General features: G+C 65.4%; 52 protein-coding genes (2 of these 52 cut by a window edge). 31 read left to right on the forward strand and 21 right to left on the reverse strand.

The features are described 5' to 3' along the window. Positions 1–215, reverse strand: partial view of a DUF6988 family protein gene (locus tag AC5P5M_RS12840; RefSeq protein ID WP_495205996.1) — the 5' portion only. 139 nt of this gene lie to the left of the window's left edge; the window shows 215 of its 354 coding nt (coding positions 1–215); it begins with the start codon at positions 213–215; its stop codon lies beyond the left edge, outside the window. Between the two features lie 316 nt (positions 216–531). On the opposite strand from AC5P5M_RS12840, the gene AC5P5M_RS12845 reads away from it, so the two are divergent. Beyond that, positions 532–831, forward strand: coding sequence for an HNH endonuclease (locus AC5P5M_RS12845; protein WP_232282017.1), 300 nt, complete (start codon positions 532–534; stop codon positions 829–831). A gap of 283 nt (positions 832–1,114) precedes the next feature. Here the strand turns inward: AC5P5M_RS12845 and AC5P5M_RS12850 are convergent, their stop codons facing one another. Beyond that, entirely contained in the window at positions 1,115–1,339 is a 225-nt protein-coding gene (locus AC5P5M_RS12850) for a helix-turn-helix domain-containing protein (protein ID WP_197589375.1), read from the reverse strand. A gap of 114 nt (positions 1,340–1,453) precedes the next feature. Here AC5P5M_RS12850 and AC5P5M_RS12855 point away from each other — a divergent pair, with 114 nt between their 5' ends. Beyond that, positions 1,454–1,774 (forward strand): hypothetical protein, encoded by a 321-nt coding sequence (locus AC5P5M_RS12855; protein ID WP_005408469.1) that lies wholly within the window; start codon positions 1,454–1,456, stop codon positions 1,772–1,774. A gap of 192 nt (positions 1,775–1,966) precedes the next feature. Here AC5P5M_RS12855 and AC5P5M_RS12860 read toward each other — a convergent pair whose 3' ends face one another. Both AC5P5M_RS12860 and AC5P5M_RS12865 read right to left on the reverse strand, forming a co-directional pair. Next, positions 1,967–2,446 (reverse strand): hypothetical protein, encoded by a 480-nt coding sequence (locus AC5P5M_RS12860; protein WP_050550425.1) that lies wholly within the window; start codon positions 2,444–2,446, stop codon positions 1,967–1,969. A 28-nt stretch (positions 2,447–2,474) separates the two neighbouring features. After that, positions 2,475–2,927 carry an NIF family HAD-type phosphatase gene (locus AC5P5M_RS12865; RefSeq protein WP_080052356.1) on the reverse strand — a complete coding sequence of 151 codons (453 nt, stop codon included), beginning with the start codon at positions 2,925–2,927 and terminating at the stop codon, positions 2,475–2,477. Positions 2,928–3,339: 412 nt separating this feature from the next. On the opposite strand from AC5P5M_RS12865, the gene AC5P5M_RS12870 reads away from it, so the two are divergent. Next, positions 3,340–3,801 (forward strand): phosphatase domain-containing protein, encoded by a 462-nt coding sequence (locus tag AC5P5M_RS12870; RefSeq protein WP_227852003.1) that lies wholly within the window; start codon positions 3,340–3,342, stop codon positions 3,799–3,801. A gap of 482 nt (positions 3,802–4,283) precedes the next feature. Here the strand turns inward: AC5P5M_RS12870 and AC5P5M_RS12875 are convergent, their stop codons facing one another. From AC5P5M_RS12875 to AC5P5M_RS12890, 4 genes are all read right to left on the reverse strand, one after another. Next, positions 4,284–6,350 (reverse strand): integrase, encoded by a 2,067-nt coding sequence (locus AC5P5M_RS12875; RefSeq protein ID WP_495205997.1) that lies wholly within the window; start codon positions 6,348–6,350, stop codon positions 4,284–4,286. Beyond that, positions 6,343–7,887, reverse strand: coding sequence for a site-specific integrase (locus tag AC5P5M_RS12880; protein WP_495205998.1), 1,545 nt, complete (start codon positions 7,885–7,887; stop codon positions 6,343–6,345). The genes AC5P5M_RS12875 and AC5P5M_RS12880 overlap by 8 nt, the downstream gene beginning before the upstream one ends. Next, positions 7,884–9,170, reverse strand: a complete 1,287-nt coding sequence (locus AC5P5M_RS12885) for a tyrosine-type recombinase/integrase (protein ID WP_495205999.1) — start codon at positions 9,168–9,170, stop codon at positions 7,884–7,886. Before AC5P5M_RS12885 ends, AC5P5M_RS12880 begins: the two co-directional genes overlap by 4 nt. Before the next feature lie 126 nt (positions 9,171–9,296). After that, entirely contained in the window at positions 9,297–9,866 is a 570-nt protein-coding gene (locus AC5P5M_RS12890; protein ID WP_262219195.1) for a single-stranded DNA-binding protein, read from the reverse strand. Between the two features lie 315 nt (positions 9,867–10,181). On the opposite strand from AC5P5M_RS12890, the gene AC5P5M_RS12895 reads away from it, so the two are divergent. Further along, entirely contained in the window at positions 10,182–11,213 is a 1,032-nt protein-coding gene (locus AC5P5M_RS12895; protein ID WP_495206000.1) for a LacI family DNA-binding transcriptional regulator, read from the forward strand. Positions 11,214–11,314: 101 nt separating this feature from the next. Here AC5P5M_RS12895 and AC5P5M_RS12900 read toward each other — a convergent pair whose 3' ends face one another. From AC5P5M_RS12900 to AC5P5M_RS12915, 4 genes are all read right to left on the reverse strand, one after another. Beyond that, positions 11,315–11,701: an SseB family protein gene (locus AC5P5M_RS12900; protein ID WP_053516683.1), complete on the reverse strand. Its 387-nt coding sequence runs from the start codon at positions 11,699–11,701 to the stop codon at positions 11,315–11,317. Positions 11,702–11,852: 151 nt separating this feature from the next. Next, on the reverse strand, positions 11,853–13,574 hold the full coding sequence (locus AC5P5M_RS12905) for an alpha-amylase family glycosyl hydrolase (RefSeq protein ID WP_429000950.1): 1,722 nt from the start codon (positions 13,572–13,574) through the stop codon (positions 11,853–11,855). Further along, positions 13,574–15,061: an MFS transporter gene (locus AC5P5M_RS12910; RefSeq protein ID WP_164151764.1), complete on the reverse strand. Its 1,488-nt coding sequence runs from the start codon at positions 15,059–15,061 to the stop codon at positions 13,574–13,576. The genes AC5P5M_RS12905 and AC5P5M_RS12910 overlap by 1 nt, the downstream gene beginning before the upstream one ends. Beyond that, positions 15,058–17,250: a glucosidase family protein gene (locus tag AC5P5M_RS12915; RefSeq protein ID WP_495206001.1), complete on the reverse strand. Its 2,193-nt coding sequence runs from the start codon at positions 17,248–17,250 to the stop codon at positions 15,058–15,060. The genes AC5P5M_RS12910 and AC5P5M_RS12915 overlap by 4 nt, the downstream gene beginning before the upstream one ends. Positions 17,251–17,487: 237 nt before the next feature. Between AC5P5M_RS12915 and AC5P5M_RS12920 the strand changes: the two genes are divergently transcribed. Both AC5P5M_RS12920 and AC5P5M_RS12925 read left to right on the forward strand, forming a co-directional pair. Further along, positions 17,488–19,542: a glycoside hydrolase family 97 protein gene (locus AC5P5M_RS12920; RefSeq protein WP_253118916.1), complete on the forward strand. Its 2,055-nt coding sequence runs from the start codon at positions 17,488–17,490 to the stop codon at positions 19,540–19,542. Between the two features lie 225 nt (positions 19,543–19,767). Continuing rightward, positions 19,768–22,524: a TonB-dependent receptor gene (locus AC5P5M_RS12925; protein WP_065174735.1), complete on the forward strand. Its 2,757-nt coding sequence runs from the start codon at positions 19,768–19,770 to the stop codon at positions 22,522–22,524. Between the two features lie 248 nt (positions 22,525–22,772). Here the strand turns inward: AC5P5M_RS12925 and AC5P5M_RS12930 are convergent, their stop codons facing one another. After that, positions 22,773–24,386: an alpha-glucosidase family protein gene (locus AC5P5M_RS12930; protein ID WP_111186015.1), complete on the reverse strand. Its 1,614-nt coding sequence runs from the start codon at positions 24,384–24,386 to the stop codon at positions 22,773–22,775. Positions 24,387–24,601: 215 nt separating this feature from the next. On the opposite strand from AC5P5M_RS12930, the gene AC5P5M_RS12935 reads away from it, so the two are divergent. Next, a complete protein-coding gene (locus tag AC5P5M_RS12935; RefSeq protein ID WP_495206002.1) occupies positions 24,602–25,600 on the forward strand; it encodes a polyprenyl synthetase family protein in 999 nt (332 codons plus the stop codon). Between the two features lie 101 nt (positions 25,601–25,701). Here the strand turns inward: AC5P5M_RS12935 and AC5P5M_RS12940 are convergent, their stop codons facing one another. Then, entirely contained in the window at positions 25,702–26,493 is a 792-nt protein-coding gene (locus AC5P5M_RS12940) for a dienelactone hydrolase family protein (RefSeq protein ID WP_262219192.1), read from the reverse strand. Positions 26,494–26,620: 127 nt separating this feature from the next. On the opposite strand from AC5P5M_RS12940, the gene AC5P5M_RS12945 reads away from it, so the two are divergent. Beyond that, positions 26,621–27,211, forward strand: a complete 591-nt coding sequence (locus tag AC5P5M_RS12945) for an SMI1/KNR4 family protein (protein ID WP_495206003.1) — start codon at positions 26,621–26,623, stop codon at positions 27,209–27,211. Positions 27,212–27,304: 93 nt separating this feature from the next. On the opposite strand, the gene murD is transcribed toward AC5P5M_RS12945, so the two are convergent. From murD to AC5P5M_RS12960, 3 genes are all read right to left on the reverse strand, one after another. Further along, entirely contained in the window at positions 27,305–28,717 is a 1,413-nt protein-coding gene (gene murD, locus AC5P5M_RS12950; protein WP_460256322.1) for a UDP-N-acetylmuramoyl-L-alanine--D-glutamate ligase, read from the reverse strand. After that, positions 28,698–30,050: a UDP-N-acetyl-alpha-D-muramoyl-L-alanyl-L-glutamate epimerase gene (murL, locus tag AC5P5M_RS12955; protein ID WP_053516667.1), complete on the reverse strand. Its 1,353-nt coding sequence runs from the start codon at positions 30,048–30,050 to the stop codon at positions 28,698–28,700. The genes murD and murL overlap by 20 nt, the downstream gene beginning before the upstream one ends. Positions 30,051–30,126: 76 nt before the next feature. Then, positions 30,127–32,721 (reverse strand): bifunctional aspartate kinase/diaminopimelate decarboxylase, encoded by a 2,595-nt coding sequence (locus AC5P5M_RS12960; protein ID WP_053516666.1) that lies wholly within the window; start codon positions 32,719–32,721, stop codon positions 30,127–30,129. Between the two features lie 74 nt (positions 32,722–32,795). Here AC5P5M_RS12960 and AC5P5M_RS12965 point away from each other — a divergent pair, with 74 nt between their 5' ends. Together AC5P5M_RS12965 and AC5P5M_RS12970 are read left to right on the forward strand one after the other, a co-directional pair. Continuing rightward, positions 32,796–33,668, forward strand: a complete 873-nt coding sequence (locus AC5P5M_RS12965) for a PhzF family phenazine biosynthesis protein (protein ID WP_111186011.1) — start codon at positions 32,796–32,798, stop codon at positions 33,666–33,668. 125 nt (positions 33,669–33,793) lie between these two features. After that, entirely contained in the window at positions 33,794–34,672 is an 879-nt protein-coding gene (locus AC5P5M_RS12970) for a PhzF family phenazine biosynthesis protein (protein WP_111186010.1), read from the forward strand. A gap of 46 nt (positions 34,673–34,718) precedes the next feature. Here the strand turns inward: AC5P5M_RS12970 and AC5P5M_RS12975 are convergent, their stop codons facing one another. Then, a complete protein-coding gene (locus AC5P5M_RS12975) occupies positions 34,719–35,150 on the reverse strand; it encodes an OsmC family protein (protein WP_053516662.1) in 432 nt (143 codons plus the stop codon). Between the two features lie 371 nt (positions 35,151–35,521). Here AC5P5M_RS12975 and AC5P5M_RS12980 point away from each other — a divergent pair, with 371 nt between their 5' ends. The 4 genes from AC5P5M_RS12980 (at position 35,522) to AC5P5M_RS12995 (ending at position 37,796) form a co-directional block, all read left to right on the forward strand. After that, positions 35,522–35,920: an HU family DNA-binding protein gene (locus tag AC5P5M_RS12980; protein ID WP_053516661.1), complete on the forward strand. Its 399-nt coding sequence runs from the start codon at positions 35,522–35,524 to the stop codon at positions 35,918–35,920. A 298-nt stretch (positions 35,921–36,218) separates the two neighbouring features. Beyond that, positions 36,219–36,527, forward strand: coding sequence for a DUF3861 family protein (locus AC5P5M_RS12985; protein ID WP_053516660.1), 309 nt, complete (start codon positions 36,219–36,221; stop codon positions 36,525–36,527). 55 nt (positions 36,528–36,582) lie between these two features. Further along, on the forward strand, positions 36,583–37,122 hold the full coding sequence (locus tag AC5P5M_RS12990) for a hypothetical protein (protein ID WP_065174555.1): 540 nt from the start codon (positions 36,583–36,585) through the stop codon (positions 37,120–37,122). A gap of 77 nt (positions 37,123–37,199) precedes the next feature. After that, on the forward strand, positions 37,200–37,796 hold the full coding sequence (locus AC5P5M_RS12995; RefSeq protein WP_065174554.1) for a YceB family lipoprotein: 597 nt from the start codon (positions 37,200–37,202) through the stop codon (positions 37,794–37,796). Between the two features lie 68 nt (positions 37,797–37,864). Here the strand turns inward: AC5P5M_RS12995 and AC5P5M_RS13000 are convergent, their stop codons facing one another. Both AC5P5M_RS13000 and AC5P5M_RS13005 read right to left on the reverse strand, forming a co-directional pair. Then, complete coding sequence (locus tag AC5P5M_RS13000) at positions 37,865–38,407, reverse strand: type 1 glutamine amidotransferase domain-containing protein (protein ID WP_111186009.1); 543 nt, start codon at positions 38,405–38,407, stop codon at positions 37,865–37,867. A gap of 132 nt (positions 38,408–38,539) precedes the next feature. After that, on the reverse strand, positions 38,540–39,007 hold the full coding sequence (locus AC5P5M_RS13005; RefSeq protein ID WP_053516698.1) for an SET domain-containing protein: 468 nt from the start codon (positions 39,005–39,007) through the stop codon (positions 38,540–38,542). A 214-nt stretch (positions 39,008–39,221) separates the two neighbouring features. On the opposite strand from AC5P5M_RS13005, the gene AC5P5M_RS13010 reads away from it, so the two are divergent. From AC5P5M_RS13010 to AC5P5M_RS13030, 5 genes are all read left to right on the forward strand, one after another. Further along, the gene (locus tag AC5P5M_RS13010) at positions 39,222–39,677 is read left to right on the forward strand and encodes an SUF system Fe-S cluster assembly regulator (protein WP_053516656.1); all 456 of its coding nucleotides are present in this window, start codon (positions 39,222–39,224) and stop codon (positions 39,675–39,677) included. Positions 39,678–39,695: 18 nt separating this feature from the next. Then, on the forward strand, positions 39,696–41,171 hold the full coding sequence (gene sufB / locus AC5P5M_RS13015) for a Fe-S cluster assembly protein SufB (protein ID WP_495206004.1): 1,476 nt from the start codon (positions 39,696–39,698) through the stop codon (positions 41,169–41,171). 65 nt (positions 41,172–41,236) lie between these two features. Next, positions 41,237–42,001, forward strand: coding sequence for a Fe-S cluster assembly ATPase SufC (gene sufC, locus AC5P5M_RS13020; RefSeq protein ID WP_053516654.1), 765 nt, complete (start codon positions 41,237–41,239; stop codon positions 41,999–42,001). Continuing rightward, the gene (gene sufD / locus AC5P5M_RS13025; protein ID WP_065182414.1) at positions 42,001–43,263 is read left to right on the forward strand and encodes a Fe-S cluster assembly protein SufD; all 1,263 of its coding nucleotides are present in this window, start codon (positions 42,001–42,003) and stop codon (positions 43,261–43,263) included. Before sufC ends, sufD begins: the two co-directional genes overlap by 1 nt. Continuing rightward, positions 43,260–44,516 (forward strand): cysteine desulfurase, encoded by a 1,257-nt coding sequence (locus AC5P5M_RS13030; protein ID WP_164151752.1) that lies wholly within the window; start codon positions 43,260–43,262, stop codon positions 44,514–44,516. Before sufD ends, AC5P5M_RS13030 begins: the two co-directional genes overlap by 4 nt. A 213-nt stretch (positions 44,517–44,729) precedes the next feature. On the opposite strand, the gene AC5P5M_RS13035 is transcribed toward AC5P5M_RS13030, so the two are convergent. Continuing rightward, positions 44,730–45,380, reverse strand: a complete 651-nt coding sequence (locus AC5P5M_RS13035) for a transposase (protein WP_495206005.1) — start codon at positions 45,378–45,380, stop codon at positions 44,730–44,732. A gap of 208 nt (positions 45,381–45,588) precedes the next feature. Here AC5P5M_RS13035 and AC5P5M_RS13040 point away from each other — a divergent pair, with 208 nt between their 5' ends. The 12 genes from AC5P5M_RS13040 to AC5P5M_RS13095 all read left to right on the forward strand — a co-directional run. Then, the gene (locus tag AC5P5M_RS13040) at positions 45,589–46,128 is read left to right on the forward strand and encodes a GNAT family N-acetyltransferase (RefSeq protein WP_111186002.1); all 540 of its coding nucleotides are present in this window, start codon (positions 45,589–45,591) and stop codon (positions 46,126–46,128) included. Then, positions 46,125–46,457 carry a non-heme iron oxygenase ferredoxin subunit gene (locus AC5P5M_RS13045; RefSeq protein WP_053516647.1) on the forward strand — a complete coding sequence of 111 codons (333 nt, stop codon included), beginning with the start codon at positions 46,125–46,127 and terminating at the stop codon, positions 46,455–46,457. The genes AC5P5M_RS13040 and AC5P5M_RS13045 overlap by 4 nt, the downstream gene beginning before the upstream one ends. A 149-nt stretch (positions 46,458–46,606) precedes the next feature. Continuing rightward, complete coding sequence (locus AC5P5M_RS13050; RefSeq protein WP_053516646.1) at positions 46,607–46,999, forward strand: hypothetical protein; 393 nt, start codon at positions 46,607–46,609, stop codon at positions 46,997–46,999. 142 nt (positions 47,000–47,141) lie between these two features. Further along, positions 47,142–49,466, forward strand: a complete 2,325-nt coding sequence (locus AC5P5M_RS13055) for a catecholate siderophore receptor Fiu (protein WP_495206006.1) — start codon at positions 47,142–47,144, stop codon at positions 49,464–49,466. Positions 49,467–49,517: 51 nt separating this feature from the next. Continuing rightward, positions 49,518–50,195, forward strand: coding sequence for a Fe2+-dependent dioxygenase (locus AC5P5M_RS13060; RefSeq protein WP_197572164.1), 678 nt, complete (start codon positions 49,518–49,520; stop codon positions 50,193–50,195). Between the two features lie 164 nt (positions 50,196–50,359). Further along, positions 50,360–50,758 carry a hypothetical protein gene (locus AC5P5M_RS13065; RefSeq protein WP_065182421.1) on the forward strand — a complete coding sequence of 133 codons (399 nt, stop codon included), beginning with the start codon at positions 50,360–50,362 and terminating at the stop codon, positions 50,756–50,758. A gap of 147 nt (positions 50,759–50,905) precedes the next feature. After that, complete coding sequence (locus AC5P5M_RS13070) at positions 50,906–53,326, forward strand: TonB-dependent receptor domain-containing protein (RefSeq protein WP_495206007.1); 2,421 nt, start codon at positions 50,906–50,908, stop codon at positions 53,324–53,326. A gap of 115 nt (positions 53,327–53,441) precedes the next feature. After that, complete coding sequence (locus tag AC5P5M_RS13075) at positions 53,442–54,080, forward strand: PepSY-associated TM helix domain-containing protein (protein WP_495206008.1); 639 nt, start codon at positions 53,442–53,444, stop codon at positions 54,078–54,080. A 31-nt stretch (positions 54,081–54,111) separates the two neighbouring features. Further along, positions 54,112–54,630 carry a DUF2271 domain-containing protein gene (locus AC5P5M_RS13080; protein WP_065174546.1) on the forward strand — a complete coding sequence of 173 codons (519 nt, stop codon included), beginning with the start codon at positions 54,112–54,114 and terminating at the stop codon, positions 54,628–54,630. A 116-nt stretch (positions 54,631–54,746) separates the two neighbouring features. Further along, positions 54,747–55,550: a DUF4198 domain-containing protein gene (locus AC5P5M_RS13085; RefSeq protein WP_128990343.1), complete on the forward strand. Its 804-nt coding sequence runs from the start codon at positions 54,747–54,749 to the stop codon at positions 55,548–55,550. Between the two features lie 52 nt (positions 55,551–55,602). Next, a complete protein-coding gene (locus AC5P5M_RS13090) occupies positions 55,603–56,574 on the forward strand; it encodes an FAD:protein FMN transferase (RefSeq protein ID WP_111185996.1) in 972 nt (323 codons plus the stop codon). Next, positions 56,571–57,059, forward strand: the start of a protein-coding gene (locus AC5P5M_RS13095) for a sulfite reductase subunit alpha (RefSeq protein WP_065182426.1). Its footprint extends 1,116 nt past the window's final position; only the first 489 of its 1,605 coding nucleotides appear in the window; it begins with the start codon at positions 56,571–56,573; the stop codon falls past the right edge of the window. The genes AC5P5M_RS13090 and AC5P5M_RS13095 overlap by 4 nt, the downstream gene beginning before the upstream one ends.

Below are 57,059 nucleotides of genomic sequence, written 5' to 3' on the forward strand. Positions count from 1 at the left end.
TGCTTGATGAGGAGCATGACTGACGATTGGTGTTCATGCACCACCGCGAACGCTACGACCGCCATGTGGTTTGGCTCCGGCCCATGCAGAACCAGCCCGTGGAGTTGTTCCTCGTTCCAACACCGCACGTGGTCGGCCCACTCCAGTGCCCGCTGCACGCTCGGCTCCTCCAGCCAAACCGACAACGCGTCTTGTGCCGCGCCGCCCTCAGGCATCGGTCGCCTCCCCGCTGGCCCGTGGCGGATGCATGTTTACCGAGGTATCGAACAGATCGTTGTTTCCGTCAAGGATAGTCATGGCCCCATCTTGACAGCCAACCCCCTGGCGCGCGATAACTCGCTTGCCGCGCGGGGATTCCCACCGGCGCATTGCCTGCTTAGCTCAAGGCAACAGGTTCCCGATCCGATCGCACACGCGACGACGGGATAGTTTTTCCTGTCTTTTTGAGACCTAAGCATGCCCAAACTCCAATGCTTGAGAACCCACGCTTTCCACGCCCAGAAGGGCCGCTGCTGCTATTGCAGCCTACCGATGTGGAACACCTCACCCGACGAACTAAAGCCGTTCGGCCTCAGCGCCAGAACCGCCACTCCGCTCCGCTGCACCGCCGAGCATTTGGTGGCTCAGCAAGATGGCGGTAGGGACGTGGCCGGCAACATCGCTGCCGCGTGCTGGTCATGTAACCAACGCAGACACAAGCGGAAGTCTCCTCCCACCGCCGAGGCCTATCGTGTCTTCGTGCAAAAGCGCGTGGCGAAGGGGAAGTGGCATCCGCCCAGGGTCGCCAAGCTGTACCTCAGATCGCATGGAGAGCATCTGCACGCCAGATGAGTTCCGCCATGTTCATGCCTCGCCTTCCGCGTCTGCTGAACCAAGCGTCAGGAGGCCCGGATGAGGTACAACCTACACACCAGCAATCGACCGAGCATGTCGTGAGCAGCTGAGGCCGCGCCGTGGATAAGTCACTCGCGGACGAGCTCCGTATCCCCCGTCCCAGCCGCATTTTGCGCAAGGTCGAGGACGCGGACCCTGGGCGACATTGCCGTTGTCAGCGTCACAGCCTGAGCCTAGCCCGGCCCAAAGGGGCCGCCGCGCAACCTAAGAACTGCAGTCGTTAAAGATCCGCCCCTCGAAGCAGGTTCGACGCTGATAGACCGAGCGCATCTGCGAGTCTGATCACAGTGGATAACCTGCAGTCCTTCTTTCCTTGCTCAATGTGACCAAGCTGGGTCCGGTGCATGCCCAGTTTGTCTGCGAAGTCCTCCTGGGAGAACCCCAGCGCCGTTCGTCTCGCCTTCACGGCGGCGCCAAGGGCTAGCTGGTGCTTGGGAGTAATCACCCCCTAAGCTTTAATTCCGTAGTACTTTTGGTCTACAGTACTTACGGTAGCATCTTGATGATCCGGGCCTCCTAGAGGCCAGTGCATTCTTCGTAACTTGGCCGAGGGAAGACTATGAGCTTCTTTTTAGTGGATGCTGTGTCCGAGTTCACCTTGGAGCTTTCCCTGAGCCAAGAGTCGGAACAAGATCTGCGGCGCCAGATTGCAAAGATCCAAGAGGGCGCGGATGCCGGTTTGCTGTCCAAGCGCCTAGCTGCCGAGTTCTCCAGACTGGTACCCGAGATGCTCGACTGGGACATCAAAAGGCCTACTAAAGCGCAGATCGCATATGCCCGCTCAATTTGCTACCAGGAGAAGATTGAGCTTCCCGACGAAGCGATGCAGTCGCGCTACACAATGCATCTATTCATATCCTCGCGCGGCCAGTGGCCGTGAACCTGTTTTTCACCGCTCCCCATAGCCATCGACCAAAGTGGTAGTCAAGGGAATGCAAATTGCGAGGCTATATGCATGGTCGGGACTAGCAGCACACAGCAACCGGTGATTGCAGGGTTGAGCTTAGACGTGCAAGGAGCGTCGCTTCTTCTCAAAGCCGCGTGACTAGAGCCGACCAATTCACCTAAATAATCAGCCGTCGGCCAAGAACTCGGCACGCGCTGCCTTCAGCACACTGGCCGAGTCGCTGACTAGGACCTCCGCTGGAGCGGCACCATCGAGCAGCGCGTGGGGAGACAGCAGCCACTCGACCTCGCCCCAACCGGTGCTTCGACGCAGCCCGTCCGGCTCGCACGCGAACCTCCTATCACCGCGCAACGTCATCAAGATTTCGGCAAGATGGTCAGGTGGTTGGCCATTGGCATCAAACTGCCAAGTCGGGTAGCGATAGCTGGATACGGGGTTCGCGATGTAGACACCTAGCAAGCAGCCGGTGCGCCGCAACTGACCTACGCGACAGCTACCGGTGCTCACCGGCAAGCCGAGTCCGGCGGCGACCTCGCCCGCACTAAGCCATTGAGCGGCTAGCGCCTCCCGCTCCACAGCAGCGCATCGCAGGATCTGCGGAACTGGCGTCAGGGACTGAGCGCCGCCCCCGAGCGGAATCGCCATAGGCTCGCGCATCAGCGGTCGCCGCTTCTCAAGAGGACCTTGGCGGAGCTGTTGCTGCGTTGACTCGTTCAATTAAACGTCGAGACGCAATCAAGAGCCCATCATCGCCTGGAGGATATGGGGATGCAAAAAGCGGAATCTGAACCCACAAGTGCTCCTGTCCCGGATGGACATACGGTCCATGGTCATCGAGTAGCAACGCTTTCCCAAGGCGCGGCTCGACGAGCCGCAGGTCCTTGGTCTTCCCCGCCCATTGAACGTAGTTGAGACTCGCAAACCAGATAGGAGCACTTCCTTCGCGGCCAAGTAGTTCAGCGATGGCGCGAAAGCGATCCTCCGGCACGGTAGTGAACATCACCAACTGATTGAACTGCGATTGGACGTCTAAAAGGAACCTGTGGAGACCAGGCCTTGGAATCTGACTGATCGCATTGGATATCAGTGTTCCTTCTAGATCCAACGCCAGCACGGTCGGCTTCATATGCTACCTCTGCCTTTAGCACACGATTGTACTTTGCGCGCGCAACCGGTCACTGTCTATTCCGTGAGCCTACTGGTACGCAGCTGCTGGCTCGGCGTGAGCCTCCTGGTACGCTGCTATCGGCTCCCCGTGAGCCTACTGGTACTTCTTGAATCTAGGCGAAAAGAAGATCATCTTTAGCGTTAGCGCGGCCCATCTGAATAATGTAGGAGGGTCGTTACACCAACTCGAAATCCACAGCACAAGCGTCGACCAGCGCATAGGTCGTTGCTTGCTCACTCCTCGCAATGAGGTTTAGAAGGTGTTTAGAACCAGCCATACCCACCCTCTACATATTGCCACGCTCAACGTCGGCACTAGCGACGGGGCAATAGGCATAACGTTCGCTCCTGGCAAGTATCAAGAGTCCGCTATGACCGGCGCGTGGAATCGAGACTTAGAACTGGATCTGCGCACAATTCGTGAGTGGGGGGCGACCTACCTAGTGTCCCTACTTGAGCCATGGGAATTCGATGAACTCAGGATCGCTGCACTACCCGAACGAGCAATAGCCTTAGGTCTCCGATGGTTTGGCCTACCGATCGTAGATGGTGCAGGCCCGGCGGATGCCTTTCTTGATGAATGGCGAAAGGTGGGGCCTGCACTCTGCGAGAAAATACTGTGTGGGGGTCGAGCTGTGGTGCACTGCAAGGGCGGCCTGGGACGAGCGGGAACCGTAGCCTGCCTATTGCTACTGGACACTGGAGCCGCTAAATCTGCAGAACAAGCCATGCACATGGTTCGTCAGGTCAGGCCCGGAGCAATCGAGACGAATGAGCAAGAACAGTTCATCCGCAGCTGGTCCAAATCTGGAACCTCGCATGGGTCCGAGTAATTGGTATTCGTTGAGGCCAGGTTAGCTCTTTTTGGAGGGAGAGTACCCAATACTGCCAGGTGGCCGACCGCCAGAATCGGTCCCTCTCACCGATGGCAAGGGAGAGTTCAGGTAGTCAGCATCTAGGCCTCGCAGGCTCGCGTTGTACGACCATCTTACGAACTGCTCCAGTAGGCAGTTATTCTCGCGATAGACGCGTTCTAGCTCCGCCTCCAGCCGTAGAATTCGGTCCATAGCAATCTGCATTTCAGGGACAGCCTCGACCTTCCGCAGATGCCCCCTTTTTGCGGCTAACCCCGCCTTACGCTGTTCGAAGGCTTGCTGAATCCGAGTGTGCTTATGCAACGCTTGCCGCGTATACCGCGTAAAGAGGTGCCGCTCCACCGCATCCAGCAGAGATTGCCAAGTCAAACGACCTGACCAGCCGTCAAGAATTCCGACAATTCTAGCGATATCTTCATCACTGAGATTCTTTGCCCTTCTCATGAAGTGGTCCCTCGCACTTCGATCGCCCATTCCATTGGCACCTGCTCTTTGTCACGTTGATCCAACAACCGGCGGGCATCCACTGCCTGCCGAACCCGAGAGGCCGGACGAATGTGAGTCAAGCGGATTAGCGCACCTGGTGGAACTTGCGGATCGTCCAGAATTGCAACAAGCTCCGACAGTCTTGATAGCGTCAGCCTTTGATGTTCAACCCAACGCGACGCGCCATATATCCCTTCAGCGTCCGCAGCTTCTGCCTCAGCTAAAAGACTACTGGTTTCGGCAAGTTTGGCACGCGTATTTGCATCACCGATTTCGTCGCCCTTGATACACACCTGCTCGTTGCAATTCGTACAGTCACGGTGCAGGGCGCAGGGCGACATGACGAAGTCGTGCACGCAGACTCCGAAATCGGTTGTGTGGGCGGCTTGGATGCCCATTTCCGTGAACTTCTCTCGAGGAATTAGGCTAACCCGGACCTGCGGCCGCGGCTCAGCCGCCAGTTCAGTCACCGACTCGCGTTGCCTTTCCTGCCGCAGCCCCACAAGCCGCGCCTGAACATCGCGATCAGAGACATGGTTGTATGAGTCATTCTGACGAACGTCATTCCGACCCGACCACTTTGCGATGTCGAGTTCACTCATGCCACCGGCCTGAGCCAAGGTATTCAGATAGTGTCTGAATTGGTGAGTACGAATGACGATTGGAGATCCGTCTGAATCGAAGTAGCCCAGATGATCGAAGACGGACTTAAATCCGTGCTCTGTACGACCACCAAGACCAGTAGAGATAAAGCTCTGATCTGGCGCCTCGATGACGCAACGTAGCGTCCGCTTGGTCCGATGCAACTCATTACGCCGAACTACGCAAAGCGCTTCGCTGTACCGCAGATCAGAATCGATGTCCAACCATGGGAATCCTCTGGGCAGGAAGCTGATGACAGAGGCCTCAACATCCGAGAACTTGACTACGATTCTGCCGCGACGCTTCTCGACAGGCACGCCATTACCCAAGCACCACGCCCTAGTGCTCGCGGGCGACACCGATTCTGCAAAAAGGACTTCGCCGAGCTCTGCAATTGACAAGTCACAGCCGCGCAGATGCTCGAGATGTGATGGGAGGAACATCGTCTTGGGATCACGTTCGTACCAGCGCGCCACGCGACGCGCCTCTGCTGATAGATCATTGAGTCTTCTCACGGCCTCGCGCACGACCGAACTCATAGATGGGACAACCCACTTGACCATGGGGTCTGCACCCTTGGAAGGCCAGAACCGCAGCCCATATGCCGGCGACGCATCCGGACGAGCTGTTGTGACCTCAGGCTCCGCTCTAAGCAGCAAAACCTCATTCACCCGATCCGGGGCTGAGCACATGATCCCCGCCGCCGACGTTATAAACAGATCAGCAGGCTCGCTCGCTGCGCGAAAGGCCAGCGCCAGGCATTCCAACGAGCGGGGGCTGGGAAGCTTAGCCTGCCGGGCAGCCTCAAACTCGTCTCCTACCCTACCGTTCGCCTCCGTCGGGCGAGGTATGGAATTGAACCAGCGCAATGGGACCGCCGCTAAGCGGTTGTCATCAATGAACGAAGCAAGCATCTCCAATTGCGAACCGACTCGATAGCCCGCAGATGGGCTGAACTTAGCCCGGATGAGTAAAGCCGCCCTATTGAAGGTCGCCGCAGTGACTGAAGCAACATTAGAAGCCCCTTGATCTTCCAGTGCAGCTGCCAACGCTCGCAGGGAGGCGAGCCGAAACCCTACACACTTCGTTGGGCGCATACCATGCTGATATCGAAGGTAGGACTTGGCGAACGAACCAAAGGGCTCGGGCATCGGGCGTGGCACACGCTCGTTAACTGAATCCCATGAGCTAAAAATAGCGCGAAACGCGCCTCGCCTAGCTTTGATCCTGACAGAATCCGCGATCTCCCATGCCATATCCTCGAAGGCGAGCTCGGCACCAAAGATGGTCAACTCATTCCGGCACAGAGCAATAAACGCAGAGACATTCCCCTCGGCATTTAGCTCACTACGCGGCTGAAAAAGAACTACTTTAGCCACAGGTTCTAGCTCCACCGAGTGAGCAACGACGCACCTTAGCCTGGCGACATTCCTCTATCACGGCCGCAACTGCGAATATGGTTCGGTCGTTGATGGAAGCGATGCGCTTATCAGAATCCCTGAGTTGCTTTTCACGCTGGTCAAGCAGGTGCTGTAGTACCGCCTCATGTGGCCCATCCATCCAAGCCTCGAAGCTGGAGCAGGTGTAACAGGCGATCGGAGCATTGAATCCGCAGAATCCGTGTGTTCCACAATCGCCCATAGGGGAACCGCTTCGATCAATACGCAGATCGATTACGCGCTTCGACGTATTCTCGCCCAATCCCTCCACAAGCGTTCCCGCGAACGCTTGGGCCAAGGGAGCCATCTCCATAGCAATGGCACGATCAATGCGATCGATGATTGCAGGCGAACTGGCCGAGTAAACGCCAACATTCTGGGTGTCTGTGTGATCGAGAAGTCGGGCGATGACCAAAGGACTGTACCCCTCTTCACCAGCTCGCGTTCCGATCGTTCTCCTGAATCGGACACCGCTAATGCTCATCGCCTTACCCGTGCGCTCGGAGACCACTGACAGGCCTTCGAGAACGGTCGTAATCGTCCGGCCAATCATGACGGCAGTCCGATGGAATTCAAATCCCTGGGCGCCCGCCTTCGAGCGCACGGAGGGAAACAGAGGGGCTTGCCCTGCATCGTCTAGGATCGAACAGAAGCGTGCGCGAACGCTCTCAGCGTACGAACTGACATGCTCACCAAACTGCTCGACAAGCGGGCGCTCTACGAACTGAGCACGCGAAAACTTCGCACCTTTCTTAGCGCTTGGCATCTGAATGGAATACTTCAGCATCCCATCAGCATCTGTTTCCACCCTAACATCGCAGACCTTTAAGGACGCGTACTGCTTGCTACGCTGACCCAATAGGATGAAAAGCCACGCAAGGGTGAAATCTGCTGTAGACACATCACCTTTTGCATATGCTTGATTGAGCGCTGATTGCAGCGCTTCTTCTTCGACATGGGTAAAAGGACCATCATGTGGATCCCATGTAAGTATAGACACACCCTTGTCATTGCCCTTGAGCCGCAATTGTTTGAGAAGCAAATCTACGTCTTCACCGACCCCTGGGTAGCCCAGCTGGAACCATTTGCGGAGAAGCCCCGCGAAGGACCCCAAGTACCATTCCGTCGACTGATGGAGGCCTGCACGGTAGTTCAGCAAATCTACGGCTGTGATGCTGGGAATTTCCTTAGGCGTAGCACGCAGGAAGTGCTGTAGCCTTTGAAACATATTCTTTAGATGATCGGGAGAGCGATTCTCTGCATACCACGTCAATACGGACTTGGCGCCATTACGCAGCACTGGCGAAGCGTTTTTCAGCTGATTGAAGTCTAAATGGATGCTATTGACACCATCGCGGTATGCCCAGATATCGGCGCTTGGATCGAACTCGATGCCCGACTTAGTGCGACTGCCTACCCATACAGTGAGTGCACGCGCCTCGCTAGCTTCTTCCTGATATCCGGGGTCATGCTTCACCTGCTCCTCCTCACTGGGCGGCTAAAGGACTTGGCTTGCATCTCCAGCGACGCTTCATTGCTTTTTCGCTGCACGTGCCTTTTCGTGTAGTGCGAAGCCATCTTCGACCTGGGCGACCAGCCCATCGTCTGGGTCCGCATTCTTTCTTCGTCTTCTGCAGCCACACCTCGGCTATCCATGAGATCAGAGAAGTCGTCGTTCCAGGTGTGCCTCAATACATGTGGGGAGAGGTCATCAGGAAGACCGGGGACCTTGCTACGCAGCTCCCTGAATAGTTTGTTGAGCGCCGGCTTTGACAGCGGCTGGCCTGTTCCCGTCGCCACGAAGAGATAGGGATGGCGGCGCGCACCTTTGATCTTTGCTCGTTCTCCCATAATGTAACCTTTGATCAACTCCGCCAGATCAGGACCTAGTGCAAGTAAGCGACCTCGCGTTTTAACAAGCGGCGCGCTGTTTCGCGGCTCTTCTGGATTGCCGGGCCGCCGAACGATCGTCACTTCCCCTGCCCGAATGTTGACGTCACTGGCGTAGGTAGCAAGCAGCTCGCCGTTGCGAACGCCCAGAAGGAGTAGCCAGAGGAAGATGAGTTGGTTACGAACCCTGACGTGCCTGTTTTTCCATGGGTTGTCCGCACTGTCGGGATCAATGACCTCGAGGATTCGTGCACGGACTTCCGCGTCTACCCCCTGACGGCTAGCCTGCGCGGACTGGCGGCTGGGCATTCTGGCATTGACAAGGCCTACGAATGTTTGAGTGGCCTCAAGCAAGCTCTGGCTGTGAGGATGTCCCACTTCTAGCTTCAGGCGCCGACCTGCTGTCAGCCAAGAGATGTAGTCCCGAATGTATGCCATACGGGTTCCCTTCGTGTTGGCGCTCACCTGTGCTGGCGCCTTCACCGTGGGGCGCATTCGGGCCTGTTCCAGTGTTACGACCCTAGACACTACTGCTCGGGCTGACTCATCCATCTGGCTCAGAGCGTCCAGTTCATCTTGCCGCAAACCAACCAGCTTGGTGAGCAGCTCCACCTCTCCTAGGGTAAAGAGCCGACCGTCATTGATTCGATCGTGAATGTCTATACCGAGATGACGAAACACTTGATGGGCAATCATCACAGCCCGGGCCGCGTGCTCGAGCGTGTTAGCGGCCAGGCCAGCTGCCCGGAGCTCGGTAACCAGAAATAGGTTTGGATGCCAGAGGGGGGATCCCGACTCCTTGCACAGAAGCATCGGAAGTCGCTCTCCAGACTCAAACCGAACTGTTTTCACCCTATAGCCTGCGGCCATGTTGACGTTTCCGAAAGGTAGTCGGTAAGCCAGGAAATCGGCAGCCGTCGGAAAACGTTAACAACAAAAAAAGGCCCTTGGCAAATGCGCCAAGGGCCCTTGTTAACAGATATTAGAAGGTATCCTCTAGAACGGAATATCGTCGTCAGCAAAATCGTCCATCGGCGGCGCCGACTGCTGCGGCTGCGGGCGCGGGTTGCCGCCCTGGTTGCCGTAACCGCCACCCTGGTTGCCGCCCTGGTTGCCATAGCCACCGCCCTGTCCACCACGCTGGCCACCACCGCCGTACTCCTGGCGCGGTGCCTGCTGGCGCTGCGGACGATCACCGCCGTAGTTGCCGCCACCGCCACCACCGCCTTCACCGCGGCCGCCCAGCATCTGCATCTCATCGGCGACGATATCGGTGGAGTACTTCTCCACGCCGTCCTGGCCGGTGTACTTGTCGTAACGCAGGCTGCCTTCGACGTAGACCGAGCTGCCCTTGCGCAGGTACTCGCCGGCGATCTCGCCGAGCTTGCCGAAGAACACCACGCGGTGCCATTCGGTGCGTTCCTGCTGGTTGCCATCCTTGTCCTTGCGGACGCTGGTGGTGGCCAGGCTGATGCGGGTGATCGCCATGCCGCTCTGGGTGTACTTCACGTCCGGGTCGTTGCCGAGATTGCCGACCAGGATGACTTTATTGATGCCGCGCGCCATAGGTACCTTCGTCCGTTGTCCAGGGGCAGTCGACCAGTGATGGCACAGCCCCGGCCGGGGGTGCAGGACACTGGGCCGCCCCCGATGAATTTGGGGGAATGCAAGAACACCGCATCTTAGCACTGCCGCCGCTCCGTGCCCGGCCAGAAGCGACGAAAGACACCGAAAGATCCTACTGAAATCCTTGTAAGGCAATGACTTAGCCATCCGGGCCGGAGCTCCCGGCGCGGCCGGCCGCAGTGACGGCCGGCGCTGCGATGGCGCCCCCATGGCATCATGCCGGGGCATCTACTCACTCGTTCGCGCGCTTCCCCCATGACCATCAAAGGCAAAGCCACCTCCCTGGACATCGCCCATCTGGCCGGCGTCTCCCAGCCGACGGTGTCGCGGGCCCTGCGCGGCAGCCCGATGGTCAATGCGGAGACCCGCGAACGCATCCTGCGCATCGCCCGCGAGCTGAACTACAAGGTGGACAAGAACGCCTCCAGCCTGCGCCTGCGCAATGCCGGCACGCTGGCCCTGCTGTTCTTCGAGGACCCGACCAACGACGATTCGCTGATCAACCCGTTCTTCCACTCGATGCTGGGTTCGATCACCCGCGCCTGCGCGTTGCACGGGCAGGATCTGCTGGTGTCGTTCCAGCAGCTGTCGACCGACTGGCAGGCCGACTACGAGGACAGCAACAAGGCCGACGGCATCATCCTGCTGGGCTATGGCGACTACCACGAATCGCGCGACCGCCTGCAGCGGCTGGTCGAACAGGGCACCCACTTCGTGCGCTGGGGTGCGGCCCTGCCCGGCCAGCCCGGGGTATCGATCGGCAGCGACAACTTCCAGGGCGGCCACGACATCACCAACCATCTTCTGCAGCAGGGCTGTCGGCGCATTGCCTTCCTCGGCCACGCCTCCAGCCATTACCCGGAATTCGAGGAGCGCTATCGTGGTCACGTGGCAGCCCTGCGCGATCACGGGCTGCATGCCGAACCGGCCCTGCAGCACGATGCCATCACCACCGAAGCGTCCGGCCAGGAAGCTTGCCAGGCGCTGCTGGCGCGAGGCGAACCGATCGATGCGATCTGCGCCGCCAGCGACCTGATCGCCATCGGTGCGATCCGTGCACTGCGCGAGGCCGGGCTGCGGGTGCCGCAGGACGTGGCGGTCACCGGGTTCGATGACATCCCGCTGGCCGCATCTGTATCGCCGGCATTGACCACCGTGCAGCAGGACACCAAGCAGGCCGGGCAGCTGCTGGTGGAACGGCTGCTGGCCTCGATCAGCCGGCAGCCGGTGGAGAGCCAGAGCATCCCGGTGAAGCTGGTGGTGCGGGAATCATCGCTGCGCGGCTGAAACAGCGGACGTGATCGGACGGGACTAAGCAGTGAACCCGGCCTGCGGGCACCGGACCGGGTGCCGCAAGGCCCGCAGGTGGACGGCCCCGTCGGGTGGCCTCAGCCCTGGGCGAAATCCTTCAGGATCTCGCCAATGCCGCTGGGCGAAATCTCGAAGCCCAGCGAGGTACCCGGGTTGATCACCACGCCATAGCCCCCCGGCACACGGCGCAGCACGTCCAGCATCAGCCAGCGGATCTGGTGTTCGGCCTGCTGGCTGTAGATGCCCACCCGCGATGGATCGGTGAACACGGCCACGTGCAGCGTGCCCTGCTTGTCGAACAGCAGTGGGTCGAAGCCGCTGCCGTCGGGGGTGACCAGGCTGCCGGTCAGCAGCAGCACCTCGGAGGCGACGAAGGCCTCCATGAAGGCGCGGATCGGCACCGCCCCGTCCATCGCCGCCTTCAGCAGGGTTTCGATCGGGGTCTGCGGGGCGAGGTCGGACATGGCGGTACGGCGCGGCGTGAGGGGTGCCTATTGTAGGGTCGAGCCTGCTCGAAGAGCGTGCCAACCAAGGTTGGCACCTACCAGAGCGGTAGCGCCAACCGAGGTTGGCAACCACCAGAGCGGTAGCGCCGGGCCATGCCCGGCGGCGCCCTCACCGTCCCAGACGCTGGTCCCGAGCCTTCTGGTCGGCCATCGCCCTGTCCAGCTCTGCCTGCAGCGCTGGCTGCTGCACGGAGGCATCCAGCACGTACACCTTCACGCCATGCGCGGGCACTTCGGCCTTCAGGGAGGCATCCACCTGCAACGAACCGCCGTCCAGCGCGTCGCGCCAGCGGCCCGCCTGCAGGTAGCGCTCCACCTGGAAAACCGTCGCCTTGTCGCCCTTGTTCAACAGCACCAATGCGGTCTGTGCCACATCCCCCTGCTGCAGCACACGGAAGAACACCGCCTCATTGCCACGCAGGCGCTCGTTCACCTGCAGGCCGCGCTGCAGCGCCGGGGTGGCCTGGCGCAGCTGGGCGATGCGCCGCAGTGGCGCGAAGATCGGGCTCTGCGGTGCGGCATCCACCCGCGCCTGGCCGAAGTAGGCACGGTTGCCGGCATGCTCGGCACGGCCCCGCATGAAGCCGGTTTCCGAGCCGTAGTAGACCACCGGGATACCACGGGCGGTGAACAGCCAGTTGTGTGCGTCGATGAAACCGTTGTCGCTGGCCTGCAGGCGTGGCATGTCGTGGTTGTCGTAGAAGCTCATCAGCTCGTACGGATTGGCATAGGGGCCGCCGGTCAGGTGCAGCGGCTCGGCCAGCGTCTCGAAGCCCTTGCCGGCGGTACCGAAGGTCTGTTCCAGCGCGCCACGCAGCGGGAAGTCGAGCACGCTCACGTTGGCGTTGCCCGGCCAGGTGTGCTCGGCAATCCTGCTGGCGTCGTAATCGAAGGCCTCGCCGAACATGAACATGTTCGGATGCTCGGCACGGATGCGGTTCACGAACTCGTGCCACCACGGGTGCGGCAGCCAGCCGATGGTATCGATGCGCAGTGCGTCCACGCCCTGCGCGGTCCACTGCAGGTACGCGCCGACGAGGTAGTCCATCACCGCCGGGTTGTTCTGGTTGAAGTCGGACAGCTCGGCCAGGTTGCCATCGAAGATCGAGCCATCCTTGCTGTCGACCGGGCCGATGGTGTTGTAGAACGCGTGCAGCGGGTTGTGCTTTGGATCCAGCTTCTGCGGGGGCAGGTTCTGGTGGTCGGCGATCAGCTTTCCCTCCTTGTCGAAGATCTGGCCGAACTGCGGCTGCCGTGTCGGCATGGTCCAGGCCGGCGAGCCGTGGTTGCCGACGATGTCCAGCACCACTTTCAGGCCGGCACCGTGCAGGCCCTTGGTCAGGCCTGCAAAGTCCAGGTCCTTGCTGGGCAGGTGCTCGTCGAGTTTGTAGAAGTTGATGCCCCAGTAACCGTGGTAGCCGGTCTTGCCGCGGTCGGTCAGCGTGCTGGTGCAGCTGATCGGCTTGCTGCCGGTGAACGCCTCATCCGGATTGTCGACGATCGGCGTGATCCACACCGCACCGAAGCCGAGCTGACGGATGTAGTCGGCGTTGTCGAGCACGCCCCTGAAGTCGCCGCCGAGGTAGCCGATGTTGCCGTCCACCTTGTCCGGGCAGGGCACCGGAATGTCGAACGTGCGGTGGCTGCCCCCCTGATCGCGATGATCGTTGGACGGATCACCGTTGACGAAACGATCGGTCACCACGAAGTACACGGCATCGCTGGCGAACGGTTCGAGCGTGCCCACGTAGTCCGGGCGCGATGCGGCCTGTACCGCCGTGGCGAGCAGGGCCAGCGACAGCCCCAGCGACATTCTGGAATACACATGCATCACGCACTCTCCTGATGGGCCGGCACGCGAAGCACGCACAGCCCGGCAATGAACAGACTCACTCCACCCAGCACCAGCACGTGCAGGGGATTTCCGCCCAGCCACTCGCGCAGTGCGAAGCCCAGCGCGCTGGCCGCGACCAGCTGCGGAATGACGATGAAGAAATTGAACAGGCCCATGTAGATGCCCATCTTCGCCGCCGGCACGCTGTCGGACAGCAGGGCGTACGGCAGCGACAGGATCGAGGCCCATGCGAAGCCGACGCCGGCCATGGACAGCAGCAGCCAGGTGGGGTCCTTGATGAACATCAGCGAGATCAGGCCCAGCCCTCCGAGCCACAGGTTCACCAGGTGGCTCCAGCGCAGGCCGATGGCGCGCACCATCGGCGGGATCAGCAAGGCGGCCAGTGCGGCGAAGCCGTTGTAGGCGCCGAACAGCACACCGACCCAGTTGGCACCCTCGTTGTACGCCGCCGACTGCGGGTCGGTGGAGCCGAAATGCGTGCCGGCCACCGCTGCGGTGGTGTAGATCCACATCGCAAACAACGCAAACCACGAGAAGAACTGCACCCAGGCCAACCGGCGCATGGTCACCGGCATCGCCCGCAGATCACCCACGATCGCCGCCAGCATGTGCGCCCGCGGCAGCGTACGGGCCAGCGCAAGAAGCACACCATAGCCCGCGCAGAGACCCGCCAGCACATAGAGCATCCTGTCGCCCTGGCGCGCGGCGATCACAGCGGCCAGCAGCACGCCCGCCCCCAGCCACAACGCCACCTGCGCCCACGGTGCGGGGCCACTCGCAGCGGCGGCGGCATGGTGCGCCGGCGGCTCGGCGTCTTCGAACCCGGCCAGTTCTGCCGGTGAATACTCGCGGGTACTGACCACGGTCCAGGTGATCGCCGCCAGCAGCACTGCCGCACCGAAATAGAACGCGTAGCGCACCGTATCCGGCACCTCGCCGGCAGCGGCTGTGTTGGCCACGCCGAAGTGGGCCAGGATGAATGGCAGGAAGCTGGCGACGATGGCACCTACACCGATGAAGAAGCTCTGCATCGCGTAACCGGCCGGTCGCTGGCGCGGTGCCAGCTGGTCGCCCACGAAGGCCCGGAACGGCTCCATTGATACGTTGATCGAAGCATCCAGCACCCACAACGTGCCCGCCGCGATCCACAAGGCAGGTGAGTTGGGCATCACCAGCAGGGCCAGCGTGGTCAGCACCGCACCGATCATGAAGAACGGGCGACGCCGGCCCCAGCGCGTCCACGTGCGGTCGGAGAGATAACCGATCACCGGTTGCACCAGCAGGCCGGTCAACGGTGCGGCGATCCACAGCCCGGGCACCGACTCCATGTCCGCGCCAAGCGTCTCGAAGATGCGGCTGGCGTTGGCGTTCTGCAGGGCAAAACCGAACTGGATGCCGAGGAAGCCGAAACACATGTTCCAGATCTGCCAGAACGACAGCTGCGGTTTGGCAGGGCGGTTCATCGTGCGTCCTCCGCCGTGGCGACCGGTGCCAGCGTCAGCGCCTTCACCTGCGCCTGGTTGAGCACGCCTTCGCGCCCGCCCTTTCCGCCGGTGTAGTGCGCGAAATGCTCGAGTGCGCTCATGTTGAAGCCTTCTTCAAGCACGACCGTGCACGGCCCCTTGGGCACAGCGAACGTTGCCGAGGTCGAGTCCTGCACGGCCACGCTGTGCGGCATCGCAACCGTATGCCGCTGCAATGGCTGGCCCGGGCACTGCAGCACCAGTTGCTTGACCGCAGCCGTGACACCGGTGTTGATCGGCCCGTTCGGGTTGCGGTACTGCAGGCGCAGGCGCACCTGCCCGGCCTTGGCCGAGGTGAACTGCCAGCGTTCCTCGCCCTTCAGCACCTGCTGCGGACCGACGCAGAGCATCGGGCTGTGCAGCGATTCCAACGTGCCTTCGCGCCGGGTCAGGCTGAGGCAATGCTGTAGGCCATCGTCGCTGATGCGCGCCACGCCCTTGCTGTCGGTGACCGCCTTGCCGTCCTTCCACAGCACCTGATCGGCTGCCACCGGAACGTTCCAGCCCGCGCCCTTGCGCAGGGCCTGCGGCGCAACCGGCGTGGCCGGCGCACGCACGTTGGCATCCGCAGTCGTGGCAGCGAAACCGGTTGCTGCCGGGGCGGCGACCAGCTGCACCGTCGTGGTGCTGCCACGCGTGGTGGTTCTGCCGGCCACCAGCAGGCCATCGCCCACGTTCTGCGGGCGCTCCAGCACATAGCGCTTGCCGTTGGCTTCCAACGTGATACGGGGATGTGTGCCGAACAGTTCCGGCACCAGCGCGGCCGGCAGCTTGGGCTGCACGCGGCCATCGTCCTGCACGCCGAACACGCCTTCGGTGACCATGGCCAGATAGCCGGCCACCGACCACAGCTGGCGCTCTGAATTGACCACCGGCCCGCTCAGCGCGCCTTCGTCCACATGCACGGCCTGGCTGACCAGCTCGTAGTTTTCCATGTTGGAACCAGCCAGTGCCGCCCCCTGCATCAGCGAGCGGATCTCGGCGGCGATGCGCGGCGCGTCGTCCAGCTGTCGCGCAGCACGCAGCGAATACGCACTGACGAACGGCCAGATCGCACGGTTGTGGTAGATCGGCTGCTGGGCTTCCTGTGGCCACACCACCGGGCTGCCGGCCGGCCCCATCGGGTAGTTCGCCAGCGCGCGGCGCGCCCGCGCCTCGGGCAGCACGTCGGCCAGGATGCCCAGCGACAGGCCCAGCAGGTCGACCTTGGCGTAGGGCACCGGATGCACCGCCTCACCGATGTAACTCATGTACTGGCCCATGTCGTCGCGCCAGAAGCGCGCATCGATCCGTACCGCCAGTTCATCGGCCCACGCCTTGTACTGCGCACGGCGATCATCGCCCCGCTGCGCGGCCATCTGCTCTGCCAGCCGCAGTGCCTGGTAGTGCAGGACGTTGGTGGACAGCGCGTAGGAATCACCGATGAAGCGCACGTTCTCCCGGGTCCAGTCCGGATACGTCTGTTCACGCCAGTCGAGGAACGAGGTTTCGCCGCGATAGAGGCCCATCTGTGGGTCGAACACCATCGCCCGGTCCTGCGCCAGCGTGCCCTGCAGCGCCTGCCAGACCTGTTCGGCAAAAGCAGGATCATCCAGCAGGTGGCGTGCGGCCAGGAACCACACCACACGGTCGCTGCTGATCGGCCAGCTGCCGCCGGAGCCGGTATCCTGCGCGACGAACAGGCCGGGCGTGCGCCCATCGCGGGCAGCCGACAACTTGAACTGCAACGACTGACGCGTGCGCTGCGGATCCAGCCGTGCCAACGCCAGGTCGGCGGCGAAGCTGACATCTCGGGTCCACACGTAGGGCCAGCGGGCGCCGGTCTGGAAGCAGTCGCATGGCACCGGCCGCCCTTCGTCAAAGGCAGGGTCGCGGATCGCATCGACCCGGTCCTGCGCCATCTCCTGCTGGGCCAGCGCGAACAGCGCGTCGAACATCACGCTTCCGGTCTGGCTGCGCATCGGCGCGGCGGCAATCGGCACAGCGCCGTTCGGCGTGTGCAGCACGAAGCTGCCCTTGGCAGCCGCTTCGGCACGCGCATGGCGGCCGTCGAATTCCAGGTCGGCCGCATGCGCGGTCGTCCCCAGCGCTGCCCCCAGGGCAGCGGTCAGGCAAATGATCTTCAGCATCGAAGCGGCAGACCGGCTTGCGCCCGTCGACCTCCCTCCCTCTCTGCACCGTTTATAGGTCCGCGCAGCCGTGACCGGCGCGCGGGCGCGGCGCCTCCCTCAAGGTGCCTTGGGCCCATGGTAGACGCGGGGCTGTCGCCTGCGTCCAGCTGCATACGTATTCATGCACCGACGCGGCAGTACGCCCGCCGGGCTGGCTTATGGTCCGGGTCTGCCAACGGCGCCTTGGGAGGGGAAATGCCGATGTCATCCAGTGTTGTACGTGCGGTGTTCGCGCGAATCATGGGCGTTGCGCTGCTGGGCCTGGCCACGCTGGCGCAGGCCGCCCCGCAGATCACCAGCGTCCAATCGCCCGGCGGCGTGCTCAAGGTCAGCCTGGTGCTGGACGGCGGCACCGCCCGCTACCGGGTGGAGCGCTTCGGTGAAGCCGTAGTGGAGGATTCCAGGCTTGGCTTCGAACTGCGCGATGGCCGCCTGGACCGGGATTTCATCCTGCTCGGGCAGCAACGACGCAGCGTCGATGAGACGTGGGAACAGCCGTGGGGGGAACGCCGCCTCACCCGCAACCACTTCAACGAGCTGACCGTGCAGCTGGCCGAAACCACCGGCAGCAAGCGCCGGCTGGATGTGGTGTTCCGCGTCTACGACGACGGCCTGGGCTTCCGCTATGTGTTCCCTGAGCAACCGAACCTGCGCGAAGCGATCATCGACGACGAGCTGACCGAGTTTGCCGTCGCACAGGATTCTACCGCTTGGTGGATTCCGGCTGGCGAACCGATCCATTACGAGTACCTGTACCAGCGTACCCCGCTGCGCGAAGTGCCGCTGGTGCACACGCCGATGACGCTGCGCAGCCGCGATGGCCTGCACGTTGCGATCCATGAGGCTGCGCTGGTGGACTACGCCGGCATGTGGCTGCGCCGCACCGAAGGCCAGCGCCTGCGCGCGCAGCTCTCGCCCTCGGCCGAAGGGTGGAAGGTGCGCCGTGCCCTGCCCTTCGTCACGCCCTGGCGCACGCTGCAGATCGCCGACCGCGCCGGCGGCCTGGTCGAGTCCGACCTGATCCTCAATCTCAACGAGCCCAATGCACTGGGCGATGTGAGCTGGGTGAAGCCGGCCAAGTACCTGGGCGTGTGGTGGTCGATGCACCTGGACAACGAAAGCTGGGCGACCGGACCGAAGCATGCGGCGACCACCGCCAAGACCAGGAAGGTGATCGATTTCGCCGCCGCGCACGGCTTCCGTGGCGTCCTGGTGGAGGGCTGGAATCCCGGCTGGGACGGCATGTGGGTGGGCAATGGCTACGACTTCGACTTCACTCGCGCCACGCCCGATTTCGACATTGAAGCGCTTTCGGCATATGGACTGAAGAAGGGCGTGCACCTGATCGGCCACCATGAAACCGGCTGTGCCATCGAACACTATGAGGCGCAGCTCGACGCCGCGCTGGACCTGTATGCGCGGCTGGGCGTGGACCAGTTCAAGACCGGCTACGTCTGCGACGACGGCCAGGTCGACCGCCGCAACCCGTCGGGTGGCCCGCTGTGGCGAGAGTGGCACGACGGCCAGTTCATGGCGCGCCACCACCTGCATGTCGTGCAGGAAGCCGCGCGCCGGCACCTGTCGGTGAATCCGCACGAGCCGATCAAGGACACCGGCCTGCGCCGCACCTATCCCAACTGGATCTCCCGCGAAGGCGCGCGCGGCATGGAGTACAACGCCTGGGGCCAGCCGCCGAACCCGCCCGAACACGAAGTCAATCTGGTGTTCACCCGGATGCTGGCCGGACCGATGGATTACACCCCCGGCATCCTCAGCCTGAAGGGCCGCCATGGCCAGGCCATCCCCAGTACCCTGGCCCGTCAGCTGGCGCTGTACGTGGTGCTGTACAGCCCGATCCAGATGGCCGCCGATCTGCCCGAACACTACCTGCAGCATCGGGAGGCGTTCCGCTTCATCGAAGACGTGGCGGTGGACTGGGAGCAGAGCCGCGTGCTCGATGGTGAAGTGGGCGACTACGTGACGATCGTGCGCCGCGACCGCAACAGCCGTGACTGGTTCCTGGGCAGCATCACCGACGAGCATGGCCGCGTGCTGCCGGTGTCGCTGGGCTTCCTGGAGCCGGGCGTGCGCTACCGCGCGGAAATCTATCGCGATGGCGACGGTGCGGACTACCGCAGCAATCCGTTCGCGTTCACGCGGCAGACGCGTGAAGTGACCAGCGCCGATGCACTGACCCTGATGCTGGCGCCGGGCGGCGGGCAGGCCATTCGGTTCACGCCATTGGAGTGATGAATGCCCCCGCGTGACGTTCGCCGGGCATGGCCCGGCGCTACCGTGGCGGGGATCTGAAAGCGATTACAACCCTGCAAACGTCATTGAATACGTATGCAGGGTGATTCCCGCGGAGAACCCGCTGCCTACCATAGCGGCGACGACAGCGGCCACCGCGTCGCACGTTCACGGCGTTGCCGGAACGACCTCGAAATGAACAACAACATTGCCTGGGAGGGGAAAATGTTGAACCACAAGCGCAGCGCGCTGAGCATCGCGCTGGCCGTTGTCCTGGCGCCGTCACTGGCGGCGGCACAGACCACGCAGAGCACCACCACGCCGGCCGGCACCGCCGCCACCAACCTGGATACGGTGCAGGTCACCGGTATCCGCCGCGGCATCGAGAACGCGATCGCGATCAAGCAGGACGCCACCTCGGTGGTGGAAGCGATCTCCGCCGAGGACATCGGCAAGCTGCCCGACGTCAGCATTGCCGAATCCATCTCGCGGCTGCCCGGCCTGGCCGCGCAGCGCGTCGCCGGGCGTGCACAGGTGATCAGCGTGCGCGGCCTGTCACCGGACTTCGCCACCACCCTGCTCAACGGCCGTGAGGTCGTCAGCACCGGCGACAACCGTGGCGTCGAGTTTGACCAGTATCCATCCGAGCTGGTCAACGGCGTGACGGTGTACAAGACGCCCGATGCGGCACTGGTCGGCCAGGGCCTGTCGGGCACCATCGACATGCAGACCGCCCGTCCGCTCAGCTTCCCCGACCGGGTGATCGCCGTCAGCGGGCGCCTGCAGAAGAGCTCGCTCGGCGATGCGGCCAACGTCGATGAGTTCGGCAACCGCTTCAGCGCCAGCTACATCGACCAGTTCTTCGACAAGACCCTGGGCATCGCCATCGGTTACGCGCACAGCGACAACCCGATCCAGGAAAACCAGGTCGGCCTGTACGAGCCGTGGACCACCCAGTACACCACGGACGGAAAACGTCCCGGCGTTGCTGCAGGCACCTATTTCTCCGACGGCATCAAGGCGCTGCGCCGTACCGGCAACAACAAGCGCGATGGCGTGATGGCCACGATCCAGTTCCGGCCCAACAACAGCTGGAGCAGCACCTTCGATGCGTTCCACACCGAAGCCGAGCAGATCGACACCGCCAACCAGTTCGAACTGAACCTCAGCAACTACAACGGCAATTACCTGCCGGGCCTGCTGATCAGCAATCCGCAGATCAACGCCGATGGCACCTTCACCGGCGGTACCGCCAGCGGCGTGTACCCGCTGGTGCGCGGCATGTACAACAAGCGCAAGGACAAGATCGACGCGTTCGGCTGGAACAACGAATTCAACTTCGGCAGCGTCAAGCTGGTCGCCGACCTGAACTACTCCAAGGCCACGCGTGACGAGCTGAACCTGGAGAACAATCTGCAGCTCACGCCCATGCCGCAGCTGGATACGGTCGGCGTGCAGATCCGCCAGAACGGCTTCTCGCAGATCAGCCCGGGGCTGAACTACTCCAATCCCGATGCCCTGTTCCTGACCAACACCATCTATGGGTCCGGCTACGGCAAGGTGCCGAAGGTGGAAGATCGCCTGAAGGGCGGCAAGCTGGCGGCGACCATCGCCCTGCCCGAAGCGATGGCGTCGTGGGCACCGGACCTGGACATCGGCGTGAACTATGCCGATCGCCGCAAGGTCAAGACCCAGTCCGAGGGCAACATCCTGCTCGGTGCCCAGGGCGATGCCAACATCGCGGCGGACCTGCAGTACGATCCGGTGAACCTGGGCTTTGCCGGCCTCGGTACCATCCCGGCCTGGAACGTGCCGGCGGCGGTCGCCCGCTACATGACCTTCGATCCGGTCGACAACCTGGACTACCTGATTCCCAAGTCGTGGACGGTGCAGGAGAAGATCACCACCGCCTGGGCGCGCCTGAACATCAACACCGACATCGGCGTGGTCGGCGTGCGCGGCAACATCGGCGTGCAGATGCAGCGCACCGATCAGAGTTCGGACTCCCGCTACTGGGACGCGTCGCAGCCCGCCGGCAGCAACGTGCAGCCCTACTCCGACGGCCGCAAGTACAACGACTGGCTGCCGAGCCTGAATCTGGCCTTCATGTTCCCGCACGAACAGACCCTGCGCTTCGCGGCAGCCAAGCAGGTCGCGCGCCCACGCGTGGACCAGATGCGCGCCGGCCTGGAGTTCGGCGTGGATACCTCCACCGGTCGCCCCGGCGGCAGCGGCGGCAATCCGCGGCTGGACCCGTGGCGCGCCACCGCGCTGGATCTGTCCTATGAGAAGTACTTCGGCGAGAAGGCCTACGTCGCTGCGGCGATCTTCTACAAGGACCTGAAGAGCTACGTCTACACGCAGTCGGTGGACAACTACGACTTCAGCGGGCTGCTCGGCAACTACGTGCCGCCGCCGGGCATGGTGGTGCCCGTGCTGCCGACCGGCACCTTCTCCACGCCGGTGAACGGTGAGGGCGGTACCCTGCGCGGCCTCGAGCTGACCGGTTCGTTCCCGCTGGAGATGCTCACCGACAGCCTGCGCGGCTTCGGCGTGCAGGCCAGTGCCACGTTCAACGACAGCGACATCAAGATCCTCGACCCGGAAAGCGCCTCCAGCGTGGGTACCGATCCCATCAGCCTGCCGGGCCTGTCCAAGCGTGTGTACAACTTCACCGCGTACTTCGAGCGCAATGGTTTCGAGGCCCGCGTGAGCCAGCGCCGTCGTTCGGACTTCATCGGTGAAATCGGCAACTTCAACGGCAACCGCACCCTGCGTTATGTGGTGGGCGAGAACGTGACCGATGCACAGATCAGCTACACCTTCAGCGACAGCAGCGCCCTGCGCGGGCTGACCCTGCTGCTGCAGGGAAGCAACCTGACCAACGAGCCGTACCGCACCTACGCCGGCACCAAGGATCGCCCGCTGGAATACATCGAGTGGGGCCGCACCTACGTGCTGGGTGTGAACTACAAGTTCTGACCCTCACCGGGCAATGCCGGCCCCAGGCCGGCAACCGCCCATCGAATGCCGGACGCTGCCCGGCAACCGCTCCATCGGTAGCGCCGGGCCATGCCCGGCGGCGAGGACCGCAGGCATGACCGGAAACCCGCTGCGCATCTGCAGCGGGTTTTCTTTTGGGCGCGACCCGCCAGCCACGGCACCGCCCATAAAAAAGGGACGGGGCGCTTCGGCCCCGTCCCCGCAAGTACCGCCACCGGAGAAATCGATCAGCTGCGTCGTGCGCAGAACACCGCACGCGGCGGCAGCTGGAGTTCGCCACCCTGCACCGTGCCCGCATCCGGGCCCGGCACATCCATCTGCTGCCAACGGCCGGCCGGCAGCGGATGGGTCACCGCCTCGCCCGACAGGTTGAAGGCCAGCAGGAGGGTTTCATCTGCAAGCATACGCTCGAACAGCAGCACTGGCTCACTGCTGTCAAGGAACCGGATGCTGCCATGCTGCAGGACGGGCTGATGGCGACGCCAGCCCAGGAATGCCCGGAAGGCCGCCAGCACCGACTGCGGGTCAGCGTCCTGCACCGCGACGGCCGCTGCCCGGTGCCCGGCCGGAATCGGCAACCACGGCTGGCCGGTAGTGAAACCGGCCAGTGGCGCATCCGTCCACGGCATCGGAGTGCGGCAGCCATCGCGGCCCTTGAAGTTCGGCCAGAAGGTGATGCCGTAGGGATCCTGCAGCGCCTCGAACGGCACCTCGGCCTCGGCCAGGCCCAGTTCCTCGCCCTGGTACAGGCAGACCGAGCCGCGCAGGCAACTCAGCAGCGCCACCAGCATGCGCGCCAGGCGCGGATCGGCCGGATGGCCGCCCCAGCGGGTGACCGCGCGCTCCACATCGTGATTGGACACCGCCCAGCACGGCCAGCCTTCAGTCATCGCGGCTTCCAGGCGCGAGACAGTCTCGCGGATGTAGGCCGCGCTGTAGTCGTCCACCAGCAGTTCAAAGCTGTAACCCATGTGCAGGCGGCCATCGCGGGTGTACTCCGCGGTGGTGGCCAGCGAATCCTCCGAGGAGATCTCACCCAGGCTGACCGCACCGGGGTACTGGTCGAGCAGCGCGCGCAGCCGCTCCAGGAACGGCAGGTTCTCCGGCTGCGTGTTGTTGAAGTAGTGGTACTGGTATGCGTACGGGTTGTCCGGGCTGAAGCCTCGGCCAACGCGCTTGTCAGCGGGCTTGGCCGGGTTGTCGCGCAGCTTCGCGTCATGGAAGCAGAAGTTGATCGCATCCAGGCGGAAGCCATCCACGCCACGGTCCAGCCAGAACCGCACGTTGTCCAGCGTGGCCTGCTGCACCTGCGGGTTGTGGAAGTTCAGGTCCGGCTGGTCGACCAGGAAATTGTGCAGATAGTACTGTTCGCGGCGCGGTTCCCACTGCCAGGCGCAGCCGCCGAACAGCGACAGCCAGTTGTTGGGCGGCGTGCCGTCCTCGCGCGGGTCGGCCCAGACGTACCAGTCGGCCTTCGGATTGCTGCGATCCTGGCGGCTCTCGCGGAACCACGCGTGCTCGATCGAGGTATGGCTGAGGACCTGGTCGATCATCACCTTCAGCCCCAGGCCGTGGGCCTTGGCCAGCAGGCGGTCGAAGTCCTCCAGGCTGCCGAACAGCGGGTCGACGTCGCGGTAATCGGCGATGTCATAGCCGAAGTCGGCCATCGGCGACTTGAAGAACGGCGAGATCCAGATGGCATCCACACCCAGCGTGGCGATGTGGTCCAGGCGCTGGATGATCCCTGGCAGGTCACCGACCCCGTCGCCGTTGGCGTCAAGGAAACTGCGCGGATAGATCTGGTAGATGACGGCTCCGCGCCACCATGGATAGTGCGACATCGACAGCCCCCCTCCGGGCATGCGGGACCCGCCGGAAGCGGGCCGAAAACCAAGTCCCGCAAGCTTAGCGGTGCCTCCGCGGGGATGGCGCCACCTGCATACGTATTCACGCCAGGCAGTCACGGACGGCCGGGGCGATCAGGCCCGCAGGCCGGTTTGCGCCCGAATTCACGGGCAGCGCCTATAATCATCGACGAGCCTGAAAGCCTGATCGCATGACCATCACCGAAGACACCCGCCCCGCCCTGGGCCTGCCCCAGATCCAGTCGCTTGCTGCGGCCGACATGGCCGCCGTCGACGCCCTGATCCGGCGCCGGCTGTCCTCGGACGTCGTGCTGATCAACCAGATCGCGGACCACATCATTTCCGCCGGCGGCAAGCGCCTGCGGCCGATGCTGGTGATGCTGGCCGGTCATGCGGTCGGCCATGCCGGCCCCGAGCACCACCAGCTGGCGGCGATCATCGAGTTCATCCACACCTCCACCCTGCTGCACGATGACGTAGTGGACGAATCCAGCCTGCGGCGCGGCCGCAGCACCGCCAATGCCCTGTGGGGCAACGCACCGAGCGTGCTGGTTGGCGACTTCCTGTACTCGCGCAGTTTCCAGCTGATGGTCGAGCTGGACCGCATGCCGGTGATGCGGATCCTGGCCGACACCACCAATCGCATCGCCGAAGGCGAAGTGCTGCAGCTGCTGCACGTGCATAACCCGGATACCGACGAAGCGGCCTACCTGCGCGTGATCGAGCGCAAGACCGCCGTGCTGTTCGCTGCCGGCACCCGCCTGGCCGCGCTGGCCAGCGGCGTGGACGAAGCCACCCAGCAGGCGCTGTACGACTACGGCATGCATCTGGGCTACGCCTTCCAGATCGCCGATGACGTGCTGGATTACTCGGCCAACGCCGAGGAGCTGGGCAAGAATCTGGGCGACGACCTCGCCGAAGGCAAGGCAACGCTGCCGCTGATCCATGCCATGGCCCACTCCGACGACGCCACCCGCGAGCGCCTGCGCACCATCGTGCAGGAAGGCGATGCGTCGGCAATGCCGGAAGTGCTGGCCGCGATCCACGCCACCGGCGGCCTGGACTACAGTCGTCGCCGGGCCGAGGAATACGCAGAGCGCGCCGAGCGTGCGCTCGACGGGCTGGGCGACAATGATGCCGTCGCCGCTCTGCGTGGACTGGCCCGCTACGCGGTGCAGCGCACGCATTGACCGCGCTCGCCGGGCATGGCCCGGCGCTACCTGATGCCGCTGCACCCTGCGTAAGCGGTGTGCTGTGGTAGCGCCGGGCCATGCCCGGCGAACCCGGTGCCTCAGCGCTTCTCGAAGCGCTCCTCGAAGAACTCGTCCAGTGCCTTCCACGCGCGCTTCGCCGCCCGCTCGTTGTACTGGCATCCCGGCGGATTGTTGGCATCACGCTCGGCAAAGCAATGCACGGCGCCGCTGTAGTTGGTGAATTCCCAGTCGACCTTGGCGGCATTCATCTCGTTCTGGAAGCTGGCGATGTCGGCCGCGGTCACGCTCCTGTCATCGGCACCATTGAGTACCAGCACCGAGGGATGCGCTCCACCGGCCTGCGCCGGCAGCGGCGAGCCCAGCCCACCATGCAGGCTGACCACGCCGGCCAGCGGCGCGCCCGCGCGGGCCAGCTCCAGAACGGTGGTACCGCCGAAGCAGAAGCCGACCGCACCGATGCGGCTGGCATCCAGCGGCACCTTGCCGGCCTGTGCCTTGAGCACATTCACCGCCTCCAGCGCACGCGCCCGCAGCAGCGGCCGGTCGTTGCGCAACGCGGTGGCGACCGGCCCTGCCTCGGCATCGGTCTTCGGCCGCACGCCCTTGCCATAGACATCGGCCACCAGCACCACGTAATCATCGCCGGCCAGCTGCTTGGCCTTCTCGACCGCCGATTCGTTCACACCCTTCCAGTTCGGCACCATCACCAGTCCGGGGCGCCTGTCACTGTCCCCGTCGTCATAGACCAGCACCCCGCTGAAGGTCGTGCCCTGGTGCGTCCACTCCACCGGCTGGGTCTTCATCGCCGCCCATGCCGGCAGCGCCGCCAGACTCAGGACCATCGCCACACCGCAACGCCATGCATTCATGCGCCTGCTCCAGAGAAAAGGAAACAGAGGGGTCGCCTGATGTCCCCCTCCCGTCCGCATTCTGCATTGGCGGCGTGACGCAGGTGTGGTTGGATACGCCCTGATTCCGCCCAGCCCCTGTTTGCGAATGAACCTTGTCGATCAATTCCTGTCCGGCCTGATGCCGCGCCTGCCCGCCGACGATGCTGCGCAATGGACGCATGTCCAGGGCGCCAGCGCCGGAGACCTGCAACGCCTGCGTGCGCAGTGGCCGCAGGTACCTGACAGTCTGGTTGCGCTGCTGTCGCGCGTGGATGGCACGCATTTCCGCCGGTATCCCGAGGGCGAGGTCTGCGTGCTGATGCTCGGCTCGGACGTGGAAGGCGGCGGATACCCCTACTACCTGCGCTCGGTCGCACAGATCTTCGAGGATCAGCGGCACTGGGACGACAGCATCCGCTCGATCTACGAAGAATGGCTGGACGACGAACCGGAGATTCTCGGCGACGGCATCGATGCCGACGTACCGATGAGCCGCCGCCTGTGCTTCTCGCACTGCATGAACAACGGCGGCACCTCGATGCTGTACCTGGATTTCGACCCGGCCCCGGGCGGCACGATCGGCCAGGTGGTGCGCTACCTGCACGACCCGGACAGCTATGCGGTCATCGCGCCCGGCTTCGATGCGTATCTGCAGCAGTTGATTGACGGCGACTACGCGTTCATCGAGGAAGCGTAGATCCACGCCTGCGTGGATGAATTTGCCGGTGGGTTGCCGGCCGGGATCCCGCCGGGGTCAGAACCCTTTCCTGCGGAAAGGGATCCGCCCCCCTCAGGCGATGCCCAGGCCCGGAATCGCGCTGATGCTGTCCGGATCGAATCCGGCCAGCTCGGCGAAGTGACGTCCGCGCGCAACGTAATCGCGGTAGGCCCCAAAACTTGGTGCGCCCGGCGACAACAGCACCACCCCGCCCTGCTGGCCCAGCGCAGCGCGTGCCAGCGCCATGGCCTCCGGCAGGTCGACGGCCGCATGCAGCCCGAATCGACCTGCATCGGCCAGCGGCTGCAGCATCGCGTGGATGCGCGGGCCGTTGCTGCCCATGGTCACGATCTCCACCGGCGGCACATCGTGCGCCATGTGCTGCATGAAATCGGTCCAGTCCAGGCCGCGGTCATGCCCGCCCACCAGCAGCGCGATGCGCTGGCCGCTGAAGCACTCCAGTGCCGCCAGACTGGCGTGGGGCGTGGTGCTGATCGAATCGTTGATGTAGGTCAGCCCATCGGCCACGCCGATGCGCTGCAGCCGGTTGGGCAGCGGACGGAAATCCTGCACGGCCGGCGCCAGCGCCGCCGCGTCCAGGCCCAGCGCTTCCAGCGCGGCCAGCACCGCACACAGGTTGCCGCGGTTGTGGCGGCCCGGCAGCGGCGTATTGCGTGTATCGAACACCGCCTGTTCGCCACGATGCACGATGTCGCCACGCATGTGCCAACCCTGCGGCTGGTTGAACCAGACCACCTGGCTGTGCGGCAGCGTCAGTTCCGCCAGATGCGGATCGGCGGCATTGAGCACGGCGATGCAAGGAGCGGCATCGGTGACCAGCTGCAGCTTGTCCTCGATATAGCGCTGTTCGCTGCCATGCCAGTCCAGATGTTCGGGGAACAGGTTCAGCACCACCGCCACCTGCGGTCGCGCGCCACTGCGCGCCACTTCGCCGGTCTGGTAGCTGGACAGTTCCACCGCCCAATACTCAGGCGCCGGCTGCGGGTCCAGCACTTCCAGCAGCGGCAGGCCGATGTTGCCGACCAGGCCGGTGCGATGACCGGCCGCACGCAGCAGGTGCGCGACCAGCGCGCTGGTGGTGCTTTTGCCCTTGGTACCGGTCACGCATACGGTGTCATGGACGATGCCGTCGTCAGCGGCATGCTCGGCGAACCAGAGCGCGGTGCCCCCGATGAAACGCGTGCCCCGTGCCGCCGCGGCCACCGCGATCGGCTGGTAGGGACTGATGCCGGGTGACTTGATCACCACGTCGAACGCGGCCAGCGCCTCGGCCGAAGGCTCGCCACGCACCTCCAGTGACCCCTGCGTTTCCGCGCGCGCCGCATCGGCTTCGGCGGCCGGACAGAACAGGCTCAGCGGCAACAACGTCGGCAGGCGTGCACGCAGCACCGCGAATGCGGCACGGCCCTCACGCCCCCAGCCCCACAGCGCGACGCGCTTTCCTTCAAGCTGAGAAATCTTCACGCACCCGTTCCCACAGCGCAGCCGGAATGCGGTGCTCGCCCTGCAGCTGCAGCATCGGCGCCAGCTCCAGTTCGGCCGCGTCGAGCTGCGGCTGGATCTCGTTGCAGAAGCGCTTCACCAGCGCATCTTCCTTCCACTCCGGTCGCTGCGCCAGGGTCGCCATTGCTGCACGCGATTCACGACCTTCGCCCACGCACTCGAACGGCTTGTGATCCTGGAACTCCAGCAGCGCGTCGAAGCCACCGGCCTGCTCGACATCGTCCAGCAGATTGCGACCGAAGATGCGCACGAGGCGGGTCTTGGGCATGAACGGCGCCAGCGCCAGAAACACGAAATGGCACTTCGGGCAGACGCCGCACCAGCGGTTCACGGGGCGCTCGCCGAGGATATGGAAGTTGCGGTTGCAGCTGGAGAAATGCGCGTCGTAGAAGTCGCTCTTGGCAAACTGGCGGGCCACCGCCAGTTCCGACATCGGTCGCAGCAGCGAGTAGTACTGCAGGTCTGCGGCCACGTGCGCCTGCACATGGCTGCCGAAGGCCTGCTCGAACGCCCAGCCCTTGGACCACTGGTGGTTCACCTCGCCGGTGCCCGGAATCTGGCTGCCGTAGCTGGCCGAGCGTTCGTTGGAGAACACCACCTGGTCCACGCCCTGCAGCAGGGCTGCCAGCACCATGATCGCCGAGTTCACCGCGGTCACCGGGATATGGCCGTTCCACGCCCCTTGGCGGTTGAGCTCGAACAGCTCCGGCGCCAGCGCGCGGCCCAGGTTCAGCGTCGGCAGGCCGGTGCGTTCGGCGCAGGCACGGATCAGCTGCGAACCGCCGATCCAGGTGACCGTCTCGTCCACACCCGCCCGTCGCAGCGCTTCGATGCTGACCAGCGAATCCTTGCCGCCACCGATGGCGACCAGCGCATGCGGCTGCAGGCCCACCTCCGGTGCCTGCACCGGCTCGCCCTGCACCGGCAGGCGGAAGCGGCCACGCAGGTTGAGGCCGTTGCGGTAGGCGAACTCGCCCAGGCCGTTGAGGTAGATCGCTTCCACCAGCGCCGCGGTATCGGCATCGATGGCGTAGCTGTCGATGCTGACGATCTCCGGCACGCCGGCCTTGTAGTAGCTGACGCCGGCGATCAGGTGCAGCAGCTGCAGCGCTCGCTGCACGGCAGCGGCGCGCGCCGGGTCGAGGACGAACGGGGCGCCGGGAACGGTGATGGTTTCCACCATCTCGGGGCCATCATCGAAGGCATAGACCAGCCGTGCCACGCCGCTGTCCGCGGCAAATTCGCAGCGGACGAAGCGGAAACGGGAGACCTGGTGTTTGTCGAAAGCAGTCATGGTGTATCCGGTCAGGCACGGACCCGCGCGGTTGCGCGGGGCGTGTCGGTGGGCGGGTGCAGCGCGCGCAGGGCGATCACTCGATCACATCCTCGCGCGGCAGCGCCCGCTGGTTGTAGGTGTTGGACATCACGTAGCCATAGGCGCCAGCGTCAGCAATCAGCATCACGTCGTCCGGCGCGGTGGACACCGGCAGCTTGCGCCGCTTGCCGAACACATCGCTGGACTCGCAGATCGGGCCGACGACATCGAATGCCGCCTCGGCGTACCCGCCCTGGCGGCTGAGGTTCTCGATGTCGTGCCAGGCGTCGTACAGGGCCGGACGCATCAGCGTATTCATGCCGGCATCCAGGCCGACGCGGCGCACGCCGTCCTTCTCCACCACCTGGGTGGCATGGGTCAGCAGCACGCCGGACTCGGCCACCAGGTAGCGCCCCGGCTCGATGGCCAGGCGGAATGCGGGGTGCAGCGCCTTGACCTCGGCCAGGCCGGCAGCCCACGCGTCCAGATCGAAGGGCTCGTCCTCGTCGCTGTACGGAATCGGCAGGCCACCGCCGATGTCGATCGTCTGCACGCTGCCGATGCGGCGGGCGAAGCCTGCCAGCTCATCGCACATCAGGCGCCAATGCTGCGGGGTTTCCACGCCGCTGCCCAGGTGGGCGTGCAGGCCGACCACCCGGCTGCCCAGTTCGGTGGCGGCACGGACGAACTCATCGACACGGGCGATCGGCAGGCCGAACTTGGACTCCTTGCCGCCGGTGCGGACCTTGGCGTGGTGGCCTTCGCCGCGCCCCAGGTCCACGCGCAACCACAGCTCGCGGTTGCGGAACAGGTCCGGCCAGCGCTGCAGGGCTTCGACGTTGTCGACGGTGACGGTCACGCCCAGCGCGAACGCGGCCTCGTACTCACTGCGCGGGCAGAAGCTGGGGGTGAACAGCACACGCCTGGGCGAAAGTTCCGGCAGGTGCTGGAACACATGCTTCAGCTCGCCATGCGAAACGCACTCCAGGCCGAAACCCTCCGACTCCAGCAACTGCAGGATGGCCGGGTGGCTGTTGGCCTTGATCGCGTAGTAACGCTGGTCGATCGGCTTGATCGCAGCCAGCGCGCGGGCACGCGCCCGCACGGTCGGCAGGTGATAGACGTAGCGCGGGGTGCCCGCGTCGGCCAGCTGCAGCAGGTGTGCCCGCTGGCCGCGCCACCAGGGCGTGCCGCGCGGGCGAACCGTGCCGGCGATCTCGCGCCAGCGCGGGCCGAACACCTCGGTTTCCTCCACCGGCATGGCGCCGCTGTCGATCAGTTCCGCATGCAGGATCGGCAGCAGGCCATCGGCATCGGCCTCATCGATGACGAAGGTCAGGTTCAGGTCGTTGGACGACTGCGAGATCATGTGCACGCGCTCACGGCCGAACGTGGCCCACACATCCGACAGCTTGTGCAGCAGCGAGCGCATGCCCAGCCCGACCAGGGTGATTGCCGCACAGGGCACGATCACCTTGACCTTGCACACCTGCGACAGGTCGGCCGACAGCGCGGCCAGCACATCGGTGTTGACCAGGTTCTCCGACGGATCCAGCGACACGGTGACATTGGTTTCGGCCGAACCGATCAGGTCCACCGACAGGCCGTGCTTCTTGAACAGGGCGAACACATCGGCCAGGAAGCCGACCTGCTGCCACATGCCGATGCCTTCCATCGACACCAGCACGATGCCGTTGCGACGACTGATCGCCTTCACGCCCGGTACCGGCGCGGCATTGCCGTCGATGCTGGTACCCGGAAGCTCGGGGCGCTCGGTGTCGAGGATCGCCATCGGTACACCGGCATCGCGGCACGGCTTGATCGAGCGCGGATGCAGCACCTTGGCACCCGTGGTGGCGATTTCCTGCGCCTCGTAGTAATCCAGACGGGTCAGCAGGCGCGCGTCCGGCACATCCTTGGGATTGGCGCTGAACATGCCCGGCACGTCGGTCCAGATTTCCACCCGGCTGGCACCGAGCAGCGCACCGAAGTACGCCGCCGAGGTGTCCGAACCGCCACGGCCGAGGATGGCAGTGCCACCGTCCGCGTGCCGCGAAATGAAGCCCTGGGTGATCAGCAGGCGGGTCGGCTGCGCACGGAAGCGCTGCGCCCAGTCCGCATCCGAGCGCCACTGGCAGTTCACCGACAGGCGTTGCGACCAGTCGCTCTGGTTCGGCTGCGGCGGCAGTGCATCCAGCCAGTGCCGGGCATCCATCCAGCCCATGTCCAGCCCGGACGCGCGCAGGTATGCCGCGCCCACGGTCGAGGACAGCAGTTCACCCTGGCCCAGCACGTCGGCCTGCCAGTCCAGCGGCCGGGTGGCCGCGCGCGGATCGTCCAGCAGGCCCTGCAGGGCGGCCAGACGCTCGGCCAGCACTTCGCGGCCGAGGCCCAGCTCGACCAGGAATGCCTCGTGGCGTTCGACCAGCGCGGCGACGCGATCACGGCTGTCCGCCGCGCCGTCGGCGATCGCGGTCAGCTCGTTGGTCACCCCGGACAGTGCCGAAACCACCACCAGCACGCGCGAGCCGGTCTCTTCCGCGCGTTTTTTCGCCAGCTTCCCGATCGTGTCCCAGCGATGGCGACGCGACACCGAGGTGCCGCCGAACTTCAGTACGATCCAACGATCGACAAGGGGGGAAGCTGACATGGATTGGCTATGTGTATTGTGGGGAAGCCGCCCCTGGGGGCGGAACCTTCGATTCTAAGCCCAATATCCCCGCCATGACCGCCTATCGTTACCTGCAGCTCGATGTCTTTGCTCCCCGTCCCGGCACGGGCAACCCACTGGGTGTCGTATTTGACGCTGACGGGCTTTCCAGCGACCGCATGCAGGCGCTGGCCGCCTGGCTGAACCTGTCCGAGACAGTGTTCTTCATCCGCCCCACCGCGCCCGGTGCCGACTACCACGTACGCATTTTCACCCCGGGCAGCGAGCTGCCGTTCGCCGGCCACCCCAGTGTCGGTGCCGCCTGGGCAGCGGTGACCAGCGGCCTGGCCGTGCCGCGCGACGGTGCCCTGGTACAGCAGTGCGCCGCCGGGCTGTTGCCGGTGCGCGTGTCCGGCCCGGCTGCCGCACCGACGATCCAGCTCGCCAGCCCCGCAGCACGGCACCTGGATACCGCTCCCGGGGCGGTGCCGGAAGCGCTGTTGGCCCAGGCCGCCGAGGGCCATGTGGCCGAGTTGTGGGACAACGGTCCACGATGGTGGCTGCTGCCCCTGCGTGATGCCGCCAGCGTGCGCTCCCTGGCGCCGGACATGGCCGCCGTGCGCGACTGGACCAATGCCACCGGCGCCACCGGCGTGGCCGTGTTCGCACCGGAACAGGCTGCTGCGCACGCGCTCGTGGTGCGCGCTTTCTGCCCCGGCGATGCCGTGAACGTTCCCGAGGATCCAGTGACCGGCAGCGCCAATGCGCTGATTGGCGCCTGGCTGCGGCAACGCAGCGCGCTGCCGGGCACGGACGCCGGCTACGTGGCCAGCCAGGGCCGCGAAGTGGGCCGCGATGGTGAGGTCCAGGTCCAGGTCGATGCGCAGGGCACGGTGTGGATCGGCGGCCAGGTGCAGCCGGTGATCGATGGGCAGATTCACTGGTAGCCCCCCCGCGCTACCCTATGCCGCCTTGCCGGTAGCGCCGGGCCATGCCCGGCGACTCGCCGCGCTGCGCGCTCGCGGAGCATGGCCCCGCGCCACCGTCCCATTGTTTCCTGGAGTTGTCACTGATGTCCGCACGCCGTTTCCTGCAACTGGATGTGTTCTCCCCCCGCGCCGGTGCCGGCAATCCGCTGGCCGTGGTGCTGGATGCCGACGGACTCGACGACGACACCATGCAGGCCATCGCCCGCTGGACGCGGTTGCCCGAGACGACCTTCGTGTTCCTGCCGCAGACGGCGGGAACCAGCTATCGCCTGCGCATGTTCAGTCCGCAGAAGGAAGTCCCGTTTGCCGGCCACCCCAGCGTAGGCACCGCGCATGCTGTGCTGCAGGCGGGCCTGGCGGAGGCGGTGGATGGCCTGCTGGTGCAGGACGGGATTGCCGGTGCGCTGCCGCTGCGGGTCAGCGGCGAAGGCGCGCAACAGCGCATTGCCATCCGTACCCCGCGCGCGCAGCTGGCCGAAACCGCGCAGGCGGACGATCCGCGCCTGCAGGCGGCCCTGAAGGGCTGGCCACTGGGTCGGTTGCCGCCCGCACGCATGCAGGGCGGGCGCAGCTGGTGGGTGGTCCAGGTTGCCGATGAATCGGCCCTGCGCGCGCTGCGCCCGGACTGGGACGCGGTGGCCGCGCTGGCCGAATCCACCGACAGCATGGGCGTGTTCGCCTATGCATTCGCCGACGGCAACGAAGGCTTCGATCTGGCCGTGCGCGCGTTCGTCGGCAACGGGCGCCGCTTCGAGGATGCCGCCTCCGGCGCCGCCAACGCCGTGCTGGCGGCATGGCTGGACCTGCGCGGCGCCCTGCCGCGGGGCCGCGAGGCATTCGACGTCAGCCAGGGCCGGGAGGTCGGGCATGACGCACGCCTGACCCTGCGCGTGGACGAGGCCGGCGAGGTGTGGTCCGGCGGTCAGGTGCAGACCGTGATCGCCGGCACCCTTGATTGGTGACTGGTGATTGGTGTGGGACGCCGGGCATGGCCCGGCGCTACCGACCTCAGCCCAGCTCGGCCTCCAGGCTGATGGGCACCGCGCTCAGTGCCTTGGACACCGGGCAGTTCTGCTTGGCATCGTCGGCGATGGCACGGAACTGCGTCGCATCGATCCCGGGCACCACGGCCTTCACTTTCAGCCGGATCTGCGAAAGCTGTGGGCCGCCTTCCATCGACAGATCCACCTTCGCCTCGGTATCCAGCGACGTCGGAGTGAAACCGGCCTCGCCGAGCTTGGCCGACAGCGCCATGGTGAAGCAGCCGGCGTGCGCGGCGGCGATCAGCTCTTCCGGGTTGGTGCCCTTCTCCTCGCCGAAACGGCTGTTGAACCCATAGCGGGTCTTGTCCAGCAGGCCGCTCTGCGGCGTGCTCAACTGTCCCTTGCCGGACTTCAGATCGCCTTCCCAGTGCGCGGTGGCGTGTCGCGAGATTCCCATTTGCTGCTCCTGTGTGGCGGTGATGAACGGTCACCCTCGCATGGCGCACGTTATGCCTGCGTCGCTCTGCCGCATTGCAGCGCGACCGGCACGCGTGCTCCGGCTCCATCGCGCCAGCTCCGCTCCATGCCGTTTTTCCCTTGTTTTCAGCGGTTTCGCACTTCCAGCCGGCGCAAGGGTCGGCGCTTTCCTGCCCCTCCGGGTGCCCCTGCCCCCTACCGCCGGCCATGTACTGAATCGGCCTGGATATGAAAAAACATGCACTTTCCGCGCTCCGGGCTATTGGCGGCGCCCGAGAGTTGCCCTACATTGCGCTTGCCGACGGGGTTCGGCGCCGACCAAACAACCAACCGTTCACGGAACAGGAAACCATGGCAAAGACCGCTAAGAAGGCTGCCCCGAAGAAGGCAGTGAAGAAAGTCGCGACGAAGGCTGCCGCCAAGCCGGCCGCTCCGAAGCCGATCAAGGAAGTGCTGACCAAGTCCGGCCTGGTTGCACACATCGCTGAAGCCTCCGGCGTTGTCGCCAAGGACGTGCGCGCTGTGCTGGCCTCGCTGGAAGGCGCTGTCGCCTCTTCGGTGCACAAGAAGGGCGCTGGCTCCTTCACCCTGCCGGGCCTGCTGAAGATCACCACCGTCAATGTGCCGGCCAAGCCGAAGCGCAAGGGCATCAACCCGTTCACCAAGGAAGAGCAGTGGTTCGCCGCCAAGCCGGCCACCACCAAGCTGAAGGTTCGTCCGCTCAAGAAGCTGAAGGACGCCGCGCTGTAAGCGCGCGCCATTCGGCGGATGCATGACGGGACGGCCCAGGCCGTCCCGTTTTTTTTGGCGCCCCCGGCGGTTCCGCGCAGGCAGCGACCATCTTCCGGGCACGGCGCCGGGCATCGCAACACAGCGTTGCCCCAGCAGCGCAAACGGCCTCCCAGGCCCGCCACCAAAGGCTGCGGCCACGCTTCCCCCGCATTTCGTCCAACCGGGTGGAACACTGCGTGCAGCGCCGGCCGTCGCCGCCGGCGGCGGCCTTGCCTATGGTGGGCACATTCCCCCACAGCAACGGCGAGCACCTCTCATGGCCAGCCCCTCCACCCGCTACCGGATCTCGGTGACTCCGATCGAAAAGGACGGGTTGCAGTGCACCGGGCGCTGCACCATCGAACTGGAACATCGCGCCAGTCGCGACCTGATGCGACTGCTCGAAGCGGCACCGCGCACCGCAGGGCTCAGTGGCGACGAGCGCGCCACGCTGGTGGTCGCCACCCAGTTGCTGCGCGACATCGTGCAGCGTCATGCCGACACCGACGGTCATGCACTGGCCGCACTCGCCGCCCAGGTCCTGCCGGCGCTGGATGCGCTGGATCAGCTGCCCTCCTCCCGCTGAAGGCCCCGTAGTCGATACACTGCCGTCCTCCAGGTCGCCTCGGGGAGGAGGCACCATGCGCAGGACCCTGCTGTTGCTGATGCCACTGGTGGCGCTGGGCTGTTCCCGGCCGCCCCCCGCAGTGGATATCACCGCCCCGGTCGCCACCAGACCGGATGATGCACGCCGGCAACCGACGGCTGCGGACGATGAGGCTGCACCGCTGCGGCCACCCACCGTCCTCCCGTTGCTGGCTGCAGTGGCCGACGACGCGGAGCCGCCCGGGGACATGCTCAGCCGCTACATGACCGACCTGCTCAATCGCGACCACGCCGCGAGCGACGCTGCCTGGACCTTCCCCCCCGCCGATCCGCGGCGGGCGGATGACGCCGCGCTGCGCCAGCTGGACAACGTGCGCGCCCTGCGCCTGCGCAGCCAGACGCCGGTCGCCGTCGACGGCAAGCTTCCGCCGCAGCTGCTGGAAGTTCCGGTCCAGGTCCGCGCCGTGACCGCCGACGGCACCTTCCGCTTTGGTGGCTGGTATCGCGTGCAGCCCAACGCCGACGGCAGTGCCTGGCAGATCCAGTCGGCGCAGCTGCGGCCCTCTTTGGACTGAACCGCTGCAACGGCATGCACGCTCGATTCAGCCTGCAAAGCTACTCTGTAGCCACCCCGCCCTTTCCGGTCACCGCCATGCGCCTGCGTCCCCTGATGACCCGCCTCGCCGCCGCCACCGTCCTGATCGCCGCTGCGATCGGCGCGCAGGCCGCACCTTCGATTTCCGGCCGCGAACTCTCGGTTGGCGCCAGCGACGTGCAGCAGTACCTGGACGGCAGTTTCCCGCGTACCCAGGATGCACTTGGCGGCCTGATCGCGCTGACGATGAGCCATCCACAACTGAGCCTTCCCGCAGGCGAACGCCTGAACCTGGGCATGGACGTGGCGCTTGCGACCGCCGGCGGCAGTCCGGCCAAGCTCGGTACGGTCAAGCTCAGCAGCGGCCTGCGTTATGACGCCCAGACCCAGGGCTTCCACCTGCAGCAGCCGAGCGTGGACGATTTCACCCCGGCCAATCAGGGCGGCCGCCTCGATTCACGTACCCGTGGGCTGCTCAATGCCTGGCTGAGCGACTATGCGCAGCGTGAACCGATCTACAAGCTTGATCCGGCCGTGGCCGGCATGCTCGGTGCGCTGCAGGTGCAATCGGCACAGGTGAAGAACGGCAAGCTGGTCGTCACCTTCAACCAGAACCTCGGCAACCTGGTGCCTGCGGGCCTGCTCGGCAACTGAGCCGAGCGGCAACACGGTGCCCGGCGGCGTCCAGCGGCCGGGCACGCCACGATGTCAGCTTCGAATCGTCAGGCGGCCAGCGCGCGGACGACGGCCTCGCTGAAGGCGGGAATGTCGTCGGGCTTGCGGCTGGTGATCAGATTGCCGTCCACCACCACCTCGGCATCCTGCCAGCGCGCACCGGCGTTGAGCAGATCCTGCTGCAGTGACGGCCACGAGGTGACCTCGCGGCCGTTGGCCAGATCACTGTTGATCAACAGCCAGGGGCCGTGGCAGATCGCCGCGACCGGCTTGCCGGCCGCCGCCACGTCGCGGATGAAGTCCACGGCGGCCTGATCCGTGCGAAGCGTGTCCGGATTGATCACGCCACCGGGCAACACCAGCGCATCGAACCCTGCCGCGTCGGCTTCGCTCAGGGGGATGTCCACCGCCACCGCCTCGCCCCAGTCCTTCTCTTTCCAGCCTTTGATGGTGGCTTCCTTCGCCGGCGATATCACGCTGACCCGGGCGCCTTCCGCTTCAAGCAGGCGCTTGGGTTCAATCAGTTCGGACTGCTCGAAGCCGTGGGTGGCCAGGATGGCGATCTGTCTGCCTTTGAGGCGCTGGGCCATGAGTGCACTCCCGTTGGTGAGGATGAGCAACCAGCGTGCGGCAACGTGCATTGAAGCGGAGTGACCCGCGTGTCGATGGCAGGTGCATGTCCGCGATGCGGCCGGCGATCGGCCGGCCGTACCCGGTGCCGGTCAGCGCTTGGGCTGCAGCATGGTGCCGGTGCACTTGGGGGAACCGCAGCGGCACTCCCAGATCTTCTTCAGCTTGGCCGTATGGCGCTCGGCCAGGACGATGCCGTAGTTGTAGGTCAGCTCCTCACCGGCGGCGATATCGCGCAGCGCTTCGATGAACACCTTGTCACCACGGCTGTCGCCGTCCGCATCTTCCTCGATCACCGCCTCGCAGTTGGGGTCGCAGCTGTGGTTGATCCAGCGCGCATCGTTGCCCTTGTAATTGGCATCGATCACCCAGTCGTCGTTGAGGGTGAACAGGAAGGTGTGGCCGCTTTCGACGTCACCGCTGTCATCGGCATCGACGTCGCCATGGCTGCGCAGCAGGCCCTTGTACTGGATCACGCGCTCGCCCTGCTTGATCGGGGCCACGGCGAACACACCGTTGCCATGGATGGCGGACTTGCGGGCTTGGATCTTCTTCGGCATCGGCACGGGCTGTTTGCAGCGAAAGGAACCCGGATTCTCGCCCATTCCGGGCAATTGCGAAAATCGTCCCGATGCTCCAGCATGTCGCCCCGATCGTGACTGCGGGTGAACGGCCCCGGCCAGGGTCTCCCAGCGCCGGCTGAATGCCCGGGTTGGATGCCGGCGAAGAAAAGCGTACAATTTCAGTCCGCTTTAAGAACCGCTCGCATCCCCCATGTTGCGCGTCACCAAACTCACCGATTACGCCACCGTCGTGCTGACCGTGCTCGCCGCCCGTCCGGGCGAAGTGCTCAGCGCCACCGAGCTGGCCGAATTCACCGGCCTGGAGCCGCCCACCGTCAGCAAGGTCCTCAAGCCGCTGGCACAGGCCGGCCTGGTCGAGGGCCTGCGCGGCGTCCGCGGCGGCTATCGGCTGACCCGGCCCGCCGTGGAGGTCTCGCTGTTCGAAGTGGTGGAAGCAATGGAAGGGCCGCTGGCCCTGACCGAGTGCAGCCACGACCACCACCAGTGCGGCATGGCGCCCAAGTGCGGCGCGCGCAGCAGCTGGCGGCTGATCAACGACGTGGTCTCCGAGGCCCTTCGCGATGTCAGCCTGGCGCAGATCCTGCCCCCTCTTCCCCTTGTCGATGACGAACAGCGCCGCACCATCGCTGTCGACGTCGTCTCCTGATCCGTAGGCAGCCCCCCCATGGCCACCGAAACCATCGAAACCGTCGCCCACGACGACACCCCCAACCGCGAGATCCATGAGCAGCTCGGCCGCAAGTACTCCGCCGGCTTCGTCACGGACATCGAATCGGACTCGCTGCCCCCGGGCCTGGACGAGGACACCATCCGTGCGCTGTCCGCCAAGAAGGACGAGCCGGAATGGATGACGCAGTGGCGCCTGGACGCCTACCGCCACTTCCTGACGATGCCGATGCCGAACTGGGCCAAGCTGCAGATCGCCCCGATCGACCTGCAGGCGCTCAGCTATTACTCGGCACCGAAGGGCCCGAAGTACGCCTCGCTGGATGACGTGCCCAAGGAACTGCTCGATACCTACGACAAGCTGGGCGTGCCGCTGCACGAGCGCGCCAAGCTGGCCGGTGTGGCGGTGGACGCGGTGTTCGACTCGGTCTCGGTCGGAACCACATTCCGCAAGGAACTGGCCGAGAAGGGCATCATCTTCTGTTCGATGTCCGAAGCCATCAAGGAACATCCGGAACTGGTGCGCCAGTACCTGGGCACCGTGGTGCCGGTCGGTGACAACTACTTCGCCGCGCTCAACTCGGCGGTGTTCTCCGATGGCAGCTTCGTGTTCATTCCCAGGGACGTGCGCTGCCCGATGGAGCTGAGCACCTACTTCCGCATCAACGCCGGCCACACCGGCCAGTTCGAGCGCACCCTGATCGTGTGCGAGGACAAGGCCTACGTGTCCTACCTGGAAGGCTGCACCGCCCCGATGCGCGACGAGAACCAGCTGCACGCCGCAGTGGTCGAGCTGGTGGCGCTGGAAGATGCGGAGATCAAGTACTCCACGGTGCAGAACTGGTATCCGGGCGACGAGAACGGCGTCGGTGGCATCTACAACTTCGTCACCAAGCGCGCCGAGTGCCGCGGCGCACGCAGCAAGGTCACCTGGACCCAGGTCGAGACCGGCTCGGCGATCACCTGGAAGTATCCGTCCTGCGTGCTGCTGGGCGATGACTCGGTCGGCGAATTCCACTCCGTCGCGCTGACCCACCATCGCCAGCAGGCCGACACCGGCACCAAGATGATCCACGTCGGCAAGCGCACCAAGAGCAAGATCGTCAGCAAGGGCATCAGCGCCGGTCGTGGCCAGAACACCTACCGCGGCCTGGTCAAGGTCGACCGCAATGCCGAGGGCGCACGCAACTACACCCAGTGCGATTCGCTGCTGATCGGCAAGCAGTGCGGCGCCCACACCTTCCCCTACATCGAGGTGAAGAACCCGGGCGCCACCGTCGAGCACGAGGCCACCACCTCCAAGATTTCCGACGACCAGCTGTTCTACTGCCGCGCCCGTGGCATCAGCCAGGAAGACGCGGTGTCGATGATCGTCGACGGCTTCTGCAAGCAGGTGTTCCGCGAGCTGCCGATGGAATTCGCAGTGGAAGCCAAGAAGCTGCTGGAAGTCTCGCTGGAAGGTTCGGTGGGCTGAGCCCTGCCCTCGCAACGCATTCTTTTTATCGGCGGGCTGCGGCCCGCCTCACGGAAATTCCCACCATGCTGAAGATCGAAAACCTCCACGCCCGCATCGGCGACAAGGAAATCCTCAAGGGCCTTTCGCTGGACGTCCAGCCCGGCCAGGTGCACGCCATCATGGGCCCGAACGGCGCCGGCAAGTCCACCCTGGGCAACGTCCTGGCGGGCCGAGACGGCTATGAAGTGACCGAGGGCAGCGTCCGGTTCGACGGGGTCGATCTGCTCGACCAGGACCCGGAAGCGCGCGCCGCTGCCGGCCTGTTCCTGGCGTTCCAGTATCCGGTGGAAATCCCCGGCGTGAACAACACCTACTTCCTGCGCGCGGCACTGAACGCACAGCGCAAGGCACGCGGTGAGGACGAACTCGATTCCATGCAGTTCCTCAAGCTGGTACGGCAGAAGCTGGCCGTGCTGCACCTGAAGGACGAACTGCTGCACCGTGGCGTCAACGAAGGCTTCTCCGGTGGCGAGAAGAAGCGCAACGAGATCTTCCAGCTGGCCGTGCTGGAACCGAAGCTGGCGATCCTCGACGAAACCGATTCGGGCCTGGACATCGATGCGCTGAAGAGCGTGGCCGACGGCGTCAATGCGCTGCGCGCCGCCGACCGTTCGTTCCTGGTCATCACCCACTACCAGCGCCTGCTGGACTACATCAAGCCGGACGTGGTGCACGTGCTGGCCGACGGCCGCATCGTCAAGAGCGGTGGCCCGGAACTGGCGCTGGAACTGGAAGCGCACGGTTATGACTTCCTGAAGGACCGGGTCGTGCCCGAGGCGGCGGTCTGATGAGCGCCCTGCTTGATTCCATGGCCCAGGCCTTCTGCGGCAGCGATGCGCGCCGCGAAGTGCTGGATGCAGCCCTGCGTGATGGCCTGCCGGCCGCCCGCAACGAAGCCTGGAAGTACACCTCGCTGCGCCAGCTGGAGCGCCGTGCCTTCGCCGCCGCGCCGCTGTCGCCGCCGGTGCTGGATGTGGCCGTGCTGGAAGACATCCCCGCGCCGCGCCTGGTGTTCGTCAACGGCCGCCTCAGCGACGCACTGAGCGACACCCACGGCCTGCCGGCCGGCGTGCAGCTGGAACCGCTGTCCTCGGCGCTGGCCGCCGGTGAGGATGCCGCGCGTTTCCTCGGCCGCCGCTACGAGCGCAGCGACGAAGTGTTCGCCCGCCTGAATGCCGCCCTGGCCGATGAAGGCGCGGTGCTGCGCGTGGACGACGGCGTGCAGGTCGAGGCACCGCTGCAGCTGGTGTTCGCCAGCGTCGCCGGTGACACCGATCTGGCCTGGCACCACCGCCACCTGATCGAACTGCGTGCCGGCGCCAGCCTGGGCGTGGTCGAACACCGCTTCAGCGTCGGTGACTCCGCCCACCTGGACAACACCGTGCTGCACGTCCACGTTGCGCGCGATGCCGTGCTCAAGCATGCGCGCGTGCAGGCCGGCAGTGCACGCCAGACCAGCATCCTGCGCACCGACGCGGTGCTGGCCCGTGACGCGCAGTATCACCGCGTGGACCTGGAACTGGGCGCCGCGCTCAGCCGCCATGAACTGAACGTACGGCTGGAAGGCGACAACGCGCAGCTGACCGCCAATGGCGTGCTGCTCGGCAATGGCCGCCGCCACGTCGATACCCGCCTGGGCATCGACCACATCGCCCGCGATACCCGTAGCGAGCTGCTGTGGCGCGGCGTGGCCGCCAACCGCAGCCGCGTGGTGTTCCATGGTGGCATCCAGATCCGCGAAGGCGCCGACGGCACCGACGCGAACCTGTCCAACAAGAACCTGCTGCTGTCGGCCGACGCCGAGATCGACACCCAGCCGGTGCTGGTGATCGATGCCGACGAAGTGAAAGCCGCACACGGTGCGACCGTCGGCCAGCTCGATGCGAACGCGCTGTTCTACCTGCGCTCGCGTGGCCTGCCACAGGCACAGGCGCAGGCACTGCTGAGTGCCGCGTTCTGCCATGAGCCGCTGAAGGTACTGCCGGATGCGCTGCGCGAGCAGCTGGCACGCCGCCTGGACAAGGCCCTGGCCGAGGCGGGTGTGGCATGAATCTCTCCACCCCGCGCCCGATCGAGGAACGCGCCAGCGCCCCTGACTGGGATCGCGTGCGTCTCGACTTCCCGCTGCTGATGCGTGAAGTGCATGGCAAGCCGCTGGTCTATTTCGACAACGCCAACACCGGCCAGAAACCGGTGCAGGTGATCGGCGCGGTGGATGAGTTCTATCGCCGCTACAACGCCAACGTCAGCCGCGCGGTGCATGCCCTGGGCAGTGAAGCCACCGATGCCTACGAAGGTGCGCGCAACAAACTGGCGCGCTTCCTCAACGTGCGCCCCAGCGATCTGGTGCTGTGCAGCGGCACCACCTTCGCCATCAACCTGGTGGCATACTCGTGGGCGCTGCCGCGATTGAAGTCCGGTGATGTAATCCTGGTCTCGCGCATGGAGCACCACGCCAACATCGTGCCGTGGCAGCTGGTCGCGCAGCGTACCGGCGCCACCATCCGCGTGGCCGAGATCACCCCGGATGGCGCGCTCGACCTTGATGCGCTGCGTGCGGCCATGACCCCCGAGGTCAAGCTGCTGGCGGTCACCCACGTGTCCAATGTGCTCGGCACGGTCAACCCGGTGCGCGAGATCTGCCGTGAGGCGCGCAAGCGCGGCATCATCACCGTGGTGGACGGTTCGCAGGCCGCACCACACCGCAAGGTCGACGTCGCCGCGATCGGCTGCGACTTCTATGCCATCACCGGCCACAAGATGTGCGGACCGACCGGCACCGGCGCCCTGTGGGCACGCCGCGAGCATCTGGATGCGATGCCGCCGTTCCTCGGCGGTGGCGAGATGATCAAGGAAGTCAGCTTCGACGGCACCGTGTTCAACGATGCCCCGCACAAGTTCGAGGCCGGCACTCCGAACATCGCCGGCTTCATCGGCCTGGGCGTGGCCGCCGACTACCTGCAGGACATCGGCCAGGAGCACGTGGAGGCGCGGGAAGCCGAGCTGCTCGCCCACTTCACCGAAGAGCTGCGCCGCGTCGAGGGCCTGCGCATCATCGGTGAAGCGCCGGAGAAGGCGGCCGTGGTCTCGTTCCTGATCGACGGCGCGCATGCACACGACTTGGCCACCCTGCTCGACCTGGAAGGCGTGGCCGTGCGTTCCGGCCAGCACTGCGCACATCCGTTGCTGCAGTACTTCGGTGTCGCGGCCACCTGCCGTGCCTCGCTGGCGTTCTACAACACGCACGAAGAGATCGAGCAGTTCATGATCGCGCTGACCAAGGTACGTAAGTTGCTCGGCTGACCCGGAACACCGGGGTCAGATCCCTTTCGCATCGCGAAAGCGGCACAGCTGGGGTCACATCCCTTTCGCATCGCGAAAGGGCTCTGACCCCGTCAGCATCCGCGACAACCGTCGCTGCGACTGCAACGCTCCCCGAATCTCCGCCAGATCACCCGCAGGAATGCCCTGCGCAACGAATTCCGCGTAACGCCTACGCCGCCCAGCACACCGGGGTCAGATCCCTTTCGCACCGCGAAAGGGATCTGACCCCATCAGCATTCCCGACAACTGCCGTTGCGACTGCAATGCTCGCCGGATCGCCGCCACATCCGCGGCAGGAATACCTTCCTCGATGAACTCCGCATAGCGCCTGCGCCGTTCATCCAGATCCAAGGCAATCAGCTCGAATGCCGAATGCGGCAAGACCAGCGCATTCGCTCTGCCCTGCGCATTGGCTCGATAGCTCGACCAGCGATAGTGTCCGGCATGCTCCACCCTCCCCGCACGCACCGGGTTGAGCTCGATATAGCGCTGGCAGGCCAGCAGATAGCGATCCGTATCCACCAGCGTGGAATGGAAACGCCCCTCCCACAGGGTTCCAGTGCGGCCCTGCCGATCATTCACCCGGCGCACGTAGGCCCGGTTCACCGCCTGCATCATCCGCGACAGCCCACCGGAAACATCAGGCGTCACCAGAAGGTGGACGTGGTTGTCCATCAGGACATAGGCGTGAATCCGGCAGTGCTGCTGGCCCGCGTGGTGGCACAGCAGGCGCAGGTAGGCGACGCGGTCGCCCTCGCTGAAGAACACGGGCTGGCGATTGTTGCCGCGCTGGACGACATGTTGCGGGTATCCGGGTGCATCGATCCGTGGTGGCCTTGGCATGGGCTCCTCCTGGAAACAAGGGGTCAGAGCCCTTCAATGCGCGAAGGGATCTGACCCCAAGCATCTGCCGATTCAGCGCCCGTGCCAGTCGGTTCATGGTGTGGCGTCGGGTCAGTAGACGCCGGGGTCAGATCCCTTTCGTCGCGCGAAAGGGATCTGACCCCACCTCCCCATTTGCGGCCGCCCACGCCCCACCTAGAATGGCGCCATGAGCACCCTGACCTTCCGCGCCGCTACGTCGGCCGATATCCCCGCCCTCATCTCGCTGGTGACCTCCGCCTACCGGGGTGACGCCAGCCGGGCCGGCTGGACCACCGAAGCCGACCTGCTGGACGGCGCCCGCATCGATGCCGAAGGCATCCAGACCGACCTCGACCGTCCCCGCTCGACCATCCTGCTGGCGGAGCGCGAGGGCCGCCTCGTGGCCTGCGCCCACGTCGCCGATGTCGACGGCAAGGGCTACTTCGGCATGTTCTCGGTCGATCCGGCCCAGCAGGGGGGCGGCGTCGGCAAGCAGCTGATGGATGCGGCCGAAGCCCACGCCGCGCGCGAATGGGGCGTGCCGGTGATGCAGATGACCGTGATCGACGTGCGCGACGAACTGATCGCCTTCTACGAGCGCCGTGGCTACCGCCGCACCGGCATCAAGAAGCCGTTCCCCTACGGCGACGAGCGCTTCGGCATTCCCAAGCGCGACGATCTGCGCTTCGAGATCCTGGAAAAGCCGCTGGCGGGAGCCACCGCATGAGCGACGCGTGGACCTTCGTCTGCGCCGGCAGCGACCTGCTGCCGGGTGAAATGAAGAGCGTGTTCGACGAGGTTACCGGTACGCCGATCGTGGTGTTCAACCTCGATGGCGAGCTGTATGCCCTGGAAGACCAGTGCACGCACGAGGAATTCGAGTTGTCCTCCGGCGAGTTCAACACCACCGAAGGCAGCGTCGAGTGCGTGCTGCACGGTGCCCGCTTCGACGTGCGTGATGGTCGTGCCCTGTGTGCCCCCGCGTACAGCCCGGTCCCCAAGTTCCCGGTCAAGCGCGAGCACGACGCCATCTGGACCCGCGACGACCGGGACTGACCGGCCCATCCGCCCCGCCTGGGAAGGGCCCTGCAGGCGCCCACAGGGCCGCGAGTGGCCAGGTAAAAACCTCCCGCAACACCGAAGATGCGAATCATTATCGTTGCTGTTACTCTACGTAACATCTTCGTAATGCCCATCGCCGCGCCATGGCCTCGCCCGCGCCCATCGCTACGCTCTGCCAGCTTGCCCGCACGGGCGGGCCGCTGTTGGCTGCGCTGCTGCTGGCACTGCTGCTGGGATGGTCGGCGCTGCATGAAGGGTCGCGCAGCTCGCTGGTCACCACGCCGGCGCTGCAGGCGCAGGACAGCCTGCCCGCAGCGCCTTTCGGCACGCCGCCCCGCGAGCAGGCCATGCCACGGGTGGAAGCCGAGCCCGATGACAGCCGGAGCATCAAGTCCCCGCTGCTGCGGCAGTTGTGTGGCCCGCTTCCAGTGCCGCCACCGGTGCCGGCAACCGCGCCGTCACCCTACCCGGCCCCTGCGCTCCCGTCGCGCTACCACTACCCCCCCGGCCAGGCGCCTCCGTCCCTGCTGAGCTGACGCTCTCCCCGGCCGCGCCCGGGCGTCCGGCGCTTGCCGGACCTCCACCTCCGATCCCGCTTCGAGTCCGCTTCCGATCCTGCCTGCCGCGCCGTCATCCGGCACCGGCGGATCGTTCCTGTCCCGCTACCCACCCAGACCCATGAACCCGATCAAGAGCCGCAAGCACGCCTCCCCACTCCGCAACCTGCCGTTGGCGACCGCCAGCCTGGCCGCCGGCCTCGGCCTGGCCACGCTGCCCGCGCTGGCCCACGCCGAAGCGACCGACAATGCCCGCACGCTGGACAAGATCGACGTGCACGCCACACATGGCTACAAGGCCGACAAGGTCGCCTCGCCGAAGTTCACCCAGCGGCTGCAGGACACCCCGCAGACCATCCAGGTCATCACCAGCGACCTGTTCAACCAGCAGGGCGCCACCACCCTGACCGAAGCGCTGCGCAACAGCCCGGGCGTGGGCACCTTCTATGCCGGCGAGAACGGCAACACCACCACCGGCGATGCGCTGTTCATGCGCGGCTTCGACACCTCCAACAGCCTGTTCGTCGATGGCGTGCGCGACCTCGGCTCGATCTCGCGCGACGTGTTCAACATCGAACAGGTGGAAGTGACCAAGGGGCCAGCAGGGACCGACAATGGTCGCTCGGCGCCGACCGGCGCCATCAACCTGGTGAGCAAGCAGGCCACCCTGCAGGACGCCACTTCGGCCAGCGTTTCGCTGGGCAGTGACCAGCAGCGCCGGACGACCGGTGACTGGAACCAGTCGCTGAGCGCGACCAGCGCGCTGCACGTCAACGCGATGTGGCAGGACAGCGACCAGCCCGGCCGCGATCATGTGCAGAACAAGCGCTGGGGCCTGGCCCCGTCGCTGGCGTTCGGCCTGGGCACGGCCACCCGCTACTACCTCAACCTGCTGTACGTGAAGCAGGACAACGTCCCCGACGGCGGCGTGCCGACCCTGGGGCTGCCGGGCTGGACGCCGCAGCCGACGCTCGAAGCGCTGGCCGGGCATCCGGTGGATCCGGAGAACTTCTACGGCACCCGTGCCGACCACGACGACGTGACCGCGAAGATGGCCACGTTCCGCTTCGAACATGATTTCAACGACAGCGTGCGCCTGACCAATACCGCGCGTTGGGGCCGCACCGAGCAGGACTACCTGCTCACCGCCTTCATGGGTACCGGCGCGCTCGGCGCCAATGGTCGTCCGACCGGCAACATCGGCTACACCAACCCGGCCGACCGTTCGACCTACACGATCGCGCGCAGCCTGCCGACCTTCAAGGACCAGCGCAACACCATCCTGACCGACCAGTTGAACCTGCGGGCCGACTTCAGCACCGGCGCCATCGGCCATGCCCTGAGCGCAGGCCTGGAGTTCACCCGCGAAGAACTGGACAGCTACGGCCAGGCGGCCACCGGCGGCACCAGCTGGCCTGCCGCGAACCTGTACGACCCGGACTGGAACGTGACCGGGCTGACCTGGGCGCATAACGGCGCCGATGCCCACGGCAAGACCACCACGTCCTCGGCGTATCTGTTCGACACGCTGGCATTCGGCGACAGCTTCCTGCTGACTGCCGGCGTGCGTGCCGACCACTACAAGACCGAGTACGCCAGCGCCTCGGTCTGCGGCGGCCGGAGTGGCCCCGCCTGCGGCAGCAATCCGGCCGGCACCGTGCTGCGCAACCCCACGCTGGAGGCCTCCGACACTCTGTTGAACTGGAAGCTGGGCGCGCTGTACAAGGTGGGCGACACGGTCAGCGTGTATGCCAACTACGCGATCTCGCAGCAGCCCCCGGGCGGTGCCAACTTCCAGCTGAGCAGCTCGGCCAGCAGCGCCGACAACCCCAAGCTGGACCCGCAGAAGGCCAAGACCTTCGAGGTCGGCAGCAAGTGGGCATTCCTGGATGATGCACTGGCCGTCAACCTGGCGTTGTTCCAGACCGACGTCGACAACGAGATCAATACCACTGTGCTCGACGAGGCCGGCAACCCCACCCAGACCGGCAGCAAGCGCGTGAAGGGCGTGGAGCTGTCCGCCGTGGGCCGCCTGACCGACAACTGGTCGGTGTCGGCCGGCTTCAGCCACCTCGACACCGAAGTGAAGGAAGGCGCCAAGGTCGCTGCCGACGGCACCACCAACCTGACGTACACGCCGGACGATACGTTCACCGGCTGGACCAGCTACACGCTGGCCCACGGCATCACCGTCGGGGGTGGCGTGCGCTACGCCGCCGGCATGCATCGTGGCACCGACGGTGCTGTCGGCACGCCGTCATTCACCAAGTCCTATGTGGTGTACGACGCCGTGGTGTCGTGGGCGGTCAACGAGAACATCTCGCTGCGCTTGAACGGCTACAACCTGTTCGACAAGGCCTACGTGGCCAGCATCAACAAGAGCGGCTACCGTTACACCCCGGGTGCCCCGCGCACCTTCCTGCTCAGCGCGGACATCCGCTTCTGATGTCCTGGCGCGGGGGAGCCCGGCTCCCCCGCGCAACGACGAGACGACACCATGCTGCTGCACATTCCCAACGTGCTCACCGCTGATGAAGTGGCACAGGTCCGCCAGCAACTGGACACCGCCGACTGGACCGATGGCCGCGAGACCGTGGGTGCCCAGGGTGCGCAGGTGAAGCACAACGAACAGCTGCCGGACGCGTCACCGGTGAAAGCCGAGCTGGGTGCCGGCGTGCTCGCCGCACTGCGGCGCAGCCCGCTGTTCTTCGCTGCGGCACTGCCGTTGAAGATCCTCCCCCCACGCTTCAACCGCTACCGCGGCGGCGGCACCTACGGCTTCCACGTCGATGGCGCAGTGATGAACCTGGGCAACGGCGAGCAGCTGCGCTCGGACATCTCCTGCACCCTGTTCCTGTCGGCGCCGGACGAGTACGACGGCGGCGAGCTGATCATCAGCGACACCTACGGCGAGCACGAGGTGAAGCTGCCTGCCGGCGACCTGATCGTCTATCCCTCCAGCAGTCTGCACCAGGTCAATCCTGTTACCCGGGGCGCGCGCGTGGCGTCGTTCTTCTGGGTGCAGAGCATGGTCCGCGACGATGTGCAGCGTCGCCTGCTGTGGGAAATGGACACGTCCATCGAGCGCCTGCGGCAGACCGGAGGCGACGCTGACGCGGTGCTGCAGCTGACCGGCGTGTATCACAACCTGCTGCGACGCTGGAGCGAGGTCTGAGCCGCTTCCGGCGGCCTCGCGATTTTTGGCAATCATTCTCATTTGCAACGGCTAACAGCTCTCATTACAATCACGCCCCGTTGATGCTGGCCGTTGCCGGCAAACCATCTGGGGACCCCCGCTTGCTGCGCCCGCTCCGCCCTCGCCCACTCATCCATCGCAAGATGGGCACCGCCATGCGCGGCCAGCGTCCCGCGCTGGCCAGCCTGCTGGCATGGGTGGCGATGCTGGCGTTGCTGCTGGGCACCCTGCCGCTGCTGCCGCACCCGGCCACAGCGATGACCTTGCAGATGCCGCTGGAAGAACGTGGCGGCGAAGGCCCGTTGCAGGAAGAAGCCCCGGCCAAGCTGCGCCGCTGTGCCTCCGCCCCGGTAAAAGCGGCCGAGAAGGCGCCGCCGCTGCTGCTGGCCAGCCAGTGGCTGCGTACCGAACTTGAACTCGTACCCGTCACGCCGGCCATGTCCGGTGTGCGCCCGGACTGGCCACTGGCCGCTCCGGACACGCCCTGGGCCGACGCGCCCGGGCGTCGCCAGCAACGCGGTCAGGCGCCGCCGCTCGCCTGATCCACGGCCCGACGTGACCGCCTGCGCGGTCGCGTCCACACGCCGCTGACTGCTTCTTCCCTGCCGCCCCTGACCGGGCTTTCCCTGCCTGCCGTGCGCGCTCCGCACCCGGCATCGCGCTGCCTTACATTCTTCGAGGTATCTGCCATGGCCCAGCGCCATCGTGTCCGTTCGTCCCTGTCCCGCCCCCTGCTGACCAGCGCCGTGCTGGCGGCGATGGCGGCCCCTGCTTTCGCCCATGCAGAGATCGCCGGAGCGCCGCAGACCCTGGACAAGGTGGTCGTCACCGCCTCCGGCTTCGAACAGAAAATCACCGATGCCCCGGCCAGCATCAGCGTGGTCAGCCGCGAGGAACTGAGCAAGCGCCCCTACACCAGCCTGGTCGATGCGCTGCGCGATGTGGAAGGCATCGACGTCGGCCTGGAAGCCACCGACAAGAATGGCCGCGCCACCGTCTCCATGCGTGGCCTGCCCTCGGAATACACCCTGGTACTGATCGACGGCCGCCGCCAGAGCAACGTCGGCCAGCTGTATCCCAACAACTTCGGTGGCGGACAGTTCTCCTACCTGCCGCCGCTGGATGCGATCGAGCGCATCGAAGTGGTGCGCGGCCCGATGTCCACGCTGTACGGCTCGGATGCGATGGGCGGTGTCATCAACATCATCACCCGCCGCAACCAGGACAGCTGGCACGGCGCGCTGACCCAGGGCTTCACCGTGCAGCAGGACGACCAGTTCGGCGATGCCCGCAGCACCGACGTGTACCTGAGTGGTCCGCTGCTGAAGGACCGCCTGGGCCTGTCCGTGCGCGGCAGCTATTACGATGCGAAGGCGTCCAATCCGGAATGGGATGCGCTGCCGTTGCCCGATGGCACCCTGTGGGAACGCAGCATCGGCTTCGGAGGTGGCGGCAAGTCGGTGGCCAACACCAACTGGAACACGGGCGTGCGCCTGAACGTCCACGTCAATGACGACCACGAACTGTGGCTGGACTACGACGTGTCGCGGCAGAAGTACGACAACAGCGCGGGCCAGACCGGCACGCTCGACAGCCTGGCCAGCCTGTGGCGCGTCGGCAATGCGGTCATCCCCGATCCGGATGGCGGCGGCACCATCACCCGCCGCGTGGTGCAGCCGCGCGTGGGCTACACCGCCTACCAGCGCTATGAGCGTGACCAGGTATCGCTGACCCATCAGGGCCGCTACAGCTTCGGCACCTGGCAGACCTCGCTGACCCACAGCAAGAGCAGCAACCTCGGCCGTTCGCTGCCACTGACCCTGGACGAGCGCGCCAACCTGCAGACGCTGTGGAATGACGTCTGCCGCCGCACCGGCGCCGCCAACAACTGTGCGGCCGGTCGTGGCAATGCACTGTCGGCCCTCGACCCGAGCGAGATGGCGCGCCTGCAGGCGTTCTTGCCACGTCCGCTGCGCACGATGGAGCTTGAGGGTTACGTGCTCGACACGATGCTCGACCTCGATTTCGGCGCGCACAAACTGACCGTTGGCGGACAGTACAACGACACCGACATGGTCGACGGCGTGTTCGGCATGGATGGCGCCGGCTACCGCAGCAACACCCGACAGAAGCACCGCATGTGGGCCCTGTTCGCGGAGGACAACTGGGCACTGACCGATACCCTCACGGCGACCTTCGGCCTGCGCTACGACGACCACAACGTGTTCGGCAGCCATGTCAGCCCGCGCGGCTACCTGGTGTGGAATGCGAGCGACGCATGGACCTTCAAGGGCGGTGTCAGCACCGGCTACAAGACACCGCGCCCGGACCAGCTGTTCCCGGGCATCACCGGCTTCGGTGGGCAGGGCGTGCTGCCGCTGGTGGGTTCGCCGAACCTCAAGCCGGAAACCAGCACCAACTACGAGCTGGCTGCCTACTACGAAGGCCAGCGCTGGGGCTTCAACGTCACCGGCTTCTTCAACCGGTTCGAAGACAAGATCGCCAGCGGCGGCACCTTCCCGAACTGCGAGGTGGCTCCGGCCGGCAGCGGCTACTGCGTGGACATCGGGCCGGGCTGGGCCTCGCTGGGCTACAGCACCTTCACCCAGAGCGTGAACATCGACAAGGCCGAAACCCGTGGCGCCGAACTGGCCGCGCACGTCGATCTGCTGGAAACCCTGCAGCTGCGGGGCAACTACACCTGGACCCGCAGCGAACAGACCAGTGGCCCGCAGAAGGGACTGCCGATCAGTGGCACCATGCCGGCCCGGCATATGGCCAACGCCAGCCTCAACTGGCAGGTCAGCGACGCGGTCAGTCTGTCGCTGATCGGCGAAGGCCGCTACGACCGCTACCGCGATACGATCCTCGATGCGGCCGGCAACAGCCACGACCGCGTCTACGAGGACTACACGATCTTCCACCTCGGCGGCAGCTGGAAGGCCAACGCATGGCTGACCGTCAACGCACGCATCAACAACCTGCTCGACAAGGACTTCGTCTCGCAGTCGTGCCTGCTGATCAGCCAGAGCGAGTTCAGCTGCGTGGACGATTACGCGACCAAGGACCAGCGCCGCAGCTACTGGATCTCGCTCAACGCGAAGTTCTGAGGCGACCCTGCCCGGTGCCGGCCTTGGCCGGTACCGGGATACAGAACGATACGCAATTGCGAGCTATTCTCATCAATGATGTAATGCGCAGTCCGCATCCGTCCTGAATCCCGTCGTGAGCCGTTCCGCCCCCTCCAACGTGCAGCAGCAACAGAGCCGCGGCTTCTGGCTGCGGACGCTGCACCAGTGGCACTGGATCAGCTCGGCGGTGTGCCTGATCGGCATGCTGCTGTTCGCGGTGACCGGCCTGACCCTCAACCACGCAGCGAAGATCGAAGCCAAGCCCCTGGTGCAGAACCAGCAGCTGCAACTGCCGGCCGATCTGCTCGGCCAGCTCGGCACGCGCGAGGACGGCCACGCGCCGATCCCCCGCCCGGCCGGGCAATGGCTGGATACGCAGCTGGGCATCGCCATCGGCGGTCGCCCGGCCGAGTGGTCGGCCGAGGAGATCTACTTGTCGTTGCCACGCCCCGGCGGCGACGCTTGGCTCAGCATCGATCGCGAAACCGGCGCGGTGGAATACGAATCAACCTCCCGCGGCGTGGTGTCCTACCTCAACGACCTGCACAAGGGCCGCAACGCGGGCCCGGCGTGGGGCTGGTTCCTGGACCTGTTCGCCGTGGCCTGCCTGGTGTTCTGCATCACCGGCCTGTTCCTGCTGCACCTGCATGCACGGCAGCGGCGCATGACCTGGCCGCTGGTCGGCCTCGGCCTGATGATCCCGCTGTTGATCGCCCTGCTGCTGATCCACTGAACCATCGAATCCCCTTCACCGGAGCCGCCCCATGCGCGTCACCCTGACCATCGCCCTCAGCGGCCTGCTGGCCACCTCGCCGGCCTATGCCGCCACGCTCGACATCAACGTCGAGGTGCCCAAGCTCAATGTCGCCGAGTATCACCGTCCCTACGTAGCGGTGTGGCTGGAAGGCGCCGACCAGAAAGTCGCGGCCAACCTGTCGGTCTGGTACCAGCAGACCAGCAACAACGAAGGCCATGGCACCAAGTGGCTGCCCGACCTGCGCCAGTGGTGGCGCAAGAGCGGCCGCACCCTGCAGGTGCCGGTGGACGGCGTGACCGGCCCAACCCGCCCGGCCGGCAAGCACGCGCTGTCGTTCAACGACAAGCAGCCGGCGCTTAAGCAGCTGGCCCCGGGCAACTACACCCTGGTGGTGGAAGCGGTGCGCGAAGTCGGTGGCCGCGAACTGCTGAAGATCCCCTTCACCTGGCCGGCCACCGCCGCACAGAACGGCAAGGCGCAGGGCGCCACCGAACTGGGCCAGGTGACCCTCGCCATCAAACCGTAACCGCCTGAGCCGGGGTCAGAGCCCTTTCCGTTGGAAGGGGATTTGACTCCGGGGTCGGATCCCTTCCGCAGGAAGGGCTCTGACCCCACCCATCCAACGTCCCTGGAGTCTTCCGCATGAAGCGCACGCTCGTCCTCGCCGCCGCTCTGGCCGCTGCCCTTCCCTTTTCCGCACTCGCCCACAAGGCCTGGCTGCTGCCTTCGCAGACCGTGATCGCCGGCAATGCGCCGTGGATCACTGTTGATGGTGCGGTCTCCAACGACCTGTTCTACTTCAACCACGTGCCGCTGCGCCTGGAATCGCTGGTGATCACCGCGCCGGACGGCAGCACCGTGCAGCCGCAGAACGCCTCGACCGGCAAGTACCGCAGCGTGTTCGATCTGGAGCTGAAGCAGCAGGGCACTTACCGCATCGCTTCGGTCAATGACGGCCTGTTCGCCACCTACGAACAGAACGGCGAGCGCAAGCGCTGGCGCGGTACCGCCGCCACCTTCGGCGAACTGCCCAAGGACGCGAAGAAGCTGGAAGTGAGCCAGTCGGTCGGCCGCGTGGAGACGTTCGTGACCAATGGCGCGCCGAACGATACCGCGCTGAAGCCGACCAACCGCGGCATCGAGCTGGTTGCGGTCGGTCACCCGAACGATCTGTTCGCCGGCGAGGAAGCCACTTTCCGCGTGCTGGTCGATGGCAAGCCGACGGCCGGGCTGGCCTTCGAGATCGTGCGCGGCGCCACCCGCTACCGCAACGCGCAGGACGAACTGAAGGTGACCAGCGACGCCAAGGGCGAGATCAAGGTGACCTGGCCGGAAGCCGGCATGTACTGGCTGGAAACCGGCACTGAAGACAACAAGACCTCGGTGAAGCAGGCCGCCAAGCGTCGCCTGAGCTACGTGGCCACGCTGGAAGTGCTGCCGCAGTAATGGGGACCGCGATGCCGGGCACGCCCCGGCATCGCAGCCGCCACGCCCCGTCATGACCGATTCCCTGCTCGACATCGCCCGCCTCGGCGGCACCACCATGGGCACCACCTGGAGCGTGTCGCTGGTCGCGCCGCGCCAGCGCGACCTGCACTCGCTGCACGCCGGCATCCAGGCGCGCCTGGATGATGTGGTCGCGCAGATGAGTACGTGGGACGCCGGCTCGGACCTCAGCCGCTACAACAGCGCCGATGCAGGCCAGTGGTGCACCGTGCCAGCCGAGACCCGCAAGGTCGTGGCCTGCGCCCAGGCCATCGCTGCCGCCAGCGACGGTGCGTTCGATCCCACCATCGGCCCGCTGGTGGCACTGTGGGGTTTCGGTGCACATGCCGGCGAACGCCGCCAACCCGATGCCGCCGCCGTGCAGGCCACGCGCGAGCGCTGCGGTTGGCAGCGGTTGCAATGGCGCGGCGATGCGCTGCTGCAACCCGGCGGACTGGAACTGGATCTCTCTGCGATCGCCAAGGGGTTCGGCGTCGATCACGTGGCCGCGTGGCTGCGCGATCAGGGCATCGCTGCTGCACTGATCGAGGTCGGTGGCGAACTGGCCGGCTACGGCCGCAAGCCCGATGGCCAACGGTGGCGCGTGCTGGTGGAATCGGCGCCGGAAGAAGACGCGCACGCCAAAACACCACCGCGGGTGCTGGCGCTGGACGGCAAGGCGGTCGCTACCTCCGGCGATCGCTGGCATCACTATCAGGCCGATGGCGAGGCCTACAGCCACAGCCTCGACCCGCGCACCGGCAGGCCGGTACGCCAGGTTGCAGCGGCGGTGACGGTGGTCGCCGACGACGCGATGCATGCTGATGCCTGGGCCACCGCACTCACCGTACTCGGCCGCGAGCACGGCATGGCGCTGGCCGAACGCGAAGGACTGGCCGCACGCTACCTGCATCGCGCAGCGGATGGCCCGCACGAGTTTCTCAGCAGCGCCTTCCAGCGCCTGCTCGACGAGCGGGACGCATGAGCGCACGGCCGTCGCGCGCGCTGCTCGGCAACGCGCTTGTACTGATCCTGCTGGCGCTGATCGGCTGGGCGCTGCTGCGACTGCATCTCGGCGAAGCCTGGTGGCAGGGCGCACCGCCGGCGCGGCAATCGCAGATCGCCATCATCGCCACCGCGCTCTATGCGCTGGTCTGCACCGCACTGTGGTGGCGTGGGCGACCGCGCGACGATGCTGCCTCTGGCGACGTCGCGCCGATCCTGCTGGTCTGGTCCAGCCAGACCGGCTTCGCCCGCGAACTGGCCGAACGCAGTGCCGAGGCATTGCGTGGTGCCGGCGTGCCGGTGCGTGTGCGCGGTCTGCATGAGGTCGACGCCACCTTGCTGGCCGGCAGCCAGCGTGCACTGTTCATCGCCAGTACCACCGGCGAAGGCGACCCGCCCGATCACGCTGTGCCCTTCCTGCGCCATGTGATGGCCCTGCCGTCATCGCTGCAGCATCTTTCGTAC

Source organism: Stenotrophomonas sp. YJH_SMC_106-19, from assembly GCF_059368375.1.

Coding starts and splice junctions, on each gene's coding strand:
- AC5P5M_RS13035 (WP_495206005.1), bottom strand. CDS start 45,380: ATGCCAAGGCCACCACGGATCGATGCACCCGGATACCCGCAACATGTC.
- AC5P5M_RS12845 (WP_232282017.1), top strand. CDS start 532: ATGTGGAACACCTCACCCGACGAACTAAAGCCGTTCGGCCTCAGCGCC.
- AC5P5M_RS12930 (WP_111186015.1), bottom strand. CDS start 24,386: ATGTCGCACTATCCATGGTGGCGCGGAGCCGTCATCTACCAGATCTAT.
- sufC (WP_053516654.1), top strand. CDS start 41,237: ATGCTGAAGATCGAAAACCTCCACGCCCGCATCGGCGACAAGGAAATC.
- AC5P5M_RS13060 (WP_197572164.1), top strand. CDS start 49,518: ATGCTGCTGCACATTCCCAACGTGCTCACCGCTGATGAAGTGGCACAG.
- AC5P5M_RS12990 (WP_065174555.1), top strand. CDS start 36,583: ATGCGCAGGACCCTGCTGTTGCTGATGCCACTGGTGGCGCTGGGCTGT.
- AC5P5M_RS12960 (WP_053516666.1), bottom strand. CDS start 32,721: ATGTCAGCTTCCCCCCTTGTCGATCGTTGGATCGTACTGAAGTTCGGC.
- AC5P5M_RS13065 (WP_065182421.1), top strand. CDS start 50,360: ATGGGCACCGCCATGCGCGGCCAGCGTCCCGCGCTGGCCAGCCTGCTG.
- AC5P5M_RS12915 (WP_495206001.1), bottom strand. CDS start 17,250: ATGCTGAAGATCATTTGCCTGACCGCTGCCCTGGGGGCAGCGCTGGGG.
- AC5P5M_RS12970 (WP_111186010.1), top strand. CDS start 33,794: ATGTCCGCACGCCGTTTCCTGCAACTGGATGTGTTCTCCCCCCGCGCC.
- sufB (WP_495206004.1), top strand. CDS start 39,696: ATGGCCACCGAAACCATCGAAACCGTCGCCCACGACGACACCCCCAAC.
- AC5P5M_RS13030 (WP_164151752.1), top strand. CDS start 43,260: ATGAATCTCTCCACCCCGCGCCCGATCGAGGAACGCGCCAGCGCCCCT.
- AC5P5M_RS12980 (WP_053516661.1), top strand. CDS start 35,522: ATGGCAAAGACCGCTAAGAAGGCTGCCCCGAAGAAGGCAGTGAAGAAA.
- AC5P5M_RS13005 (WP_053516698.1), bottom strand. CDS start 39,007: ATGCCGAAGAAGATCCAAGCCCGCAAGTCCGCCATCCATGGCAACGGT.
- AC5P5M_RS12895 (WP_495206000.1), top strand. CDS start 10,182: ATGACCATCAAAGGCAAAGCCACCTCCCTGGACATCGCCCATCTGGCC.
- AC5P5M_RS12935 (WP_495206002.1), top strand. CDS start 24,602: ATGACCATCACCGAAGACACCCGCCCCGCCCTGGGCCTGCCCCAGATC.
- AC5P5M_RS13090 (WP_111185996.1), top strand. CDS start 55,603: ATGACCGATTCCCTGCTCGACATCGCCCGCCTCGGCGGCACCACCATG.
- AC5P5M_RS13070 (WP_495206007.1), top strand. CDS start 50,906: ATGGCCCAGCGCCATCGTGTCCGTTCGTCCCTGTCCCGCCCCCTGCTG.
- AC5P5M_RS12890 (WP_262219195.1), bottom strand. CDS start 9,866: ATGGCGCGCGGCATCAATAAAGTCATCCTGGTCGGCAATCTCGGCAAC.
- AC5P5M_RS12975 (WP_053516662.1), bottom strand. CDS start 35,150: ATGGGAATCTCGCGACACGCCACCGCGCACTGGGAAGGCGATCTGAAG.
- AC5P5M_RS12870 (WP_227852003.1), top strand. CDS start 3,340: ATGACCGGCGCGTGGAATCGAGACTTAGAACTGGATCTGCGCACAATT.
- sufD (WP_065182414.1), top strand. CDS start 42,001: ATGAGCGCCCTGCTTGATTCCATGGCCCAGGCCTTCTGCGGCAGCGAT.
- AC5P5M_RS12885 (WP_495205999.1), bottom strand. CDS start 9,170: ATGGCCGCAGGCTATAGGGTGAAAACAGTTCGGTTTGAGTCTGGAGAG.
- AC5P5M_RS13080 (WP_065174546.1), top strand. CDS start 54,112: ATGCGCGTCACCCTGACCATCGCCCTCAGCGGCCTGCTGGCCACCTCG.
- AC5P5M_RS13000 (WP_111186009.1), bottom strand. CDS start 38,407: ATGGCCCAGCGCCTCAAAGGCAGACAGATCGCCATCCTGGCCACCCAC.
- AC5P5M_RS12995 (WP_065174554.1), top strand. CDS start 37,200: ATGCGCCTGCGTCCCCTGATGACCCGCCTCGCCGCCGCCACCGTCCTG.
- AC5P5M_RS13050 (WP_053516646.1), top strand. CDS start 46,607: ATGGCCTCGCCCGCGCCCATCGCTACGCTCTGCCAGCTTGCCCGCACG.
- AC5P5M_RS12965 (WP_111186011.1), top strand. CDS start 32,796: ATGACCGCCTATCGTTACCTGCAGCTCGATGTCTTTGCTCCCCGTCCC.
- AC5P5M_RS13040 (WP_111186002.1), top strand. CDS start 45,589: ATGAGCACCCTGACCTTCCGCGCCGCTACGTCGGCCGATATCCCCGCC.
- AC5P5M_RS13010 (WP_053516656.1), top strand. CDS start 39,222: ATGTTGCGCGTCACCAAACTCACCGATTACGCCACCGTCGTGCTGACC.
- AC5P5M_RS13055 (WP_495206006.1), top strand. CDS start 47,142: ATGAACCCGATCAAGAGCCGCAAGCACGCCTCCCCACTCCGCAACCTG.
- AC5P5M_RS12855 (WP_005408469.1), top strand. CDS start 1,454: ATGAGCTTCTTTTTAGTGGATGCTGTGTCCGAGTTCACCTTGGAGCTT.
- AC5P5M_RS12900 (WP_053516683.1), bottom strand. CDS start 11,701: ATGTCCGACCTCGCCCCGCAGACCCCGATCGAAACCCTGCTGAAGGCG.
- AC5P5M_RS12985 (WP_053516660.1), top strand. CDS start 36,219: ATGGCCAGCCCCTCCACCCGCTACCGGATCTCGGTGACTCCGATCGAA.
- AC5P5M_RS12860 (WP_050550425.1), bottom strand. CDS start 2,446: ATGGCGATTCCGCTCGGGGGCGGCGCTCAGTCCCTGACGCCAGTTCCG.
- murL (WP_053516667.1), bottom strand. CDS start 30,050: ATGACTGCTTTCGACAAACACCAGGTCTCCCGTTTCCGCTTCGTCCGC.
- AC5P5M_RS12945 (WP_495206003.1), top strand. CDS start 26,621: ATGAACCTTGTCGATCAATTCCTGTCCGGCCTGATGCCGCGCCTGCCC.
- AC5P5M_RS12905 (WP_429000950.1), bottom strand. CDS start 13,574: ATGCATGTGTATTCCAGAATGTCGCTGGGGCTGTCGCTGGCCCTGCTC.
- AC5P5M_RS12910 (WP_164151764.1), bottom strand. CDS start 15,061: ATGAACCGCCCTGCCAAACCGCAGCTGTCGTTCTGGCAGATCTGGAAC.
- AC5P5M_RS12865 (WP_080052356.1), bottom strand. CDS start 2,927: ATGAAGCCGACCGTGCTGGCGTTGGATCTAGAAGGAACACTGATATCC.
- AC5P5M_RS13085 (WP_128990343.1), top strand. CDS start 54,747: ATGAAGCGCACGCTCGTCCTCGCCGCCGCTCTGGCCGCTGCCCTTCCC.
- AC5P5M_RS12920 (WP_253118916.1), top strand. CDS start 17,488: ATGCCGATGTCATCCAGTGTTGTACGTGCGGTGTTCGCGCGAATCATG.
- AC5P5M_RS12925 (WP_065174735.1), top strand. CDS start 19,768: ATGTTGAACCACAAGCGCAGCGCGCTGAGCATCGCGCTGGCCGTTGTC.
- AC5P5M_RS13045 (WP_053516647.1), top strand. CDS start 46,125: ATGAGCGACGCGTGGACCTTCGTCTGCGCCGGCAGCGACCTGCTGCCG.
- AC5P5M_RS12940 (WP_262219192.1), bottom strand. CDS start 26,493: ATGAATGCATGGCGTTGCGGTGTGGCGATGGTCCTGAGTCTGGCGGCG.